This window comes from Novosphingobium sp. MD-1 (assembly GCF_001014975.1).
Classification (GTDB): domain Bacteria; phylum Pseudomonadota; class Alphaproteobacteria; order Sphingomonadales; family Sphingomonadaceae; genus Novosphingobium.
On record NZ_BBXA01000028.1, the window covers coordinates 1 to 55,779 of the forward strand.

Annotated in this window: 54 protein-coding genes; 28 read left to right on the plus strand and 26 right to left on the minus strand. The window is 66.0% G+C overall.

The genetic code is table 11. The annotated features are described in order from the left end of the window. Positions 1-54 precede the first annotated feature (54 nt). From NMD1_RS10940 to NMD1_RS10955, 4 genes are read left to right on the plus strand one after another with little or no spacing between them, the layout of a single operon-like run. Positions 55-1,185, plus strand: coding sequence for an ABC transporter permease (locus tag NMD1_RS10940; RefSeq protein WP_124807827.1), 1,131 nt, complete (start codon positions 55-57; stop codon positions 1,183-1,185). Continuing rightward, complete coding sequence (locus NMD1_RS10945; RefSeq protein ID WP_125954786.1) at positions 1,182-2,015, plus strand: ABC transporter ATP-binding protein; 834 nt, start codon at positions 1,182-1,184, stop codon at positions 2,013-2,015. Before NMD1_RS10940 ends, NMD1_RS10945 begins: the two co-directional genes overlap by 4 nt. Before the next feature lie 18 nt (positions 2,016-2,033). Further along, positions 2,034-2,972 (plus strand): MlaD family protein, encoded by a 939-nt coding sequence (locus NMD1_RS10950; RefSeq protein ID WP_125954787.1) that lies wholly within the window; start codon positions 2,034-2,036, stop codon positions 2,970-2,972. Further along, positions 2,969-3,577 carry an ABC-type transport auxiliary lipoprotein family protein gene (locus NMD1_RS10955; protein WP_233497543.1) on the plus strand — a complete coding sequence of 203 codons (609 nt, stop codon included), beginning with the start codon at positions 2,969-2,971 and terminating at the stop codon, positions 3,575-3,577. The genes NMD1_RS10950 and NMD1_RS10955 overlap by 4 nt, the downstream gene beginning before the upstream one ends. A 22-nt stretch (positions 3,578-3,599) precedes the next feature. Here NMD1_RS10955 and NMD1_RS10960 read toward each other — a convergent pair whose 3' ends face one another. From NMD1_RS10960 to crcB, 6 genes are read right to left on the minus strand one after another with little or no spacing between them, the layout of a single operon-like run. Further along, complete coding sequence (locus tag NMD1_RS10960) at positions 3,600-4,295, minus strand: ATP12 family chaperone protein (RefSeq protein WP_125954788.1); 696 nt, start codon at positions 4,293-4,295, stop codon at positions 3,600-3,602. Further along, a complete protein-coding gene (locus NMD1_RS10965; RefSeq protein WP_125954789.1) occupies positions 4,292-4,516 on the minus strand; it encodes a hypothetical protein in 225 nt (74 codons plus the stop codon). The genes NMD1_RS10960 and NMD1_RS10965 overlap by 4 nt, the downstream gene beginning before the upstream one ends. Continuing rightward, complete coding sequence (locus tag NMD1_RS10970; protein WP_125954790.1) at positions 4,513-5,187, minus strand: HAD-IA family hydrolase; 675 nt, start codon at positions 5,185-5,187, stop codon at positions 4,513-4,515. Before NMD1_RS10970 ends, NMD1_RS10965 begins: the two co-directional genes overlap by 4 nt. After that, positions 5,184-5,786 (minus strand): FMN-binding negative transcriptional regulator, encoded by a 603-nt coding sequence (locus NMD1_RS10975; RefSeq protein WP_125954791.1) that lies wholly within the window; start codon positions 5,784-5,786, stop codon positions 5,184-5,186. The genes NMD1_RS10970 and NMD1_RS10975 overlap by 4 nt, the downstream gene beginning before the upstream one ends. After that, on the minus strand, positions 5,786-6,976 hold the full coding sequence (locus NMD1_RS10980) for an RluA family pseudouridine synthase (RefSeq protein ID WP_125954792.1): 1,191 nt from the start codon (positions 6,974-6,976) through the stop codon (positions 5,786-5,788). The genes NMD1_RS10975 and NMD1_RS10980 overlap by 1 nt, the downstream gene beginning before the upstream one ends. After that, on the minus strand, positions 6,973-7,374 hold the full coding sequence (gene crcB / locus NMD1_RS10985; protein ID WP_124807819.1) for a fluoride efflux transporter CrcB: 402 nt from the start codon (positions 7,372-7,374) through the stop codon (positions 6,973-6,975). The genes NMD1_RS10980 and crcB overlap by 4 nt, the downstream gene beginning before the upstream one ends. A gap of 212 nt (positions 7,375-7,586) precedes the next feature. Here crcB and rpsU point away from each other — a divergent pair, with 212 nt between their 5' ends. The 5 genes from rpsU (at position 7,587) to gatB (ending at position 12,040) form a co-directional block, all read left to right on the plus strand. Beyond that, positions 7,587-7,793, plus strand: a complete 207-nt coding sequence (rpsU, locus tag NMD1_RS10990) for a 30S ribosomal protein S21 (protein ID WP_091145878.1) — start codon at positions 7,587-7,589, stop codon at positions 7,791-7,793. A 185-nt stretch (positions 7,794-7,978) separates the two neighbouring features. Further along, on the plus strand, positions 7,979-8,557 hold the full coding sequence (locus NMD1_RS10995) for an FKBP-type peptidyl-prolyl cis-trans isomerase (protein WP_124807818.1): 579 nt from the start codon (positions 7,979-7,981) through the stop codon (positions 8,555-8,557). 95 nt (positions 8,558-8,652) lie between these two features. Next, positions 8,653-8,955: an Asp-tRNA(Asn)/Glu-tRNA(Gln) amidotransferase subunit GatC gene (gatC, locus tag NMD1_RS11000; RefSeq protein ID WP_124807817.1), complete on the plus strand. Its 303-nt coding sequence runs from the start codon at positions 8,653-8,655 to the stop codon at positions 8,953-8,955. Beyond that, positions 8,955-10,451, plus strand: coding sequence for an Asp-tRNA(Asn)/Glu-tRNA(Gln) amidotransferase subunit GatA (gene gatA, locus NMD1_RS11005; RefSeq protein WP_125954793.1), 1,497 nt, complete (start codon positions 8,955-8,957; stop codon positions 10,449-10,451). Before gatC ends, gatA begins: the two co-directional genes overlap by 1 nt. Before the next feature lie 95 nt (positions 10,452-10,546). Then, entirely contained in the window at positions 10,547-12,040 is a 1,494-nt protein-coding gene (gene gatB, locus NMD1_RS11010) for an Asp-tRNA(Asn)/Glu-tRNA(Gln) amidotransferase subunit GatB (protein WP_124807815.1), read from the plus strand. Between the two features lie 37 nt (positions 12,041-12,077). Here gatB and NMD1_RS11015 read toward each other — a convergent pair whose 3' ends face one another. From NMD1_RS11015 to NMD1_RS11035, 5 genes are all read right to left on the minus strand, one after another. Beyond that, positions 12,078-12,830, minus strand: coding sequence for a hypothetical protein (locus NMD1_RS11015; protein ID WP_125954794.1), 753 nt, complete (start codon positions 12,828-12,830; stop codon positions 12,078-12,080). A gap of 27 nt (positions 12,831-12,857) precedes the next feature. Beyond that, positions 12,858-13,502 carry a hypothetical protein gene (locus tag NMD1_RS11020; protein ID WP_125954795.1) on the minus strand — a complete coding sequence of 215 codons (645 nt, stop codon included), beginning with the start codon at positions 13,500-13,502 and terminating at the stop codon, positions 12,858-12,860. 163 nt (positions 13,503-13,665) lie between these two features. Next, the gene (locus NMD1_RS11025; protein ID WP_124807812.1) at positions 13,666-13,962 is read right to left on the minus strand and encodes a hypothetical protein; all 297 of its coding nucleotides are present in this window, start codon (positions 13,960-13,962) and stop codon (positions 13,666-13,668) included. 47 nt (positions 13,963-14,009) lie between these two features. Continuing rightward, entirely contained in the window at positions 14,010-16,925 is a 2,916-nt protein-coding gene (locus tag NMD1_RS11030; protein WP_125954796.1) for a pitrilysin family protein, read from the minus strand. 194 nt (positions 16,926-17,119) lie between these two features. Next, a complete protein-coding gene (locus tag NMD1_RS11035) occupies positions 17,120-19,594 on the minus strand; it encodes a TonB-dependent receptor (protein ID WP_125954797.1) in 2,475 nt (824 codons plus the stop codon). 496 nt (positions 19,595-20,090) lie between these two features. Here NMD1_RS11035 and NMD1_RS11040 point away from each other — a divergent pair, with 496 nt between their 5' ends. The 3 genes from NMD1_RS11040 (at position 20,091) to NMD1_RS11050 (ending at position 25,564) form a co-directional block, all read left to right on the plus strand. After that, complete coding sequence (locus tag NMD1_RS11040) at positions 20,091-20,684, plus strand: hypothetical protein (protein WP_125954798.1); 594 nt, start codon at positions 20,091-20,093, stop codon at positions 20,682-20,684. 162 nt (positions 20,685-20,846) lie between these two features. Next, on the plus strand, positions 20,847-23,426 hold the full coding sequence (gene clpB, locus NMD1_RS11045; RefSeq protein ID WP_125954799.1) for an ATP-dependent chaperone ClpB: 2,580 nt from the start codon (positions 20,847-20,849) through the stop codon (positions 23,424-23,426). A 182-nt stretch (positions 23,427-23,608) separates the two neighbouring features. Then, complete coding sequence (locus NMD1_RS11050) at positions 23,609-25,564, plus strand: S9 family peptidase (protein ID WP_125954800.1); 1,956 nt, start codon at positions 23,609-23,611, stop codon at positions 25,562-25,564. 20 nt (positions 25,565-25,584) lie between these two features. Here NMD1_RS11050 and NMD1_RS11055 read toward each other — a convergent pair whose 3' ends face one another. Beyond that, complete coding sequence (locus NMD1_RS11055; RefSeq protein ID WP_125954801.1) at positions 25,585-26,349, minus strand: DUF2059 domain-containing protein; 765 nt, start codon at positions 26,347-26,349, stop codon at positions 25,585-25,587. A 90-nt stretch (positions 26,350-26,439) separates the two neighbouring features. Further along, positions 26,440-26,856 carry a secondary thiamine-phosphate synthase enzyme YjbQ gene (locus NMD1_RS11060; RefSeq protein WP_125954802.1) on the minus strand — a complete coding sequence of 139 codons (417 nt, stop codon included), beginning with the start codon at positions 26,854-26,856 and terminating at the stop codon, positions 26,440-26,442. A 74-nt stretch (positions 26,857-26,930) separates the two neighbouring features. Here NMD1_RS11060 and fumC point away from each other — a divergent pair, with 74 nt between their 5' ends. Together fumC and NMD1_RS11070 are read left to right on the plus strand one after the other, a co-directional pair. After that, positions 26,931-28,313, plus strand: coding sequence for a class II fumarate hydratase (fumC, locus tag NMD1_RS11065; RefSeq protein WP_125954803.1), 1,383 nt, complete (start codon positions 26,931-26,933; stop codon positions 28,311-28,313). A 112-nt stretch (positions 28,314-28,425) separates the two neighbouring features. Continuing rightward, positions 28,426-29,454, plus strand: coding sequence for a polysaccharide deacetylase family protein (locus NMD1_RS11070; RefSeq protein ID WP_124807803.1), 1,029 nt, complete (start codon positions 28,426-28,428; stop codon positions 29,452-29,454). A gap of 6 nt (positions 29,455-29,460) precedes the next feature. Here NMD1_RS11070 and NMD1_RS11075 read toward each other — a convergent pair whose 3' ends face one another. The 5 genes from NMD1_RS11075 to ligK all read right to left on the minus strand — a co-directional run bounded on the left by NMD1_RS11075 (position 29,461) and on the right by ligK (position 34,453). Continuing rightward, positions 29,461-30,294: a proline dehydrogenase gene (locus tag NMD1_RS11075; RefSeq protein WP_124807802.1), complete on the minus strand. Its 834-nt coding sequence runs from the start codon at positions 30,292-30,294 to the stop codon at positions 29,461-29,463. Next, a complete protein-coding gene (locus tag NMD1_RS11080) occupies positions 30,294-31,460 on the minus strand; it encodes a GNAT family N-acetyltransferase (RefSeq protein ID WP_124807801.1) in 1,167 nt (388 codons plus the stop codon). Before NMD1_RS11080 ends, NMD1_RS11075 begins: the two co-directional genes overlap by 1 nt. 124 nt (positions 31,461-31,584) lie before the next feature. Beyond that, entirely contained in the window at positions 31,585-32,469 is an 885-nt protein-coding gene (locus NMD1_RS11085) for an amidohydrolase family protein (protein ID WP_124807800.1), read from the minus strand. 124 nt (positions 32,470-32,593) lie between these two features. After that, complete coding sequence (locus NMD1_RS11090) at positions 32,594-33,655, minus strand: 4-oxalomesaconate tautomerase (protein WP_125954804.1); 1,062 nt, start codon at positions 33,653-33,655, stop codon at positions 32,594-32,596. A gap of 123 nt (positions 33,656-33,778) precedes the next feature. After that, complete coding sequence (ligK, locus tag NMD1_RS11095; RefSeq protein WP_125954805.1) at positions 33,779-34,453, minus strand: 4-carboxy-4-hydroxy-2-oxoadipate aldolase/oxaloacetate decarboxylase; 675 nt, start codon at positions 34,451-34,453, stop codon at positions 33,779-33,781. Between the two features lie 112 nt (positions 34,454-34,565). Between ligK and NMD1_RS11100 the strand changes: the two genes are divergently transcribed. The 9 genes from NMD1_RS11100 (at position 34,566) to NMD1_RS11140 (ending at position 43,771) form a co-directional block, all read left to right on the plus strand. Then, on the plus strand, positions 34,566-35,720 hold the full coding sequence (locus NMD1_RS11100; RefSeq protein WP_125954806.1) for a LysR family transcriptional regulator: 1,155 nt from the start codon (positions 34,566-34,568) through the stop codon (positions 35,718-35,720). A 63-nt stretch (positions 35,721-35,783) separates the two neighbouring features. Further along, positions 35,784-36,671, plus strand: coding sequence for an NAD(P)-dependent oxidoreductase (locus tag NMD1_RS11105; RefSeq protein ID WP_125954807.1), 888 nt, complete (start codon positions 35,784-35,786; stop codon positions 36,669-36,671). Beyond that, the gene (locus NMD1_RS11110) at positions 36,668-37,693 is read left to right on the plus strand and encodes an amidohydrolase family protein (RefSeq protein ID WP_125954808.1); all 1,026 of its coding nucleotides are present in this window, start codon (positions 36,668-36,670) and stop codon (positions 37,691-37,693) included. The genes NMD1_RS11105 and NMD1_RS11110 overlap by 4 nt, the downstream gene beginning before the upstream one ends. Continuing rightward, entirely contained in the window at positions 37,690-38,124 is a 435-nt protein-coding gene (gene ligA / locus NMD1_RS11115; protein WP_124807794.1) for a protocatechuate 4,5-dioxygenase subunit alpha, read from the plus strand. Before NMD1_RS11110 ends, ligA begins: the two co-directional genes overlap by 4 nt. 1 nt (position 38,125) lies before the next feature. Next, entirely contained in the window at positions 38,126-38,968 is an 843-nt protein-coding gene (locus tag NMD1_RS11120; RefSeq protein WP_124807793.1) for a class III extradiol dioxygenase subunit beta, read from the plus strand. Between the two features lie 64 nt (positions 38,969-39,032). Continuing rightward, entirely contained in the window at positions 39,033-39,977 is a 945-nt protein-coding gene (locus tag NMD1_RS11125; protein WP_124807792.1) for a Gfo/Idh/MocA family oxidoreductase, read from the plus strand. 133 nt (positions 39,978-40,110) lie between these two features. After that, entirely contained in the window at positions 40,111-40,899 is a 789-nt protein-coding gene (locus NMD1_RS11130) for a CmcJ/NvfI family oxidoreductase (protein WP_125954859.1), read from the plus strand. Positions 40,900-41,354: 455 nt separating this feature from the next. Then, positions 41,355-42,839: a carotenoid oxygenase family protein gene (locus tag NMD1_RS11135; RefSeq protein WP_125954809.1), complete on the plus strand. Its 1,485-nt coding sequence runs from the start codon at positions 41,355-41,357 to the stop codon at positions 42,837-42,839. After that, positions 42,836-43,771, plus strand: coding sequence for an NAD(P)H-binding protein (locus NMD1_RS11140; protein WP_125954810.1), 936 nt, complete (start codon positions 42,836-42,838; stop codon positions 43,769-43,771). Before NMD1_RS11135 ends, NMD1_RS11140 begins: the two co-directional genes overlap by 4 nt. Before the next feature lie 9 nt (positions 43,772-43,780). Here the strand turns inward: NMD1_RS11140 and NMD1_RS11145 are convergent, their stop codons facing one another. Both NMD1_RS11145 and NMD1_RS11150 read right to left on the minus strand, forming a co-directional pair. Continuing rightward, positions 43,781-44,662, minus strand: a complete 882-nt coding sequence (locus NMD1_RS11145; RefSeq protein ID WP_125954811.1) for a dienelactone hydrolase family protein — start codon at positions 44,660-44,662, stop codon at positions 43,781-43,783. A gap of 71 nt (positions 44,663-44,733) precedes the next feature. Then, positions 44,734-45,672, minus strand: a complete 939-nt coding sequence (locus tag NMD1_RS11150) for an SDR family oxidoreductase (protein ID WP_125954812.1) — start codon at positions 45,670-45,672, stop codon at positions 44,734-44,736. A 75-nt stretch (positions 45,673-45,747) separates the two neighbouring features. On the opposite strand from NMD1_RS11150, the gene NMD1_RS11155 reads away from it, so the two are divergent. Beyond that, positions 45,748-46,443 (plus strand): nuclear transport factor 2 family protein, encoded by a 696-nt coding sequence (locus NMD1_RS11155; RefSeq protein WP_125954813.1) that lies wholly within the window; start codon positions 45,748-45,750, stop codon positions 46,441-46,443. A 19-nt stretch (positions 46,444-46,462) separates the two neighbouring features. Here the strand turns inward: NMD1_RS11155 and NMD1_RS11160 are convergent, their stop codons facing one another. After that, a complete protein-coding gene (locus NMD1_RS11160; RefSeq protein WP_125954814.1) occupies positions 46,463-46,954 on the minus strand; it encodes a MarR family winged helix-turn-helix transcriptional regulator in 492 nt (163 codons plus the stop codon). A 194-nt stretch (positions 46,955-47,148) separates the two neighbouring features. On the opposite strand from NMD1_RS11160, the gene NMD1_RS11165 reads away from it, so the two are divergent. Beyond that, positions 47,149-49,545, plus strand: coding sequence for a TonB-dependent receptor (locus tag NMD1_RS11165; protein WP_124807784.1), 2,397 nt, complete (start codon positions 47,149-47,151; stop codon positions 49,543-49,545). Between the two features lie 303 nt (positions 49,546-49,848). Here NMD1_RS11165 and trxC read toward each other — a convergent pair whose 3' ends face one another. Beyond that, positions 49,849-50,286 carry a thioredoxin TrxC gene (trxC, locus tag NMD1_RS11170; RefSeq protein WP_124807783.1) on the minus strand — a complete coding sequence of 146 codons (438 nt, stop codon included), beginning with the start codon at positions 50,284-50,286 and terminating at the stop codon, positions 49,849-49,851. 21 nt (positions 50,287-50,307) lie between these two features. Then, positions 50,308-50,655 (minus strand): carboxymuconolactone decarboxylase family protein, encoded by a 348-nt coding sequence (locus NMD1_RS11175; protein ID WP_124807782.1) that lies wholly within the window; start codon positions 50,653-50,655, stop codon positions 50,308-50,310. A gap of 125 nt (positions 50,656-50,780) precedes the next feature. Here NMD1_RS11175 and NMD1_RS11180 point away from each other — a divergent pair, with 125 nt between their 5' ends. Then, on the plus strand, positions 50,781-51,116 hold the full coding sequence (locus NMD1_RS11180) for a rhodanese-like domain-containing protein (RefSeq protein ID WP_124807781.1): 336 nt from the start codon (positions 50,781-50,783) through the stop codon (positions 51,114-51,116). Between the two features lie 57 nt (positions 51,117-51,173). Here the strand turns inward: NMD1_RS11180 and NMD1_RS11185 are convergent, their stop codons facing one another. Together NMD1_RS11185 and NMD1_RS11190 are read right to left on the minus strand one after the other, a co-directional pair. Further along, a complete protein-coding gene (locus NMD1_RS11185; protein WP_125954815.1) occupies positions 51,174-51,602 on the minus strand; it encodes an EF-hand domain-containing protein in 429 nt (142 codons plus the stop codon). Positions 51,603-51,680: 78 nt separating this feature from the next. Then, positions 51,681-52,196 (minus strand): hypothetical protein, encoded by a 516-nt coding sequence (locus NMD1_RS11190; RefSeq protein WP_125954816.1) that lies wholly within the window; start codon positions 52,194-52,196, stop codon positions 51,681-51,683. A 190-nt stretch (positions 52,197-52,386) separates the two neighbouring features. On the opposite strand from NMD1_RS11190, the gene NMD1_RS11195 reads away from it, so the two are divergent. Both NMD1_RS11195 and NMD1_RS11200 read left to right on the plus strand, forming a co-directional pair. Further along, positions 52,387-53,112: a response regulator gene (locus NMD1_RS11195; RefSeq protein WP_125954817.1), complete on the plus strand. Its 726-nt coding sequence runs from the start codon at positions 52,387-52,389 to the stop codon at positions 53,110-53,112. 5 nt (positions 53,113-53,117) lie between these two features. Then, the gene (locus tag NMD1_RS11200; RefSeq protein ID WP_233497547.1) at positions 53,118-54,398 is read left to right on the plus strand and encodes an ATP-binding protein; all 1,281 of its coding nucleotides are present in this window, start codon (positions 53,118-53,120) and stop codon (positions 54,396-54,398) included. Positions 54,399-54,852: 454 nt separating this feature from the next. Here the strand turns inward: NMD1_RS11200 and NMD1_RS11205 are convergent, their stop codons facing one another. Next, the gene (locus NMD1_RS11205; protein WP_125954860.1) at positions 54,853-55,683 is read right to left on the minus strand and encodes an alpha/beta fold hydrolase; all 831 of its coding nucleotides are present in this window, start codon (positions 55,681-55,683) and stop codon (positions 54,853-54,855) included. Between the last annotated feature and the right edge of the window lie 96 nt (positions 55,684-55,779).

Here is a 55,779-nt window from a genome sequence, read left to right on the forward strand (position 1 = left end):
GTCGCACGTCATGCACTTGTCGCCCCTGCCATTTTCCCGCATGAAGCGCATCCTATGCGGGCGTTAGCCGACTTCACGATCCAGCCCGGCGATGCCGGAACCGAAGAAGCCGGGGGCGCCACGCTGGCGTTCAGCGGCGAGATGCTGGTGTCCTCGGTCGGCGCGATCGATGCCCGGCTGCGCGCGCTGGACGAACCGATCGCCCGCATCGACCTTTCCGACGTGGAACGCATGGACACCGTGGGCGCGTGGACGGTGTGGCGGCTGGCGCAGGAACAGGGCGCGGAGATCGTCGGCGCCCGCAGCGAAGCCGAACGCCTGATCGCCGCGGTGGGCCAGGCGGGCGAGAACGATTCGGGCGTCAGCGCCCCGCGCCTTCCGCTGTTCGAGCGCGTGCCGGGCAAGGTGGGCGATGCGGTGGTCGGGCTGGCCTGGGGCTCGCTGCAGGTGCTGGGCTTCCTGGGGCAGGTGGTGCAGGTCACCGGCACGCTGCTGCGGCATCCCGGACGTTTCCGCGGCAAGGCGATGATCCACCAGATGGAGCTGGTGGGCGTGAACGCGCTGGCGATCGTGGGGCTGATGAGCTTCCTGGTCGGCATCGTCATCGCGCAGCAGGGCGCGGTCCAGCTCCGCCAGTTCGGCGCGGAGATCTACACGGTCAACCTGGTGGGCCGTCTGACGCTGCGCGAACTCGGCATTCTGATGACGGCGATCATGGTCGCGGGCCGGTCCGGCTCCGCCTTCGCCGCGCAGCTCGGCACGATGAAGCTGACCGAGGAGGTCGACGCCATGCGCACGATCGGCGTTTCGCCGATGGAAGCGCTGGTGCTGCCCCGCATTCTGGCGACGATGCTGATGCTGCCCTTGCTGGGCACTTATTCGGCCGTCGTCGGCATCATCGGCGGCGCGTTTCTTTCGGCGACGACGCTGGGCATTCCCTTCCTGACCTTCCTGGCGCGCATTCAGGAAGTGGTGCCGCTGCACGACGTGTGGGTCGGGCTGGTCAAGGCGCCGGTGTTCGGCCTGATCGTGGCCGTGGCCGGCTGCTATCAGGGGATGCAGGTCAAGGCCAATGCAGAGGAAGTGGGCACGCGCACCACGGCGGCGGTGGTCATGGCGATCTTCATGGTGATCGTGCTCGATGCCTTCTTTGCGGTGTTCTTCACCAAGGTCGGCTGGGGATGAGCGATCCCGATATCCTCATCCGCGTGCGCGGACTCAAGAACGTGTTCGGTCCGCATGTGGTCCACGAAGACCTCGATCTCGATGTCCGGCGGGGCGAGATCATTGGCGTGGTGGGCGGTTCGGGCACGGGCAAATCGGTGCTGATGCGCGCTATCATCGGCCTCCAGATCCCCGAAGCGGGCGAGATCGAGGTGCTCGGCAGCTCGATCACCGACGCGCGCGACGATGACGATATCGACATCCGCTGCCAGTGGGGCGTGCTGTTCCAGGGCGGCGCGCTGTTCTCCACGCTGACCGTGGCCGAAAACGTCGAAGTGCCGTTGCGCGAATTCTATCCCGAGCTCAGCGACGAACTGCGGCACGAGATCGCGCGCTACAAGGTGATCCTTTCCGGCCTGCCGGCGGAAGCGACCGCCAAGTATCCGGCCGAACTTTCCGGCGGCATGAAGAAGCGCGCTGGCCTTGCGCGCGCCCTGGCGCTCGATCCCGAACTGCTGTTTCTGGACGAACCGACGGCGGGGCTGGACCCGATCGGCGCGGCGGCGTTCGATCAATTGATCGCCAGCCTGCAGCAGACGCTGGGGCTGACCGTGTTCCTGATCACGCACGATCTCGATACCCTTTACGAAATCTGCGATCGTGTGGCCGTGCTGGCCGATAGGAAGGTGATCGCTGTGGGAACGATCCCGGAACTGCTGGCGCTCGATCATCCGTGGATTCAGGAATACTTCAATGGCCCGCGCGGCCGGGCCGCCAAGGCCGCGCAGGATCGAATTGCACCGCCGGGGATTGCCGCTCCGGTGGACGATACGGCGCTGGACGAGGCATAGGATACGGGAACACAGCCGATGGAAACGCGCGCAAACCATATCTGGGTCGGGGCCGTTACCCTCCTGCTGCTGGCCGGCATCGCCGCGCTGACGGTGTGGATCGCGCGCCTGAACCAGGGCGAACAGGATCACTACGACATCTTCTTCAAGCAGTCGGTGGATGGTCTGGCCAAGGGATCGGAAGTCTCGTTCTCGGGCGTGCCCTCGGGTCAGGTGGAAGACATCGATCTGTGGGAGAAGGACCCAGAATTCGTCCGGGTGCGGATCAAGATCAACAGGAAGGTGCCGATCCTGCAGGGCACGACCGCCAGCCTGCAGGGCAGCTTCACCGGCGTAACCACCATCCAGTTGCAGGGCGCGGTCAAGGGCGCGCCACCGATCGAGGAGAAGGGGCCGGAAGGCGTGCCCGTGATCCCGACCAAGCGCGGCGGTCTTGGCGAGATTCTGGCCAACACGCCGCTGTTGCTGGAACGGCTGGCGACGCTGACCGAACGGCTGACGATGGTGCTGTCCGACCAGAACCTGAAGTCGTTCGAAAACATCATGCGCAACACGGACAAGATGACCGGCAACCTTGCCGCTGCCTCGCCCGATGTGAAGCGGGTGCTGTCCGAATTGCAGGCGACCTTGCGGCAGGCGAACTACACGCTTTCCAGCTTCGAGAAGCTGGCCGGATCGACCGACGCGATGATCAACGACGAAGGTAGCGGCCTGGCCAAGCAGTTGCGCCAGACGCTGAAATCGGCTCAGTCCGCGGCGGACGCGCTCCAGGCCACGCTGGATGATACGCGCCCGGCCGCGCGCCAGCTGAACGAACGCACGCTGCCTGCCGCCGAAGCCGCGATCCGCGATCTGCAGGCGACGACGCGGTCGCTGCGCGAAGTGACCGACAAGATCAACGACCGTGGCGTAAGCGCCATCGTCGGCAGCCCGAAGCTGCCGGACTACAAGCCATGAAAGGGACCATCGCGATGATCCGCAAACCGATCCTTGCCGCGCCGCTGCTCGCGTCTGCCCTCGCTCTGGCTCTTTCCGCCTGCGTCAACATCGGCACCAAGGTGCCGGGCACGCTGATGAGCCTGACGCCCGAAAGCGCGCCGGCGGCTGGCGCCGGCGTGTCGGGCAGCCTCTCCGGCGCGACCGCCGTGCTGGAGCCGGCGGCGGAGGCGCGGCTGGCGGTGCTGCGCATTCCGGTGCAGATCGACGATTCCAACGTCGCCTATCTCAAGGGCACGCAATGGGTCGAACGGCCGACGCGGCTGTTCCAGCGCCTGCTGGCCGAAACGCTGCGCGCCAAGGGCGGCAGGCTGGTGGTGGAGAACGATCTGGGCGTCAGCGGGCCGCGCCTTTCGGGCCGCATTCTCGACCTGGGCTATGACGCGCGCAGCCGGCGCGTCATCGTCCGTTTCGATGCGGTGAAGGAACTGCCCGGCGGCAAGATCGAGACGAAGCGTTTCGAACAGGACGTGCCGGGCGTCGCGCCGGAAGCGAGCGAGGTGGGGCCGGCGCTGAACAAGGCGGCCAACGCCGTGGCGAAGGACGTGGTCGACTGGTTCGGCTGATCCTGATTGGCAGGAAGGCGGTTTAAGCCCGCGCAAGTTCCGCGAAGCGGGTTGCCGCGCGGAACGCCGCGAAGCGCTTGTTGCGCCGGTCCTGCGCCTCGGCATCCTTGCCCCAGAGTTCGGCCTGCCAGTCTTCCTCGAGATTGGCGGCGTTCCACAGCGCTTCCACGTCCGCGCCCGGCGCGATCGCGGCAAGGCCCAGCGTAAGCGACGCGGCCAGGCTGGCGGTGTTGCGCAGCGCCGCCAGCGCGAAGGCGTCCAGCCCCTCCAGTTCGCCGGCGATGCGCTCGATCGCCTCGGGCGGCTGCGGCCGGTGCATCACGCCCGAAACGCGGTGGAAGCTCACGCCGATGCGCGTTTCCATGGCGGAGAGCAGCGGTTCCCACACCGCGCGCTGGCGCGCCGCCAAGGGCTCGTCCGGCTCGGCGCGATAGCACAGCGTATCGGTTTCAGCATAAGGCAGCAGTTCGCCGATGGTGCGGGCGCGTTCGGGAGCGACCACATCCAGCGCGAAATCGGCCATGTCGCGCAGGTGGAAGCGGGTGCTGTCGATCTCGTCGCCCTGATCGGCCCACTCCGCCGCCATGGCCTCGGCCAGCGCGCGGGCGGGGACGATCTGGGGACGTCCGCCGACGGTGCGGATGCCGCGCCCGTCCAGCACCACGCGAAAGCCGCCATCTTCGGCGACAACGGTCACGTCCTTGTAGAAACGCTTCATTCGGGGCTCCGCCAGCGCTTTGCCAGCAGGGGTGGCAGCGCGAAGAAATCGGCAAGACCGGCGGCCATCAGGACATAGCCCGCCGCTTCGGGCAGGCCCGCCAGCCAGCCAACCTTGCGCGAAGCGACAAGCGCGCCGGCCAGCACCAGCAGCGTGCCGGAAAGACGGACCAGTTGCAGGATGGCGAAACGGGCGATGGCCGGGTCGCGCTCGGCGCTCATTCCATGCCTTTCAGCAGGGCGCGCAGTTCGATCATGGTGGTGGCCACCGCTTCGGCACCCGCGTCGAACAGCTCCGCCGGATCGTGATAGCCCCAGTCCACCCCGAATGCCCGGATGCCCGCATTGCGCGCCATTTCCATGTCATAGGCGGTATCGCCGATCATGGCGGTGTGCGCGGCGCTGGCGCCGGTGGCTTCGAGGCAGGCTTCCACCATCGAAGGATGGGGCTTCGAGGGATGCCGGTCGGCCGTCTGCAGCGTAACGAAGTGCCCGGCAAGGCCATGGGTGGTCAGGCAATGGGCAAGGCCCCGGTCGCTCTTGCCGGTGGCGACGCCCAGCAGCCAGCCAGCGTCCGCCAGTTCCTCCACCAGCGCGGCGATGCCCTCGTAGAGCGGCTCGGCCACGGCGCCGGCCTCGCGCCGGGCGCGGAAGGCGTCCTTGTAGTATCCGGCCAGCGCGGCATGGTCGCGGTCCCCGCCTTCAGGGTGCAGGCGGCGCATCGCCTCGTGCAGCGAAAGGCCGACGATCCTGCGGGTTGCCGCGCGATCGGGTGGAGTCAGGCCGGCGGTGGCAAAGGCCGCGTCCATGGCCGCGCAGATATCGGCCTGGCTGTCGACCAGCGTGCCGTCGCAATCGAAGATGGCAAGGCGCAAAGGCGCGTCGGACGTCATGGCACCAGCCTCCTCATCAGTTCGGCGATGGCGGGCGATCCTTCCGCCTCAAGCCCCGCCGCCACGCGGGTGCGTTCGTCGGCCGGCTTGTTCTGCGAAAGCTTGAACGTGGGCCGCCAGGCCAGCACTTCCATCTCGAAGCCCACGATCGCGCCCATCATCTGCCGCAGTTGCGGTTCGGGTATCTTGTCCATCGTCCAAGGCGTGGCATCGGCGATGCGCGCCTCATGCCGCGCGGAAAGCCCTTCCAGCAGCGCGCGCAGGCCATCCTGATCCATGCGCCGCACGCGCCCTTCCAGTTCCAGCGCCACGTAGTTCCACGTCGGCACCTGCGCGGCATCGGCATACCAGCGCGGGCTGACATAGCCGTCCGGCCCGTTGACCACCGCCAGCGCCATGGCGCCGTCCAGGTGGCGGGTCAGCGCGTTGCCGCGCGCGAGATGGAACTGCACCGCGCCGTCGCCGGTCGAAAGCAGCGGCGTATGCGCCACGCGCGGCCCGTCCGGCGTGGTCAGGAACACCATGCCGAATCCGATTTCCGCGATCAGCGCTTCGTGCAGATCGCGATCGTCGCTGCGGAAGGCGGGGTTCGGGTGCATCAGCGCTTGGGCGTGCGGGGCGATGGCGTCTTGCGTGCCGCCGGCTTCTTTGCGGCGGGCTTCGCGGCGGCGCGCTTGCCCGTCGGCTTGCGGCCGGTGGGCCCATCGGCCCGCTTGCGCCGTTCGCCGCGCCGCTCCTTGCGGTACTGCTTGGCATGAGCCTTGGCCGCGCGCTTCTGTTCGTCCTTCTCGTCGACCAGCTTGACCGGTTCGAGCGGGAGATCGCCGTCCGCCTCGTCGAAGCCCAGCTGCGCCATGCTGGCCGCGAAATGCTCGGGCAGCGGGGCCGTTACATCGATCAGGTCGCCTTCGGGATGCTCGATGCGCAGGCGGCGGGCGTGGAGGTGCATCTTGCGGCTGATGCTGCCGGTCAGGAACGCCGCCTGTCCGCCATATTTGCCGTCGCCCACGATCGGATGACCGATCGCCGCCATGTGGACGCGAAGCTGGTGGGTGCGGCCGGTCAGCGGCTGGAGTTCCACCCAGGCCGCCCGGTTGCCGGCGCGATCGACCACGCGGTAGCGGGTGCGCGCCGTCTGACCCTGGCCGCTTTCATCGACCATCATCTTCTCGCCACCGGTGCCCGGCTGCTTGGCCAGCGGCAGTTCGATCAGTCCGTCCGATATATCGGGAATGCCCGTCACGAGCGCCCAGTAGATCTTCCTGGCCGACCGGCCGGAGAAGCGCTTGGAGAAGAATGCCGCGCTGCCGGGCGTGCGAGCGATCAGCAGGACGCCCGACGTGTCCTTGTCGAGCCGGTGGACCAGGCGCGGGCGTGGTCCCTTGTCCTCTGCGTAGGCGTCGAGCAGGCCGTCGACATGCTCGTGCGTGCCGCTGCCGCCCTGCGTGGCGAGGCCGGGCGGCTTGTTGAGCACGATCGCCGCGCGGTCCTTTTCCAGCACCATGGATTCGGCCAGCGCGATTTGCTCCTCGGTCAGCGGCTTGCGCGGCCGGGCGCCCTTGCTGCCCGCCAGAGGGGTGGTCCCGCCTGGCGGCACGCGCAGCACCTGGCCCTTCGCCAGGCGGGTATCGACATCGGCGCGCTTGCCGTCGACGCGGATCTGGCCGGTGCGCGCCCAGCGCGAAACCGTGGCGAAGCCCACTTGCGGCAAATGGCGCTTGAACCAGCGGTCGAGCCGGATGTCGTCATCGTCGTGCGCGATGGTGAACTGGCGGACTTCCTCGCTCATGCCGCTGCCCGCATCACGAAAAGGCCCAGGAACAGCCCGGCGATGCCCGTCGCCAGCGAACCCGCCGCATAAACCGCGGCCGTGCCCATCAGCCCGCGTTCGAGCAGCAGCGCGGTTTCGAGGCTGAACGAGGAGAACGTGGTGAAGCCGCCCAGCACGCCCACCGCCAGCAGCAGCCGCCAGGCTTCGCCGGCCGCGCCATTCCGGGCAAGCCAGCCCGCCAGCAGTCCCATCAGCAGGCTGCCCGCGACGTTGATCGAAAAGGTGGGCCAGGGAAAGGCCGCGTTGGGGCCGACGATGCCCATCACGAGCCGTCCGGCATGATAGCGCAGCACCGATCCACCGGCGCCGCCAGCGGCGACCAGCAGCGTGGCCTGCAAGGTTGAGGGAGGATTCATGGTTGCGGCCTTAGACGTTCAGCGGCTCCGGGGGAAGGGCGGGGGAACGATCAGGGCGCGAGTTTGCTTGCCTTTCGTTTGGCGCACTGCTAACGGGCCGCCGGTTGGAGCCGGTCCAGCATGGATTCGGCCCCGTTCGTGTTTCCCGAATCACGGTGACCCCCGCATGATTGGCGGGCTCTCGCCTGAAGCTGTTTGAGGTGTGTCGGTTTATGCAGATTCTCGTTCGCGACAACAATGTCGACCAGGCTCTTCGCGCGCTCAAGAAGAAGCTGCAGCGTGAGGGCGTGTATCGCGAAATGAAGCTGCGCCGCCACTACGAAAAGCCCTCCGAAAAGCGCGCCCGCGAAAAGGCGGCCGCTGTTCGCCGCGCCCGCAAGCTGGAGCGCAAGCGGCTGGAGCGCGACGGCGCCAAGTAAGGTTCGGGCGGCGGAAGAGACGTTGGTCTCATCCGCCATCTAGCCTCTTGCCGCGACGGCCCGGCTGGGCCAAGAGGGGCGCCGTCATCGCGGCGCCCTTTCGCACATCTGGCCCTTGCGGCCGATGGCGATTCGCGCCTTACCGCAGGGAGAGCCTCAGACCGGGGCGCTCAAAAGGGGAAGCAATGTCAGAAATCACGCGCGTTCCGCTGCAGCCTGTTGCGCAGGGATCGGTCACCAAGATCTGGCTTGGCGTTGCCGTGGCCGCTTTGATCGGGATCGGCGGGGCCTATGCCGCGCGGCCGCAGCACTTTGCGGCGGTCTATGTCGAGGCGGTCAAGCAGGGTGAAGGCGAATCGCCGAAGACGGGCGATGTCGCGCTGGTGAACTATGTCGGGCGGCTCGCGTCCACCGGCAAGGAATTCGATCGCGGCGAACGTGTCGCCATGCCGGTCGATGGGGTGATCCCCGGCTTCTCCAAGGGGCTTCAGATGATGAAGCGCGGCGGCAAGTACCGGCTCGAGATTCCGGCCGCCGATGCCTATGGCGATCGCCCGCAGACCAACCAGGGCACTGGCGAAGTGGTGATCCCGGCCAACAGCGATCTGGTGTTCGAAGTCGAACTGATCGATTTCAAGAGCGCCGCCGAGCTGGAGCAGCAACGCCGCGTCCTGCAGCAGATGCAAGGGATGCAGGGCATGCCCGGCGGACCGCACGGTGGCCCGCATGGCGCGCCGCCCGCCGGGGAAGCCCCGCAGCGCTGATCGCGCGTTTCCGTCCGTTCGCTTGAAGGACGCCGCGCGCGATGCTAGCGCGCGGCGTCCTTTGTTTTTCCGTTTGTCCAAGGCAGGGAAATCCCATGTCCGTAGATACCGCCACGGTGGCGAAGATCGCCTCGCTGGCCCGCCTCAAGGTTACCGAACCGGAGCTTGAGGCGATGGTCCCCGAACTCAACGGCATTCTCGCCTGGGTCGAGCAACTGGGGGAAGTGGACGTCGCCGGCATCGAGCCGATGACCGCCGTGATCCCCAATACCCTGCGCCTGCGCGATGACGTGGTGAATGCCGATCCGCTGACCGGCGGCGGCATTCGCGATGCCGTGCTGGCCAATGCGCCGGCGGCCGAACACGGCTTCTTTGGCGTGCCCAAGGTGATCGAATAATGCCCAATAACGCAAACGAACTGACCGAACTTGGCATCGCCGCGATCCGCGAAGGCGTGGCGAAGGGCGAATTCACCGCCACCGAAGTCGCCGCCGCGTTCAACGCGGCGGTCGCGGCGGCGCAGCCCGCGCTCAACGCCTTCATCGTCACCACCCCGGAGAAGGCGCTGGACGCCGCCGCGAAGGTCGATGCCGATCGCGCTGCGGGCAAGGCGCTGGGCAAGATGGCGGGCGTGCCGATCGGCATGAAGGACCTGTTCGCCACCAAGGGCGTGCAGACCACGGCCGCCAGTCGCATCCTCGAAGGCTTCACGCCCGAGTATGAAAGCACGGTCAGCAGCAAGCTGTGGGATGCGGGCGCGGGGATGCTGGGCAAGCTGAACCTTGACCAGTTCGCGATGGGTTCGTCGAACGAGACCAGCGCCTTCGGCAACGTGATCTCGCCCTGGCGCCGCCCCGGCGATACCGCGCCGCTGGCGCCGGGCGGTTCGTCGGGCGGTTCCTCGGCCGCCGTCGCCGCGCGCCTGGCACCGGCCGCGACCGGCACGGACACCGGTGGATCGATCCGCCAGCCGGCGGCCTTCACCGGCATTTCGGGCATCAAGCCGACGTATGGCCGCTGCTCGCGCTGGGGCATCGTGGCCTTCGCCAGCTCGCTCGACCAGGCCGGGCCGATGGCGCGCGACGTGCGCGATTGCGCGATCATGCTGGAAGCGATGGCAGGGTTCGATCCCAAGGATGCGACCAGCCTCGATCTGCCGGTGCCCGCGTGGGAAGCGGGGCTCTCGGGCGACCTGCGGGGCAAGAAGGTCGGCATCCCGCGCGAATACCGCATGGACGGCATGGACCCGGACGTCGCGAAATCGTGGGACGACGGTATCGCCTGGCTGAAGGACGCGGGCGCGGAGATCGTGGACATCTCGCTGCCGCACACCAAGTACGCGCTGCCGACCTACTACATTATCGCGCCGGCCGAAGCCTCATCCAACCTCGCGCGCTATGATGGCGTGCGCTATGGCCTGCGCGAACTGCCCGACGGCGCGAACCTGCAGGACATGTACGCCGCGACGCGCGCGGCGGGCTTCGGCGCGGAGGTCAAGCGCCGCATCCTGATCGGCACTTATGTGCTCTCGGCCGGGTTCTATGATGCCTATTACACGCAGGCGCAGAAGGTCCGCACGCTGATCAGCCACGACTTCAAGAACGCCTTCACCGAAGTCGACGTGATCCTGGCGCCGACCGCGCCGACCGCCGCGTTCGCGCTGGGTGAAAAGAGCGACGATCCACTGGCGATGTACCTGAACGACGTGTTCTCGGTGCCCGCCAGCCTTGCGGGGCTGCCGGCGATGTCGGTGCCCGCCGGGGTGGACCGCAATGGGCTGCCGCTGGGCCTGCAGGTCATCGGCAAGGCCTTCGACGAACAGGGCGTACTGAACGCCGGGCTGGCGATCGAGCAACGCGCGGGGTTCTCGGCCAAGCCGGCGAAGTGGTGGTAATGGACGTCACCCCGGCGCAAGCCGGGGTCTCGGGCCTGAAGGTCCGACCCAGATCAACGAGATCCCCGCGTCCGCGGGGATGACGGAAGAACGAGATGAACAGCTATCGCATTCAGGGCGCAACAGGGGATTGGGAGGTCGTGATCGGCCTTGAAGTCCATGCGCAGGTCACGTCCAACGCCAAGCTGTTCTCGGGATCGGCCACGGCTTTCGGCGCCGAGCCGAACAGCCAGGTCAGCCTTGTCGACGCCGCGATGCCGGGGATGCTGCCGGTGCCCAACCGCGAATGCATCCGCCAGGCGGTGCGCACGGGCATGGCGATCAACGCGCAGATCAACAAGTGGTCGCGCTTCGACCGCAAGAACTACTTCTACGCCGATCTGCCGCAGGGCTACCAGATCAGCCAGCTCTACCACCCGCTGGTGGGTGAGGGCACGATCGAGATCCAGCTCGACGACAAGGACCCCGAAAGCACCAAGACCATCGGCATCGAACGCATCCACGTGGAGCAGGATGCGGGCAAGCTGATGCACGATCAGCACCCGACGATGTCCTACGTGGACCTGAACCGCTCGGGCGTGGCGCTGATGGAAATCGTCAGCCGGCCCGACATGCGCTCGCCGGCCGAGGCGGGGGCCTATCTCACCAAGCTGCGCACGATCCTGCGCTATGTCGGCTCGTGCGACGGCAACATGGACCAGGGCTCGATGCGCGCCGACGTGAACGTCTCGGTCCGCCGGCCGGGCGAGCCGTTCGGCACGCGCACCGAGACCAAGAACGTCAATTCGGTGCGCTTCGTCATGCAGGCGATCGAGCACGAGGCGAACCGCCAGGTCGACGTGCTGGAGAGCGGTGGCAAGATCGTGCAGGAAACCCGCCTGTTCGATCCGGACAGCGGCTCCACCCGCTCGATGCGGTCGAAGGAAGACGCGCACGATTACCGCTACTTCCCCGATCCGGACCTGCTGCCGCTGGAACTGGACGATGCGTTCCTGGAGGAATGCCGCGCCAGCCTGCCCGAACTGCCGGACGCCAAGCGCCACCGCTACGAAACCGTGCTGGGTCTCTCGCCCTACAACGCCGGCGTGTTGACCGCCGACGTTGAAACCGCGCGCTGGTTCGAGAAGCTGCTGGCCGAAAGCGCGGGCAAGCAGGGCAAGGGCGAAGCCGACGTGGCGAAGCAGGCGGCCAACTGGCTGACCTCCGAACTGTTCGGCGCGCTCAACAAGCTGGGCCGCGGCCTTGAGGATTCGCCGGTCAGCCCCGAAGGCGCGGCCGAACTGCTGGCGCTGGTGGGCGATGGCACGATTTCCGGCTCGATCGCCAAGCAGGTGCTCGAAAAGATGCTGGAAACGGGCGACGGCGCCGCCGCCATCGTCGAGCGCGAAGGTCTGAAGCAGACCAGCGACACCGGCGCGATCGAAGCGGTGGTGGACAAGGTGCTGGCTGACAATGCCGACAAGGTCGAACAGTACCGGGGCGGCAAGGAAGCGCTGTTCGGCTTCTTCGTGGGCCAGACGATGAAGGCCATGCAGGGCAAGGCCAACCCGCAGCTGGTCAACGAACTGCTGAAGAAGAAGCTGGGGTAACGTTCCGGCCCGCGCTGTGCGGGCCGGAACCCGCCAATCAGGATTTGGCCGGCGTGCGTGGCGCCTTGCGTTCGTTGTTGGCGTATTCCTGGAAGTTCTTCTTGAACACGGCGACCAGCTCGTCGAGCGCGGCCACGGCGTCTTCGCCTTCCTTGGGCGGAAACAGTTTCAGGCCGTTGCCGCCCCAGGCCTTGTATTCGAAGGCGATCTTCTCGCCGGCCCCGAAATCGCGCACCATGAACAGGGTTCGCAGCGAGCGACCGTAAATGGCGGCTTTCTGGTAGAAGACGTCAGCCACGATCAACTCGGAATAGCACTTGCTCGGGGATTCCCCGCGGCGTGTCTTGACCGAGTTCATGGTGTGGCGGTCGACTGGTTGCGAATGCGTGATGATCGTGGTGCCGGGCGTCAGCTTCAGTTCCGTCCGCAGATCCAGCGCCTGCAGCGCATCCAGCTGGCTCGGACTGTCGAGGGCGCTGGCCAGCAGCGTGCGGTTGGTGGCATCCCGGTTGCCGTGGATCGCGGCATCCAGCAAGCCTCCGCCCAGCAGGCCGGTCGTCATTGAGGTCATTCGTTGCGCGGGCCAGATATGCAGTTCGCACCCATCCGCCGCGACATCGGCAGGAGGATGCGCAATGACCTCGACCGGAGCCGGAGCGGGTTGAGCCGTGGCGGTCTGGTCAGGCACGGCGGCCGCCGGGGCAGCCGCCGCCCCCTGTTCCTGTGCGCAGGCGTGCTGCACGCTGCCGGCAAGCAGCATCGTTCCGAGCACAAGGCCTGGATATTTCATTCGTACCCCCCTCTTATCCTGGTTCGGTCAATGTTTGCGCTTCGGCGGGGCGGCCAGCATCCTGCCGAAATCGGTCAGGCTTTTGCCAAAGGCCGCAGACAGTTCGGCGACAGCATCCGCAGGGTCCGCATCGCTTTTTGCCGGCGGGAACTGGGTGAGTTTCTCGGTCGCAATCGTGCCGAACGTGCGGGTCGGCGTATCGCCGGCGTCAAATCTGCGGAAGCGCACGAGCGTCTTGAGATAGGCACCGCTGAAGACATCTGCCTGAAAGAAGACGTCATCGATGGCGAGTTCCGCGTAGCAGGGCGGACTGTTCGCGAGAATGCGGCCAACGGTGCCACGCAACACGCGGCTTTCCTGCGGCTGATCGTGCAGAACCGTCCGGAAGCCGGGCAGGCCGAGGATGGCTGGCAGATCCTGGCTGTTCAGGATTTCCACCTGTCGCGCGGTAGTCAAAGGCTGATCGGGCAGTTTCGGATAGCCAGGGCGGCCCTGGACGGAGCCGTCGACGATGCCGCCATGCACCCAGCCGTAGTAGGTAGAGCGCAACGGGCCGGATGGCCATACATGCAATTCGCAAAGGGCGGCGGCGGTGCCGGCGGTGCTTTCCGCCGCGTACGCCGCATGCAGCGGCGCCAAAACGGCCGCCAAGGCCCATAAAATCGTCCGCATCGTCGCCCCCCCTGCAACGCCCAGTATACCTGTGGCGGAAAGCCAACAATGCCGATTTTACCTATCGCGTTTGCCGCGCAGTACGCTGATTGGCGCCATCTTCACGACGACGCGGATGGACACAAGTTGCGCCCATCCGCGTAAGGAATCGTGGAGACTTCGTTCAGGCGCGCGTCCCGTTCATCGGGAAGGTGCCGAACATGCCGGCGGTGACCGAACCAGTCAGCGCGTCGCCATCGACGGTGGCCTTGCAGTCCAGCGTCATCGGCATCGGTACGGTCATCTTCATCTGCCAGGTCAGCGTGTTGCCATCGACCTTGCCGTTTTCCACCGCCATCGTGCCGGTGGGGCCGGCGTTGCTGCCGGTGAAGGTATCGCCGCTGACTTCGACGGTGAACTTGCTCGACTGATCGCCCATCGGCGTCTTCGTCACGCAATCATAGGTACCGGCAACAGACATGGTTCTCTCCCGTTAACGGCTCGCCGGCAAGCGCCGACGACGCCCTCTCATTTGCTACCTACATTGCTGTCAATAGCAAGCGATTCGACTGGCAGGCCCAGCGCTTCCAGTTGCGGCCGCACCTTGGCGGCATCGCCCACCACCACATAGACCAGCTTGTCGGCCGAGATTGCGGCGCGGGCGGCGGCGTCCGCCTGCTGCGCGGTCATGCTGCCATAGCGGCCGGCGAGCGTTTCGTAGTAGTTGTCGGGCCGCTTGTTTTCGATGATCGAACTCACGCCATCGAGCACCGAGCGCGAGGTTTCGAACATGCCGGGCAGTTCACGCGCGCTGCCGCTGGTAGACCACTTGATTTCGTCGGCGGTCACGCCCTTCGCGCCGAGGAAGCCGGTGAGTTCCTTGCGCAGTTCGGCAATGGCGGGGCCGGTCTGGTCGGTCTGTACCGGCGCGATGATGCGGAAGGGGACGCGGTCCTCCCGTTCGACCACGCCGCTCGACACGCCATAGGACCAGCCCTTGGTTTCGCGCAGGTTGGTGTTGATGCGTGAGAGGAAGTTGCCGCCGAAGATGTCGTTGGCGGTGCGCAGCGCCAGCAGGTCGTCGGTGCCCTTCGCGTCCAGCACTTCGCCCGTCATGATGACGGATTGAGGGGAGGCGGGCCGGTCTATCAGGATGATGCGCGGCTTCTGGACGGGAACCGGCACCGCGAAGTTCTTGACCGGGGCGGGTTCGGCCGGCGCTTTCCAGGCGCCGAAGCTCTTTTCCAGCAGTTTGGTGACTTCGGCCAGCGTGGTAGCGCCGACCACGAAGACGCTGGCGGTATCCGGGCGGAACCACCGCTTGTGGAACGTGGCCAGATCATCGCGCGAGAGGCGCGCGACGACGGCCGGATCGCCGGTTCCGGTGGCGGGAATGCCATAGGGGTGCTGCGGCCCGTAGAGCGTCGGGTAAAGCACCCGGAACGCTAGCGAGGTGGGGTCCTTCATCTCGCCGCTGATCGCCGTGAGTTGCTGGGCACGCACGCGCTCGAGTTCGCGGGCATCCAGCGCCGGATGCTGGATATAGTCCGCCAGCAACCCCAGCGAGGCAGCGAGATTGGGCGTAACCGCATCGAGCTGGAACGACGTGGTATCGGGGTTCGCGCTTCCCGAGATGCTGGCGCCCAGCCGTTCGCGTGCCCGCGCGAACGCCGAGGAATCGAGCGTGGTCGTGCCTTCGTTCATCAGTTTGAGCAGCAGCGCTTCGGTGCCGAGCGCGTTCTTGGGATCGGCGGCATAGCCGGCGTCGAAGCTCACGCGCACCGATACCGCCGGCACGTCGGCGCGACGGGCGAAATAGACCTTCATCCCGTTGGGCAGGGTGGCGCGTTCGATCTTCGGGAACACCAGCGGGCTGAGCTGCCCCACGGGCGGAAGCTCCGACCGGTCGGGCGCGCTGGCCCCCGCGCCTGATGCCGAACCATCCGCAAAGCGCGGATCGCGCCAGAAGGCGGGGCGGGCGGACGGGCTCTTGGGATCGGTCAGGAAACCGCCACGGTGTTCGCCGCCTTCGGTGCGCGTGCCCGGTTCCACCGTCAGCGCGAACGTGGGACGCGAAAGCCATTTCCGGGTCACGTCGCGAACCTGCGCGGGCGTCAGCGCGGCCGCGGCGTCCAGTTCCTTGCGATAGGCGCCAGCATCGTGCTGGTAGAGCAGGCCTTCGGCGAGCGTGGGCGCCTTGCCGCTGCCGCCGCCCACCGATTCCAGCGCGCGGATCTGCCCGGCGGCAAACGTCGTCGCGGCGCGTTCCAGTTCGTCCTGCGTCGGCCCTTGGGCAAGGAACCGCGCCACTTCGGCATCGAGAGCGGCGCTGACCTTCGCCGGATCGGTACCGGGCTTCACGTCGGCAAAGACCTCGAACTGCCCGCCCTGCGCGAAAATCGAGGTACTCGCCGATACCGAGACGGCAAGCTGCTGCTGCCGGACGAGCGCGTCATCGAGCCGCGAGCTGGCAAGCCCGCCAAGAACCGCGCCCGCCATCTGCAGCGGCAGGTATTCCGGGTTGTCGAGGCCGGGGATCGTCCAGACGCGGTAGATGCGGGTGGTGGCGATCTGATCCTTGATCGTCTTGCTGACCGGCGCGGGCAACGTGGGCACCGGCACGGATACCGGCTGCACCGCCGGGCCGGCGGGAATGGCGCCGAACCATTTGGCGACCTTGGCCTTGGCCGTGGCGAGATCGATGTCGCCCGCCAGCACGAGGATGGCGTTGTTCGGCCCGTAGTGGTCGCGGAACCAGCCTTTGACGTCTTCGAGCGAGGCCGAGTTCAGGTCGTCCATCGAGCCGATGGTGGAATGGTGATAGGGATGGCCCGAGGGATAGAGCGTCTCCAGCTCCTCGTACTCGACCATGCCGAACGGCTGGTTGTCGCCCTGCCGCTTCTCGTTCTGAACGACGCTGCGCTGGTTATCGAGCTTTTCCTGGGTGACCGCACCCAGCAGGTAGCCCATGCGGTCGCTTTCCAGCATCAGCGTGCGGTCGAGCGCGGCCGTCGGCACGGTCTCGAAATAGTTGGTGCGGTCGAACCACGTCGTGCCGTTCATGTCGGTCGCGCCGACCTGCTGCAGCGGTTCGAAGAAATCGCCGGGCGCATGTTCGGACCCGTTGAACATCAGGTGTTCGAACAGATGCGCGAAGCCGGTCTTGCCCTTCGGTTCGTTCTTGGAGCCGACCGCGTACCACACCGAAACCGCGACCACCGGCGCCTTGCGGTCGGTATTGACCAGCACCCGCAGGCCGTTCGGCAGGGTGAAGCTTTCGTAGGGGATGGTCACCCGGTTGACGAGATCGGCGACGGGGGCGGGCTTGATGGCCTCTGCCGGCGCCGGCTGCGCGGCGGCCGCGGGCTGCGTTCCGGTGAAAGCGAGAGCGGCGGCGATGGCGATGGCGGAGACGAACTGCGAAGCGGAATGCATGCGGGCCATGGGTTATCCTGTGGGAGACTCTGTATCCTTTGTAACCGTTTCAGAAACCGATGCCATACCGAAGCTGAACGGCGTTCGACGAACGACGTGTCCGTTCGTCGAACGCCGCTTGCAAACTTGCATACGCGAAAGGCCGGCCCGCGCGGGATGCGCGCGGACCGGCCTTCGGGATGCCTTGCGCGGTGGCGCGGGGATCAGAACTTCACGTTGATTTCAGCGCCCCAGGTGCGCGGATCGTTGAAGAAGCCGCTGATGCCGGCGGCGGCGCTGCCGGTCTTGTAGAACAGGTGCTGTTCGTTGAAGAGATTGCGCGCCCACACCGCCACCGTCACCTTCGCGCCGTTCGCTTCCATGGGGATGTCGGCCAGCGCGATGCGCCCGTTGAACACCAGCCCGGATTCCCCCTTCACCTGCGGGTAGCGCACCGCGCGCGTGTTGTTGTCGTAGTTCGCGTCGGTGTAGTTGACGTAGAAGCCGGAGTCGTAGTTGCCGTCGAGGTGCAACTTCAGCATCGCGCCACCGGCCGTCACTTCGTGTTCGTAGTCGATCGATCCGCTGGCCGAATGCTTCGGCGTGTAAACCTGGTAGATCGGCACCGGCGTGGTGATCGGCACGCCGCCGGTCTGCGGGAACGGATTGACCGTCGGCGGGATGTGCACGCTGTTGTAGGCATAGCTGGCCGACAGCGTCAGGCCATCCATCGGCATCAGCAGCAGTTCGGCTTCCACACCCTTCAGGCGGCCCGTGCCGGGCGCGTTGACCACGTCGGTCGTGGTGCGGGTCGTAATCTGCGGCACGCCGTTGACGGTATCGACATAGAGGCCGCTGAAGTCGAGCTGGATGCTCTTGTAGGTGCCCGTGTAGGCGGCGATATTGAACCGGGCATGGCGGTCGAAGAATTCGGTCTTGGCGCCGATTTCGAACATCGACACCTTTTCCGGATCGAACGCGCGGTACGTCAGCGAGCGCGAGCTGGCGCCGCCGGAGCGGTAGCCCGTGCTCCACTTGCCGTAGAAGTGCAGGTCACGCGATGCATCGAACGCCAGGTTCACCAGCGGATCGACGCGCGACCAGCTGCGATCGAGCGCGATCGGACCGACCACGTTGACGCCGTTGACCGGGATCGAGGGGGCCGCGCCGTTGATGGTGAACAGCGATCCTTCCTTCTTGTCGCGCGTCCAGCGGGCGCCGACCGTCAGGTGGACCATGTCTTCCAGCACGGGCGGGGTGTACGTCGCCTGGCCATAGACGCCGATGCTGGTGGTTTTGACGTGGCTGGCGCGCTGCGTCACATAGCGGCAGCTTGAAACCAGTGCCTGATCGCAGATGGTATAGGCGGTGCCGGCCGCGTTGGTGAACATCAGCGTGTTGGGCGCCTGCGCGCTGTCTTCCACGCGTTCCTGGTAATAGAGGCCGCCGGCCTGGTACTTCAGCCGTGGCACTTCGCCGATCACCTGCAATTCCTGGCTGAACTGGTTCTGCCGGAACGGCGCCAGGCTGTAGCGGCCGAAGGCGAAGTTCTGGAAGCTGGTGACCGAGGTCGGGCGCTGCATGCTGGTGGCGACAGACCCGTTGTCGAACTGGCTTTGCGTCATTTCGCGATAGCTGGTGATCGACCGGAAGGTCAGGTTCGGCGTGGCGATGTATTCCAGGCCAAGCCGCCCGCCTTCGGCCTTGCCCACGCTCGCCTGCTGCGGCGCGCCGACCACGGCGGTGGACGCGCGGTCGGGCTGCAGGGTCAGCAGCGGGGACAGGACGTTGGCCGGCACCGCGGCCGATCCCGACGCGGACACGGGCAGGCCGAGCGGCGCCGAAATCTGCTGCATGTACAGCGTGCTGGTCGCGTCGTAGCTGTTGTCGTACGACAGGTCGGCGCTGAAATTGCTGACCGGCTTCCACAGTGCTTCCACGTGCACGCCGTGCTTGTCATAGGAATTGAAGCCCAGCTGACCCGGCATCGGGTTCTTCACGAAGGGGTTGCGGCGGGCAATCACGCCATCGACCTTCAGGCTGATGTTCGCGAATTCCGGCAGATCGACATGGACTTCGCCCTTGTACGATCCATAGTTGCCGGCCCCGGCCGTGGCGTTCAGCTTGAACTGGCCGCTGGGCTTCTTGGTCACTATGTTGACCGCGCCGCCCATGGTGTTGCGGCCGAACAGCGTGCCCTGCGGACCTTTCAGCACTTCGATGTTCTCCACATCGAACAGCGCGGTGCCAAGGCCCTGCGCGCGGCCCATGTACACGCCATCGACATAGACGCCCACGCCCTGATCGCGCGCGGGCTGGTTCGAATCGGACAGCACGCCCACGCCGCGGATATTGACGATCAGCGCACCGGGGCGCGAGAAGAACGGGGCGACCTTCAGCGAGGGAATGGCGCCGTCACCCAGATCGAGCAGCGAGGTGACGTGGCGGTCGGCCAGGCCCTGGCTGGTCAGGACCGAGATCGCGATCGGCGTTTCCTGCAGGTTTTCCCGGCGCTTCTGCGCGGTCACCACGATTTCGGAAAGCTGCCCGCCGCCACCGGGCGCTTCGGCGTCCGGGCTTTGCGTATCGGCCGCCGGTGCGGCCTGGTCGTCGGACGCGGCCAGCGCCGGCGTGGCCAGCAGGGTTGCCAGCACAAGGCAAGAGGCGCCCAGCGCCAGGCGCGGTTGGAATGCGATCATGATTGTCCCCCTGGGATTTGAACCGCCCGACCCGATCGGGCTCCCGGGCGGCACCTAGGGGGCGCAGGTTGCAGTTCGGCGCTGCTCCGGTGACGGTGATCTGACCGACTTGTTGCGATGCAGCATTTTGAGGCGCGTTAGGATGGGCTAACGCGTTGGCCGGGTGGGGTATTTCCGGCGAGAGTGTGAAGGCGACTTTCCGGCGGACGCCTGCGCGTCGATTGGCGGCGCAAAAAGGGTGACAAGAACGGTGTATGGAGAGATCCAAATGCCAATTAGGGCAACGCCGCCTCGCGATCGAATCAACCGAGTTAAATTCGGTTGCCTAATCGTGGTCCGACTGGTGACGCGCCTCGGAAGTAGAGGTAGGAAATGCTGCTGTCGTAAGTTTTTGGACTGGACTCTTTCGTGGGCTTATGTGGCTTACGAGGGTGTTTCGCGTCAGGCGTAAAGCGTCGCTTTTTCAATTTGATCGGTGTTATTGATGACTGTCCCGGTGCTGACCCCCGTCGAGGAACACATCGCCTTCCATATGGCCATAGGACAGGCGATTACGCAGTGGGCGCATGTTGAGAACGGCCTATTCAACATCTGCACTGTCGCTTTTTCCGGCGTGCCGACAAAGGTCGTCGGTGCGTCCTTCTACGCAATCGATAACTTCAGAACGAAGCTGGCATTTACGGACAATGCAATTGCGCAATCAAATACGTTCAAAGAGCTGATCGAGGACTGGGCAAGATTGCGTGAACAGGTTCGTGCTTTGTCCTCAACGCGTAACAAGATCGCGCATTGCCGAACTATCGGATTCTATGGAGCAAGTGCGGGGCGACGATACGCGATCGTGCCAATCTCATATAAGGAACCGAAGATCAAATCTAAGAGGCCATTGCCGCCAAGTGGATCACTCTGTGTCAGAGATATTGATCTAGTTTCAAGGCAATTTTCTAGAGCTTCCAATCTTTTATTGGATTTGATGGCGAAAGCCCAAGGGGGCCAATGGCTGCCAGCAGAACACGCTCCACCAGAACCGCAACTCCGCTCTCTGAAGGACATTAGAAGCCTGATAGACGCAGCGCGTTCCCAACGGTGAGAGGCATCGTCTTAGTAATTTCAATTCTCGAACTGCCACGCAGTTACGGGGCGTATCGACAGCTAGCTTTGTCATGAATGTCATCACCCAAAATTTGACCCATGTCCTTGTGTTGCCCAAACGCAACACTATCTCTGGCGCAACAGGAGGACATTAGACCCCATGAACCTCGAGAAATTCACCGATCGTGCCAAGGGCTTCCTGCAGGCGGCCCAGACCGTTGCCATCCGCATGAACCATCAGCGGATCACGCCGGACCATATCCTGAAAGCCCTGCTGGAAGACGGCGAGGGCATGGCCTCCGGGCTGATCCAGCGCGCCGGCGGCAATGCCGCGCTGGCGCAGGCCGAAGTCGACAAGGCGCTGGCGAAGATCGCCGCCGTGTCCGGCTCCGGCGCGCAGCAGACGCCGGGCCTCGACAACGATGCCGTGCGCGTGCTCGACCAGGCCGAGCAGATCGCCGCCAAGTCGGGCGACAGCTTCGTCACCGTCGAACGGATGCTGGTGGCGCTGACGCTGGCGACCACCACGGCGGCGGGGCAGGCGCTCAAGGCCGCGGGCGTCACCGCGCCGGCGCTGGAAGCGGCGATCACCCAGTTGCGCGGCGGCCGCACGGCCGACAGCGCCGGGGCGGAAAACGCCTATGAGGCGATGAAGAAGTACGCCCGCGATCTCACGGAGGCAGCGCGCGAGGGCAAGCTCGATCCGGTGATCGGCCGCGACGAGGAAATCCGCCGCACCGTGCAGATTCTCGCCCGGCGCACCAAGAACAACCCGGCGCTGATCGGCGAACCCGGCGTGGGCAAGACCGCGATCGCGGAAGGCCTGGCGCTGCGCATCGCCAACGGCGACGTGCCGGAATCGCTGCGCGACCGGCGGCTGATGGCGCTGGACATGGGCGCGCTGATCGCCGGTGCGAAGTATCGCGGCGAGTTCGAGGAACGGCTCAAGGCGGTGCTGGACGAGGTGAAGGGCGCCGAGGGCGAGATCATCCTGTTCATCGACGAGATGCACACGCTGATCGGCGCGGGCAAGACCGATGGCGCGATGGACGCTTCCAACCTGCTCAAGCCGGCGCTGGCGCGGGGTGAACTGCACTGCATCGGCGCGACCACGCTCGACGAGTACCAGAAGTACATCGAGAAGGACCCCGCGCTGCAGCGGCGGTTCCAGCCGGTGTTCGTGGGCGAGCCGACCGTGGAGGACACGATCAGCATCCTGCGCGGCATCAAGGACAAGTACGAGCTGCACCACGGCGTGCGCATCGCCGACAACGCGATCGTCGCCGCGGCCACGCTGTCCAACCGCTACATCTCCGACCGCTTCCTGCCGGACAAGGCCATCGACCTGATGGACGAGGCCGCCAGCCGCATCCGCATGGAAGTGGAATCGAAGCCCGAGGAGATCGAGAAGCTCGACCGCCGCATCATCCAGCTCAAGATCGAGGAAATGGCGCTCGCCAAGGAAAGCGACACGGCCTCGAAGGACCGGCTGGAGAACCTGCGCGAGGAGCTGGCCAACCTGGAGCAGCAGTCGTCCGAACTGACGACGCGCTGGCAGAACGAGCGCGACAAGATCGCCGCCGAGGGCAAGATCAAGGAGGCGCTGGACGCCGCGCGGATGGAACTGGAGCAGGCGCAGCGCCAGGGCGATCTCGCCAAGGCGGGCGAGCTGGCCTACGGCCGCATTCCCGAGCTGGAGAAGCAGCTGGCTGACGCGCATACCCAGTCCGAGAACGCGCTGCTGCGCGAGGAAGTGACGGCCGAGGACATCGCCGCCGTGGTCAGCAAGTGGACCGGCGTGCCGGTCGACAAGATGATGGAAGGCGAACGCGAGAAGCTGCTCCACATGGAGGAGGAGCTGGGCCGCCGCGTGATCGGGCAGAAGGACGCGGTCGTGGCCGTGTCCAAGGCGGTGCGCCGCGCCCGCGCGGGGCTGCAGGACCCGAACCGGCCGCTGGGCTCGTTCCTGTTCCTTGGCCCCACCGGCGTCGGCAAGACCGAGCTGACCAAGGCGCTCGCCGGCTTCCTCTTCGACGACGACAGCGCGATGGTGCGCATCGACATGAGCGAGTTCATGGAGAAGCACTCCGTCAGCCGCCTGATCGGCGCGCCTCCGGGCTATGTTGGTTATGATGAAGGCGGTGTTCTTACCGAAGCGGTTCGCAGGCGGCCTTACCAGGTCGTGCTGTTCGACGAGGTCGAGAAAGCGCACAACGACGTGTTCAACGTGCTGCTGCAGGTGCTGGACGATGGCCGGCTGACCGACGGGCAGGGGCGCGTGGTGGATTTCACCAACACGCTGATCATCCTGACCTCGAACCTGGGCAGCCAGTACCTCGCCAACCTTGAGGAAGGGCAGGACGTCACCTCGGTCGAACCGCAGGTGATGGAAGTGGTGCGCGGGCACTTCCGGCCGGAATTCCTGAACCGGCTGGACGAAATCATCCTGTTCCACCGCCTGGGCCAGGAACACATGGCGCCGATCGTCGACATCCAGGTGGCGCGCGTCGCCGGGCTGCTCAAGGACCGCAAGATCGCGATCGACCTGACCGACGCCGCCAAGCGCTGGCTGGGCCGCGTGGGCTATGATCCGGTCTATGGCGCAAGGCCGCTCAAGCGCGCGGTGCAGCGTTATCTGCAGGACCCGCTGGCCGAGAAGCTGCTGGGCGGCGAGATTCCGGACGGCAGCACCGTGCGGATCGACGAAGGCGATGGCGCGCTGAACTTCAGCGTGTCCTGACCCGCGGCCGGTCGCGGCGCGAACACAGCCGCCCTCTCCCGTTTGCCGGGAGGGGGCGGTTTCGCATTGGAACGTCCATTCTTGCGCTATTTCATGGAGATGTAACGCGGAAAGAGAATTGACGGCGGCGTCTTCCATCGCCTCATTCGGCACAGGGCGGTGTTTTAAGACCGGGGGATTCGATGTTCTACAAGCGCTGGCTTGCCGGGGCGGCAACCACGATCATGCTTGCGGCCGGGGCGCCGCTCCTCGCACAAACGGATGCCGCGCCGGCCGCGCAGTCCCGCCCCCCGCGCATCGAAACCAGCGTGCTGGCCAACCAGCCGTTCATGCGCAATCCCAAGCTCTCGCCCGATGGTACGCGCATTGTCGCCCGGCTGAATGTCGCCGGCAAGGATTGCATCGGGGTCATCAAGATCGGCGAGAACAATCCCCGGGTCATGGCCCTTGGGAACGATTACGATCTCAACTGGTATCGCTGGGCCGGAAACGGCACGATCCTGATAAGCATGGGCAAATCGGTGCCCTGGGACGGCGACGATGCCTGGCAGACGCGGCTGGTGGCGTTCGACATCACCACCGGCAAGACCCGCTTCATCGGCGGCCGGGAGGAAGGGCTGGTCGGCGATGACGTGCTCTGGATCGATCCCGAAGGGCAGTCGATCCTGCTGGCCTATCAGAGCACGATCTATGACTACCCCTCCGTGTTCAGCATCGAGCTTGCGACCAACAAACAGAAGCAGGTCGTTCCCTCCCGCACTGACATCTGGGACTGGTATGCCGATGACAAGGGCGTGGTGCGGGCCGGCTTCGGCTGGTCGGGAGAGCGCTGGACGATGATCTACCGCCCGAACGCCACGGAATCGTTCCATACGGTAGTGAAGGCCAAACAGGGGGATGAGGACGCCGGTTTCGACGCGTTCCGCATCTATCAGGGCAGCGATCTCGGCTACCGGATCATGAACAACGAGGCGACCGGGCGCTACGCGCTCTACCGCTTCAACTTCGCCACGCGCGAACGGGGCGAACTGATCCTCGACAACGTGTCGAACGACATCGACGATTTCGATACCACGCCCGATGGCGCGAACCTGCTGGCCGCATGGTACACCGACGACAAGCCCCGGGTGCACTGGTTCGACAAGGGGATGCACGATGTGCAGGACGCGATCGACAAGGCGGTCGGCGATATGCAGGCGTCGATCGTTTCGCGCAGCCGCGACGATTCCGTGCTGATGGTCCACCTCGGGTCGTCCAGTAACGCAGGGCAATACTATTTGTACGGGCAGGACGCCGGCAAGATGATGCTTCTGGCACGCGTGAACGAAAAGCTGCGTTCCGCCGACCTCGTGCCGACCCGCTATGTGCATTACAAGGCGCGTGACGGTCTTGATGTGCCCGCCTATCTCACCCTGCCGGCCGGGCGGGACCCGAAGAACCTGCCGCTGGTGATCCTGCCGCACGGCGGGCCGTATGACGTTCGTGACGATGGCACGTTCGATCCCGAGGTGCAGTTCCTGGCCAATCGCGGCTATGCGGTGCTCCAGCCGGAATTCCGCGGCTCGGGCGGTTATGGCAAAGCGTTCTACGAGAAGGGCGAGGGCCAGTGGGGCCGGGCCATGCAGGACGATCTCGATGACGGGATGGACTGGCTGGCCAGGGACGGCACGATCGATCCAAAGCGGGTGTGCCTGGTCGGTTCTTCCTATGGCGGCTATGCCGCGCTGTGGGGCGCCGCGCGCAATCCCGAACGGTATCGTTGCGCAGCCAGTTTCGCCGGCATCTCGGACCTGCCGCGCCAGCTCAAGTTCCAGATCGCGTTCAAGGTCAGCAAGCGGTATCGCAAGGACTGGCGGCGGACCGTGCAGGGTGAGGAAACGTTCGACCTCAAGACCGTATCGCCGCTGTTCACGCTGGATCGCCTGCGGGTGCCGGTGCTGATGATGCACGGAACCGAGGACCAGCGCGTGCCCTTCAAGCAGTCGAAACTGTTTGCCGACGCGCTCAAGCTCTCCGGCAAACCCTATGAGTTCTATACGCTGGAAGGTGAAGGCCACGGCTTTTCGACCAGCGCCAACATGCAGCAATGGCTGGACCGGCTCGACGTGTTCCTGGCGAAGTACAACCCCGCGGACTGAACGCGCGACGGTGCTTTGCTCTACTGGCCCTTGCGCGGCTGGCGCCCTGCCAGATCGGCTTCGCTGAGGCCGAGCAGCCGGGCAAGCTGCGCGCGTTCCGCCGCCGTCAGATCGGCATAGCGGCGCGGCTTGGGCAGGTTGGCGGTGGCGGCGGTCATCTTCTGGATCATCGCCGGCATCTGGCGCATGATCTGCGGCAGCAGCGCCTGCATCCGGCCTATGACGGCCGGGTCCATGAACAGTGTCATCGAATTGCTGGCATATTCGCTGCCCGTGGGCGTGGCGAAGAAGTGGTTCAACTCGTCGAGCTGGGCGGCGGAGAAACGGCGGGCATAGGCTTCGGCCAGCCCTGCGCGCATGTCCGGCTCGAACTGGGTCATCATCGCGGTCATCTCGTCGCGCATCACCGTCATGGAAAGATCGGTGCGCTGGCGGAAGGCGGGATCAAGAATGGCCATGACTTCGGCCATGGTGCCCTTGCCGACTTTGGCCGCTTCCTCGGGCTTCAGGCCCGCCAGGCCAACGAGATCGCGCATCGGCAGCGCGGTCATGCTGTCGACCGATTGCCGGACGATGGTGTCCATCGTGCCGTTCATGATCTTGGCATAGGTGCCGGCCGGGAAGATGTGGTCGACCGTGGCGGTGGCGGCCTGTAGCCGCGCGGGATCGACGGGCGGCAGGGCGGGACTGGCGCTGGTGGCCGGCGCGGGGCTTTCCTGCGCGATGGCGGTGGCGGGGGAAAGCAGAAGCGCTGCGGCAACGGTAGCGCGAAGAAGGGCGGACATCGGGGCCTCCGGATCAGGTCGGCCCCGCGTTAGCGCATCCGTGCGACACCATGAAGCGCGGATAACTCCGATGTGCCCAGGGTCAGGACCCTAAGCTCCGATCAGGTGGAGCACCACCTTGCGGCGGTGCGGTGCCCGGCGGTGCTCGACCAGATAGACGCCCTGCCATGTGCCGAGCGCTGGGCGTCCGCCGGCGATCGGGATCGACAGCGAAACGCCGGTCAGGATTGCCTTGAGGTGCGCCGGCATGTCGTCCGGCCCTTCGTCGTCATGGGCATAGCCCGCATTCTCCGGGGCCAGCCGGTCGAGCCAGCGCACCACGTCGCCCCGTACTTCGGGCGCGGCATTTTCCTGGATGCACAGCGAGGCCGAGGTATGCCGGCAGAACGCGGTGAGGAGCCCCGTCTCGATCCCTTGCGCGGCGACCCAGCCCGCGACTTGGGGCGTGATTTCGTGAAGGCCGCGGCCCGGCGTGGGAACGGCAAGTTCGGTCAGGGATTGGCGCATCGCGGTTTTCATCGCACTGGCTGGCCTTGCTGTCGAGCCGGTGTAGGATAAGGCCGCCCTTCCGGAGTGATCCCATGACCGCCACGCGCCTTGAATCCGACAGTATTGGCGAAATCGCCGTCCCCGCATCCGCTTACTGGGGCGCGCAGACCCAGCGCAGCGTCGAGAATTTCCCTTTCGGTATGCAGGAAAGGATGCCGCTGGGCATCGTGCGCGCGCTGGCGCTGGTCAAGCAGGCGGCGGCGCGGGTGAACCGGCGGCACGGGCTGGATGCCGGACTGGCCGACGCGATCGGCACGGCGGCGGGCGAAGTGATCGCGGGCCGGCACGACGATCAGTTCCCGCTGGTCATCTGGCAGACCGGCAGCGGCACGCAATCGAACATGAACGTCAACGAAGTGATCGCCGGGCGCGCCAACGAGATCCTGACGGGAACGCGCGGCGGCAAGAACCCGGTCCATCCCAACGATCACGTCAATCGCGGGCAGTCGTCCAACGATAGCTTTCCGACCGCGCTGCATATCGCGGCGGTGCAGGCCCTGAACGATGATCTGATTCCCGCGCTCGACCGGCTGTGCGGCGCGCTGACGGTCAAGGCGGAGGCATGGCAGGGTATCGTCAAGATCGGCCGAACCCATCTGCAGGATGCCACGCCGCTGACGCTGGGCCAGGAATTCTCGGGCTATGTCCAGCAGTTGCGCGATGCCTATCGCCGCTTGCGCGATACGGAGGCCTTTCTGCTCCGTCTGGCGCAGGGCGGCACGGCCGTGGGCACAGGGTTGAACGCGCCCGAAGGGTTCAGCGAGGACTTCGCCGCCGAAGTCGCGGCGCTGACCGGCCGCCCCTATGTGACCGCGCCCAACAAGTTCGAGGCGCTGGCATCGAACGATGCGCTGGTGCACTTCTCGGCCACGCTGGCCACGCTGGCGGTGGCGCTGACCAAGATCGCCAACGATATTCGCCTGCTCGGGTCCGGTCCGCGTTCGGGGCTGGGGGAACTGGACCTGCCGGCCAACGAACCGGGCAGCTCGATCATGCCGGGCAAGGTCAACCCCACGCAGTGCGAGATGCTGACGATGGTGTCCGCGCAAGTGATCGGCAACCACCAGGCGGTGACGGTCGGCGGCTTGCAGGGCCATCTGGAACTCAATGTGTTCAAGCCGCTGATTGGCGCGGCCGTGCTGCGGTCCGTCCACCTGCTTGCCGTCGGCATGGACAGCTTCGCGGAACGCTGCGTGGAAGGCATCGAGCCGAACACCGGGCGCATTGCCGAACTGGTCGACCGGTCGCTGATGCTGGTGACGGCGCTGGCGCCCGCGATCGGCTACGACAACGCCGCCAAGATTGCCAAGCACGCGCACGCGCAAGGGTTGACCCTGCGCGAGGCGGGGCTGGCGCTGGGGCTGGTGGACGAAGCCACGTTCGACCGGCTGGTGCGCCCGGCCGACATGGTGTGATCGATCCTATTTGGATCGGACCGCCGGGCATACGAAAACCGGCGCGAGTGGCGCATCCCCGATTGTCGCGCTAGAGCGCTACCGGGGGACCGCCCGCCGACAGAGGAAGCCAATGCGCAAGTTCCTGTTGTTCCTGCCATCGCTGGCGCTGCTGGTGCTGGCGGCGCCGGTCGTTCGTGCCGCGCCCAATGCCCATGCTCTGCCGAACGTCTTGCCGAATGCCGCCGCCAAGCCCGCGCCGCAAGCGCCCGCGCGGCCGCCGCGTGGCACGATCGCGCTGACGTTCGATGATCTGCCCGGCCTGACCCAGCTCAACAGCCAGCCTTATGTCGATTACATCAACGTGATGATCCTGCGCGGCCTGCGACACTATCATTTCCCGGCGACGGGCTTCGTCAACGAAGGCAAGCTGGCGCTCGACCGACCGCGCCAGATCGCCAACCTGCGGCGCTGGCTTGATGCCGGGATGGACCTGGGCAACCACACCTTCTCGCACAATTCGCCGAACCAGATCGGGGGGCGGGCCTATATCGCGGACATCGCGCGCGGCGAGCCGGTCATTCGCGAACTGCTCGCCGAACGCCACCGCCGGCCGCGCTGGTTCCGCTATCCCTATCTGGAGACCGGATCGCCCGAAGCGGTCAAGCGCGAGATCGAGCAGTGGCTGACCGAGCATGGCTACCGCAACGCTCCGGTCACCATCGACGCGGACGACTGGGAGTTCGCCGAGCCTTACGACGACGCCATCGCGCGGCATGACGAACCCCGCCGGCAGCGCATCCGTGCCACCTACCTCGCCTATACCGAACGGACGATCGGCTGGTATCGTTCGGCATCGCGCGCGTTGTTCGGCCGCGATATACCCTACGTCATGCTGCTGCACGCCACGCGGCTCAATGCCGACAGCATGGACGAACTGGCCGCGATCCTGAAGCGCCAGCGGCTGCGTCCGGTCTCGCTGGACCAGGCGATGCGTGATCCGGCGTACCGCACGCCCGATCCTTATAGCGGCAAGGACGGGATCGAGTGGCTCGAGCGCTGGTCGATGGAACTGCACAAGCCGCTGCCGTGGGACAGCTTCGAGGATGTGCCCAAGGCCATCCAGGAGGACTACAAGCGCGTGGATGCGGATCAAAAGTAGGGCGTTTCAGCCGATCAGGTCGCGCAGCATCCACAGCGGCAGGTACGGGCGGGCGAGCGCCTTGTCGAGCGCATAGGGCCACCACCCTTCGCCGAACGGGATATAGACGCGGACCGACACGCCCTGCGCGCGCGCGATGGCCATGGTGCGCCGCATCGGCAGCCCCCGCAACTGTTCGAGTTCGCACGGCGTGCCGGCGGCGCGCAAGGTGCGCAGCGCATGGTCCGCCAGCTCCGGCTTGTGCGTGGCCACGGATACCGGGGCGGTTCGACCGGCCAGCGTTTCCACCAGCGCGCGATAGGCGTGGTCCATGTCGCAATCCGGCCAATCGGGATCGGCCCATTCGCCCTTGACGAGGCGCAAGCGGGCGGTGGTGTCGCGCAGGCGCGCCGCATCGTCCAGGCTGCGCCGCCAGCGCGCGGGAAGGACGCAGCCGGTGCCGGGCTGTTCCGGGAGCAGGGCCGCCAGATATCCGTGGATCGGTTCCGCGTCCTTCAGCGCATGCGCGTCGAACAGCAAAGGCATGGCGGCGGTGCTCGCGGCCTGCGCGATGGCGGCGAAGGCGGGCTCGTCGAACGCCAGTGTGGGCAGCTTGGCCGAGAGATAGGGCGCGCCGCCCTGGCTCGCGAGCAGCGCGATGGCGGCGATGTTCTTGGCCGCCACTGCAGCGGGTTCCGCGTCCGGCCCCGGGATGTAACCCGTTGTTACCCCGATCCCGCGCCGTTCGAGCCGCCGCGCCAGCCGCGCGACGGATCGCGCATCCGGCGCGGGCAGCAGGCGCCCCAGACGGCCGGGAAGGGCATAGCGCGCGTCACGCAGGGCGGCTTTCACGCCGCGCATCAGGCACCGGTTTCGGGAAACAGGCGCTGGCGCAGCCAATCGCTGCCGTCCACGGCCAGCGCCGTCAGCCCGGCGATGGAGAACGGATAGGTGCGCAGCCGCACGCACTCGTGGTGATCGCGCGTCCACAGTTCGGAGATCCACGGCTCGATATTGCCGAGCAGCTCGTAGGCGATAAGCCCGCGCGAAGCCGCATATCGCAGCGTGTGCAGCATCAGCAGCGTTCCCGGTGAACATTTGCCGAAGCGTTCGTCGTAGCCGATCTTGAACAGCCAGAAGCGCGCGGCGTGCTCGATCGCAAGCTGCATGGCGGCCGGCTGTCCATCGATGCGCACGAAGGCGACGCGGAACGTGCCGGCGGCACTGGCGGCGCGGAAGAAGGCTCGGAAGAAATCGGCCTTGGCCCGATCACTGGCCATGGCCGTCCCTGCCTCCTTCTTCCAGCTATGCAGTTCGACATCGAGCGCCTCGTCGAACCAGCGGTCGAAGGTGTCTGGATCGGGCGCGTGGACCTCGTAAGTCACGGCGCCCATGGCCGCGGCCTTGCGCGTGGCGCGGCGGAAGTCGGAACGGCGGCCGGCGTTGAACTGGTCTTCAGGGTGTTCCCACGCCGGTCCAAGCGTGATCGTGGGACAGGGCAGGGCGGACCGGACCGACACCAGTCCGCGCCCTTTCATCGCCGCGCGCAGCGTGGGGACGAGCAGCGACTGCGCCGGTATCCGGTCCAGCGAGACGGGCTGCGATTGCCCGGCGATGGCCTGGGCGAGCCGGTGCGCGGCTTCGGGGCTATCATAGAGCGCATCGCAAGGTTCATAGACCTCGCGCGCGCCGGGCATCCGCCAGCGGTGTGGTCGGCTGGAAGCATCGCGATACAAGGGCAGCAGCGCCGCCAGTCCCTCCCATCCTCGCGCGGCCAGTTCCTGCCCGCCGATCTCGTGGGCGACGGCGAAAACGTTGATGTCGGCGCCGGCCAGCATCGAACAGGCCAGCGCGGTGACGAAGGCCAATCCCTGCGTTGGCAAGGCGGCGGACGCTTCGAGCCGGGTCCATGCCGCGCAAAAGGCCGGATCGGCGAGGGCCGGGGCAAACGCCACCGTCTTGTACACGCGCGCGGAAGCCGACCGCGGCGCGGCCTCGCCATCGATATGCGGTTGCGTGCGGATCACTTGCCGTCCCTTCCGTCAGAGTGGCCTCTAACCGAAGGGGCTTAATTTTTCGCTGCGCGCCGGGTGGTGCAGCGGCCTGACAAAGGGGTGATCGGGCAGGCGCGGGGCCTGCCCGTGCGGGCTGTCAGTCGGCCCAGTAAAGCGCGGTGGGGTTGTCGATCAGCAGCTTGCGCTGGAGTTCCTCGGTCGGGGCGATCCGCGGGATCATGTCGACCAGATGGCCGTCGTCGGGGATCTCAGTGTCCATGTTGGGGTGCGGCCAGTCGGTGCCCCACAACACGCGGTCCTGATAATCGGCCACCAGCGGCGCCACGGCGTCGGCAAAGGCGTTCCACGGATCGCCCGCGCCGCCTTCCTTGATCGCGTCGAGCCGGTCGGGGCAGGTGGCCTTGAACCAGATGTCCTCACGGCTGTCCAGAAAGGCGCGGAAGGCCTTCATGTCCGCGCCGTCCGGACCCTGCCGCACATCGGGGCGGCCCATGTGGTCGATCACCAGCGGCACGGGGATGGCGTCCATGAACGGGCGCAGTTCGTCGAGAATATCGGCCTCGAAATAGATCACCACGTGCCAGCCCTTGGGCAGCCGGTTGGCGACTTCGAGGAACTTGTCCTTCGGCGCGTCATCGACCAGCCGCTTGAGGAAATTGAAGCGGATGCCACGAATGCCGCCTTCGTGCAGGGCATGAAGATCGGCTTCCGAAATCGCGGGATCGACCACGGCGACGCCGCGCGCCTTGCCATCGGACTTGGCGATGGCATCCAGCGTGGCGGCGTTGTCCGTGCCATGGCAGCTTGCCTGCACGATCACGTTTTTGGTGAAGCCCAGGTGATCGCGCAGCGCGAACAGCATGTCCGGCCCGGCATCCCGCGGCAGGTACTTGGCCTTGGCGCTGAACGGGAACTGCGCCATCGGGCCGAACACGTGGCAATGCGCGTCGATCGCGCCGGCGGGCGGGGTGTAGCGCGGCTTGGACGGGTTTGTGTGCCAGCTCAGGATGCGGTCGGTCATTCGTACTTCTCCGGTTTTCGTCATTGCGAGGAGCCGGAGGCGACGCGGCAATCCAGGGCGGTTCTGCGTGGACCTCTGGATTGCTTCGCTTTGCTCGCAATGACGAAGCAGTGTGGGTGATAGCCTATCCGAACACCACGCCGTCCATCAGCTTGCGCGCGGTGCGCAGCAGCGCGGCGGTGTGCACCGCGCCGGTTTCATCGGTTTCGAGCACGCAGCTCATCTCGCCGGTGGGGTGTTCCACCGACAGCGTCTTGCGCATGCCGTCGGGGATCACGGCCACCTCGGCCGCCGGCGAACCAGGGATGAGGCAGGCAGTAGCGACGCTCACCGCCCCCAGCACGCCGATGGTGGCATGGGCGCGGTGGGGAATGAAGCTGCGCACGGTAACGGCGCCGCCGTTTTTCGGCGGCGCGACGAGCATCATCTTGGGGACGGACTTTTCCTTCACGTCGCCCAGGTTCATGCGTTCGCCCACGGCCAGCCGGATCGCTTCGATCCTGGCCTTCAGCTCGGTGGCGTTGTCAAGCCAGTCCCGGTCCTCGTAGCCGGTGATACCCACGTCCTGCGCTTTCATCACCACGCAGGGCATGCCGTTGTCGATCAGCGTCACCGGCACGCCGTTGACTACATCGACCGCGTTGCCCGTGGGCAGCAGCGCCCCGCACGAAGATCCGGCGGTATCGCGGAATTCCAGCGGCACCGGCGCATGGGTGCCCGGCACGCCATCGATGGCGGCGTCGCCCGCGTACGTCACCTTGCCGCCCGGCGTCCGCACCGTGGCCACGGCTACCTGGCCGGTGTTTTCCATGAAAATGGCGACACGGGTTTCATCGCCGGTGGCGGCGACAAGGCCGCGCTCGATCGCGAAGGGGCCGATCCCGGCCAGGATGTTGCCGCAGTTCTGCGCGTCGGTAACGATCGCCTGATCGACGAACACCTGCAGGAACAGGTAATCGACGTCGATCCCCTCGCGCGTGGACTTCGCTACCACGGCCACCTTGCTGGTCAGCGGGTCCGCGCCGCCCATGCCGTCGATCTGGCGCGGATCGGGGCTGCCCATCACGCCGAGCAGGAACGCGTCGCGCGCGGCGGTATCGACGGGAAGGTCTTCCTTGAGGAAGTATCCGCCCTTGGACGTGCCGCCGCGCATCCACATGCAGGGGGCAGAGAAGCCGGAGATCATCGGCCCCCCTCCCGCTTGCGGGAGGGGCTGGGGGTGGGCAGGCGGCGGGCACGGCGCTGGGACGGCCCACCCCCGACCCCTCCCGCAAGCGGGAGGGGAGTGACAGGCGCCATGTTCGCCCCCTCACACATACTTCAGCCCTTCCTTCTCGAGCCGTTCGCGCATCTTGTACATGTCCAGCCCCAGAACCCCGGCAGCCAGCTTGGCGCGTTTTTCGCCTTCGTTGGCTTCGCGCGCCTGCGCGGCTTTCAGCACGGCTTCGGCGTTGGCGCGGGGGACCACGCAGACGCCGTCGTCGTCGGCCACGATCACGTCGCCCGGATTGACCAGCGCGTTGGCGCAGACGACCGGCACGTTGACGCTGCCCAGCGTGTTCTTGACCGTGCCCTGCGCATAGATCGCCTTGGACCAGACGGGGAATTCCATCTCGGTAAGATCACGCACGTCGCGCACGCCGGCGTCGATCACCAGGCCGCGGCAGCCGCGCGCCTGCGCGCTGGTGGCGAGAAGATCGCCGAAGTAGCCGTCCTCGCACGGAGAGGTCGGCGCGAGCAGGAGGATGTCCCCGGCCTGGAGCTGTTCGATGGCGACATGGACCATCCAGTTGTCGCCGGGCGCGGCGCTGATCGTCAGCGCGCTGCCCGCGACGCGCGCGCCGCGATAGATCGGGCGCATGTAGCTGGCGAGCAGGCCGGTCCGGCCCTGCGCCTCGTGCACGGTGGCCACGCCGCAGGCGGCAAGGCCGTCGATCACGGCCGGATCGGCCCGCTCGATATTCTGGACGACGATACCCGACATATCCCGTGCTCCCAATTGCATGGCGTAATCTCGCCGTGTCCATGGGCCGCACGCGCCATGCCAGCCAATGCAATGTTTGGCGCAGGGCATAAGGAAATGCTAAGCGAGCGGAATGAGCGAGCGGCCTCTCAATATCCGCCACTTCGCCGCGCTGGCGGCCACGGTGCACCATGGCAGCGTGACGCGCGCCGCCCGCGCCATCAACCTGACGCAGCCGGCGTTGACGCAGGCGATCGCCCGGCTGGAGGCGGACCTCGGCTGCGCGCTGTTCGAGCGCGGCGCGGCCGGCATGACGCCGACGGAACCCGCGCTGCTGCTGGCGCCACGCGCCGACGCGGCCCTGGCGCATATCGGTTCCCCGCGCGTGACCGGCACGCAGATGCGCGCGTTCCTGGCACTGGCGCGGGCGGGTAGCTATGCCGTCGCGGCCGAGGAGACCGGGCTTTCCACCGCCTCGCTGCACCGCGCCGTGGCCGATCTGGCGGTGGCGCTGGGCCAGCGGCTGGTCGACCGGCGCGGCCGTTCGGTGATGCTGACGCCGGCCGGGGAGCGGCGCGCGCGAGGGTTCGGCCTTGCCATGGCGGAACTGCGCGCGGGCCTTGCCGAAGTGGCGGCCTGGCAGGGCAAGGCTGCCGGGCGCATCGTGGTGGGGGCAATGCCGCTGTCGCGCGCGCGCTGGCTGCCGGAAACGGTGCTGCGCTTCGTGCGCGACTGGCCGGGCGTGGATGTCGCGGTGATGGAAGGCAGCCATGCCGAGCTGGCCGGGCCGCTGCGCGATGGCGAGATCGACCTGATGCTGGGCGCCCTGCGCGAGGCGGCCCTGCTCGACGATCTGGAACAGCTCGCCGTGTTCGAGGATCGCCCCGCGCTGGTGATGCGCGCGGGCCATCCGCTGCTGGCGCTGCCCGCTGTCGATGGCGCGGCGATGACCGCCTATCCCTGGATATTGTCGGGGCGGGACACGCCGTTGCGGCACTATTGGGAAGCGATGATGCGCGCGGTGGGGGCGGAGCCGCCGCACGTGGGCATCGAATGCGGATCGGTGCTGACGGTGCGCCAGTTGCTGCGGGGAAGCGATGCCCTGACGCTGCTGTCGCCCGCGCAACTGGCGGTGGAACTGGATGCCGGCGTGCTGGCGATGCGGCCGCCGCCGGTTCCGGTCACGCGCACGATCGGGATCACCACGCGGCAGGGCTGGCGGCCCACCGCGCCGCAGGCCGCGTTCGTCACGCTGCTGCATGAGGTGGCGCAAGCGGGTTTCGCATAAATTTATGCCCGCGCCCATCTTTGCATTTCCCGGCGCGGGCCTCTCCGCGCAGGAGGGCGATCGATGGATGCCACACTTGCCCTGATCGGGTTCGGCGAAGCCGGGTCCACATTCGCCAAGGCCGCCGGCTGGGAAGCGGGCGCGCTGGCCTATGACATCAATCCCGCGCGGCGCGCGGTGATGGAGGAGGCTGGCGTCGTCGCCTGCGCCACCGCCGAATGTGCGCTGACCAGCGCGGACTTCGCGCTTTCGCTGGTGACGGCGGATTCCGCCCTGCCGGCGGCGCGCGACTATGCCGGGTTGCTGAAGGCGGGGGCGATCTGGTGCGACATGAATTCGGTGGCGCCCGACACCAAGCGCGCCGCTGCGAAGGCGATCGAGGCGGCGGGCGGGCGCTATGTCGACGTGGCGGTGCTGGCGCCGGTCCATCCCGCGCGCATGAACGTGCCGCTGCTGCTGGCGGGCGACGCCGCGGCCGACGCGGAAGCGTTGCTGCGTGAAGCCGGGTTCGCCAACGTGCGCATCGTGGGGGCCGAGATCGGCCGGGCGAGCGCGATCAAGATGATCCGGTCGATCATGGTCAAGGGCATCGAGGCACTGACGGCCGAGATGATGCTGGCGGCGAGCGCCGCCGGCGTGGTCGACGAGGTGCTGGCCTCGCTCGACGCCAGCGAGAAGCGGGAAAGCTGGACGGTCCGCGCCGCCTACAACGTCGAGCGCATGACCACGCACGGCATTCGCCGCGCCGCCGAGATGGAGGAAAGCTGCAAGGCGCTGGAATCGCTGGGTATCGAACCGGTGATGACCAGCGGCACCGTGCGCCGCCAGCGCGAGCAGGCCGGAAAAGCAATTCCGTTCGCATCGAGCGAGGTCGAGATGCCCAGCGCGGGTGTCTCGACTTCGCTCGACACGAACGGAGGTAGGGTTGGGATTGGAGTGACGAGCGAATGACCATGATCATCGACTGCCACGGCCACTACACCGTGCTGCCCAAGGCGCACGACGAATGGCGCGAGAAGCAGAAGGCCGCGTTCAAGGCCGGGACCGAGTGCCCGCCCTATCCCGAAATCTCGGACGACGAGATCCGCGAGACGATCGAGGGCAACCAGCTGCGCCTGCTCAAGGAACGCGGCGCGGACATGACGATCTTCAGCCCCCGCGCTTCGGCGATGGCGCCGCATGTGGGCGACCAGTCGGTTGCGGTGAAGTGGGCGCAGGTCTGCAACGATCTGATCGCGCGCGTGGTGCGCCTCTATCCCGAAACCTTCGCGGGCGTGTGCATGCTGCCGCAGTCGCCCGAAGCGGACATGACCAGCTCGATTGCGGAGCTGGAGCGCTGCGTCAACGAGCTGGGCTTCATCGGCTGCAACCTCAATCCCGATCCGGGCGGCGGGCACTTCAAGCATCCGCCGCTGACGGACGAATACTGGTTCCCGTTCTACGAGAAGATGGTGGAACTGGACGTGCCGGCGATGATCCACGTTTCGGGTTCGTGCAACCCGGCGATGCACGCCACCGGCGGCTATTACATCGCGGCCGACACGATCGCCTTCATGCAGTTGCTGGAAGGTGACCTGTTTGGCCGGTTCCCGACCCTGCGCTTCATCATCCCGCACGGCGGCGGCGCGGTGCCCTATCACTGGGGCCGGTATCGCGGGCTGGCGGACATGCTGAAGAAGCCCGGCCTCGACACGCACCTGATGAACAACGTGTTCTTCGATACCTGCGTCTATCACCAGCCGGGCATCGATCTGCTGGCCGACGTGATCGAGAACAAGAACATCCTGTTCGGATCGGAAATGGTCGGCGCGGTGCGCGGGATCGATCCGACCACCGGTTTCTATTTCGACGACACCAAGCGCTATGTCGATGCGCTCGCTATCTCGGACGCGGAACGCCACGCGATCTTCGAAGGCAACGCCCGCCGCGTGTTCCCGCGTCTCGACGCCAAACTGAAGGAGAGGGGCCTGTGAGCAACCAGAAAGACGCTGGCGAAAAGGCTCGGCAGAATATCCACGAATACCTGGCCGAGTTCGACGATATCCCCGGCACGCGGGTCTACACGGCCAAGCGCGCCCGGCGGGGATACTGGATCAACCAGTTCGCGATGAGCCTGATGAAGGCCGACAATCGCGAACGCTTCAAGGCCGATGAAAAGGCCTACCTCGACGAATGGAACATTTCCGACGAGGCCAAGGAAGCGCTGCTGGCGCGGGATTACAACCGGCTGCTCGATCTGGGCGGAAACGTCTATTTCCTGTCCAAGCTGTTTTCGACCGACGGGTTCAGCTTCGCCCAGGCCGTGTCGACGATGACCGACATGACGTTCCCCGAATACCAGCAGATGATGCTCAACGGCGGCCGCTCGCCGGAAGGCAACCGTTCGATCAAGGGAGGCTACTGAGATGGCCCGTATTACCGCTGGCGTTGGCTCCAGCCACGTGCCGCTGCTGGGTGTCGCTGTCGACCAGGGCAAGTGGCAGGACGATTACTTCGGCCCGATCTTCAAGGGGTACGAATGGACCCGCGAATGGGAAAAGGAAACGAAGCCCGACGTGGTGATCCTGGTCTATAACGACCATGCTTCCGCCTTTGACGCGAACATCATCCCGACGTTCGCGATCGGTTGCGGTGAGCACTACAAGTCGGCCGACGAAGGCTGGGGGCCGCGGCCGGTGCCCGACGTGGAAGGCCACGCCGATCTTGCCTGGCACATCGCGCAGAGCCTGATCCTCGACGATTTCGACATGACCATCATCAACGAGATGGACGTGGATCACGGGCTGACCGTGCCGCTGTCGATGATGTTCGGCCAGCCGGAAAAGTGGCCGGTTAAGGTGGTGCCGCTGGCGGTGAACGTCGTCACTTATCCGGTGCCTTCGGGCAACCGCTGCTGGGCGCTGGGCGAGGCGATTGCCCGCGCGGTGGAAAGCTTCCCCGAAGACCTGAACGTGCAGATCTGGGGCACCGGCGGCATGAGCCACCAGCTTCAGGGGCCGCGCGCCGGCCTGCTGAACCGCGAATGGGACAACAAGTTCCTTGATCTGCTGGAAGCGGACAACGACGATGTGCGCCATATCCCGCACATCGAATACCTGCGCGAAACCGGCAGCGAAGGCATCGAAATGGTGATGTGGCTGATCATGCGCGGCGCGCTGGGCAAGAAGGTCAAGCGGCTGAACCGCCACTACCACATTCCCTGTTCGAACACCGCCATCGGGCACATCGTGCTCGAACCGGCGGACTGACACTCCGATCCACCCTGCCGGGCGGCTTGCGGGCCGCCCGGTCTTTTTTGAAGGAACTGACCCCATGCGTATCGCCCTCGCAGGCGCCGGCGCGTTCGGCGAAAAGCACCTCGATGGCCTGAAGAACATCGATGGCGTCGAAATCGTCTCGATCATCAGCCGCACCGGCGAACAGGCCGCCGCCGTTGCCGCCAAGTATGGCGCGAAGCATTCGTCCACCGAACTGGAAGACGCCTTGGCGCGCGACGACGTGGACGCCGTGATCCTGTGCACGCCCACCCAGATGCACGCATCGCAGGCCATCGCCTGCATGAAGGCGGGCAAGCACGTGCAGGTGGAAATTCCGCTGGCCGATAGCTGGGCGGATTCGCAGGACGTGCTGCGCGTGCAGGAGGAAACCGGCAAGGTCTGCATGGTCGGCCACACCCGCCGCTTCAATCCCAGCCACCAGTTCGTGCACAACCGGATCAAGGCGGGCGAGTTCAACGTCCAGCAGATGGACGTGCAGACCTATTTCTTCCGCCGCAAGAACATCAACGCCAAGGGTGAACCGCGTTCGTGGACCGACCACCTGCTGTGGCACCACGCCGCGCACACGGTGGACCTGTTCGCCTATCAGGCGGGCAAGATCGTCAAGGCCAACGCGGTGGAAGGCCCGATCCATCCGGAGCTGGGCATCGCCATGGACATGTCGATCCAGCTCAAGAGCGAAAGCGGTGCGATCTGCACGCTGTCGCTATCGTTCAACAACGACGGGCCGCTGGGCACCTTCTTCCGTTACATCGGCGATACCGCGACCTATATCGCGCGTTACGACGATCTGGTGAATGGCAAGGAAGAGCCGATCGACGTATCGAAGGTTGCGGTCAGCATGAACGGCATCGAACTGCAGGACCGCGAATTCGTCAGCGCGATCCGCGAAGGCCGCGATCCCAACAGCTCGGTGGCCAAGGTGTTCGATTGCTACCGCGTGCTGGGCGAACTGGAACAGCAGCTCGCGCAGGGCTGATTCTCCTACCGTTTCCTGGAAGGCCCGCTTCGCCGGTTGGTGAAGCGGGCCTTTCTGTTTGCAATGCTAACAATTGTGGTCTTTTCTCCAGTTGGCCCGCGGGCAACGGCGGGCGCAGGAGAAGGATGCCGTGATGGAAGCGCTCATCGCCTATTCGGGCCGCCGCTTCGCCCGACCGCGCTACTATGCCAACGCGCATGAGCGGGATGAGGTGGATATCGCCCCGATGCCCATGCCGATGCATGATGCGCGCGCTGGGGGAACCGCGATCGACCGTGAGGGTTTCCAGCTCGTCGCCCATCGCAGCGCCGTTTCCGATTTCGCGGACCGCGAACAGGTCGTTTCACTGCATATGCACGAGATCGCGGAGCTAGTTCGCGGGGTGACCGGGGCGGATCATGTCCACGTCGGCAGCCCCGGCCTGCTGCGCTTCAGCGAACGGTCGGGTCGGGCGGGCAGCCTCAACAATTCCATGCCGGCGCGCTTCGCGCATATCGACATTTCGGACGGGACCGCCGCGCTGTTCGGCGAACGCGGTGCGGCGGGCAGGCCGTTCGTGCGCTGCGCGCACTACAACGTATGGCGCGCGATCTCGCCCCCGCCGCAGGACGTGCCGCTGGCCCTGTGCGATGCCCGCACGCTGGTGCGGGATGACCTGATCGAAGCCGATGCCGTGTTCGATGAGGAGGGCAAGCCGGAGTGGTCGTTCGAAGGGCTGGTCGTCGCGCACAATGCCGCGCATCGCTGGAACTATTTCCCCGCGCTGACGCGCGATGAGGCGATCCTGTTCAAGACCAACGATACCGACGAGGCCAGGGCGCATCACGTTCCCCACGTGGCGTTCGACCTGCCCGATTGCCCGCCCGACGCGCCGCCCCGCGTCAGCATCGAAATGCGCGCGACGGCCTGGTGGTGGGCGTGATCCCGTCCGCCGGTGGTGTAATTGCGGCGCCCCGTGGCGCCCCCTTTGCAACAATGATTGCACCGCGCCGCTTAGAAGGCTATTTTCCCGGAAACGCTCGCTTGCCGACAAGCGCCAAAGCAAGGAGTCGCAGCCCGTTTCGTTTGAAGTCCGGACCCTGTTGATCACGCCCCACTTCACATCGCTGTACGAGCCGTTCGCCAGCGCCGGGTGTTTCAGGAAGGACTTCTGACCGGTTGGAGAGGAGGCCGATTTACCCGCTCAGCGGGAAGGCAGCTTCCAGGACCGTCGTCGCTTTCGCGGCGGCGGTCCTTTCCGTTTTTGGCGCGGACGAAAAGCGCGAATGCTGCAGTTCCGCCCATTGCCAATCGTGGCGAGCGCCGTTGCGGAATCGGTTGGCATCGCCCGTTTCACCCTGTAAGGAGAAATAATAACAATTGTTAGGATGAGGATCGATGGGCGCTTTCCCGCAGACTCCGTATTTCACCGGCCTGAACGAGCCGGTTGGCCAGGAGGTCGAATTGAAGGGGCTGACGGTGGAGGGTGCGCTGCCGGCCGAAGTGCGCGGCAGCTTCTTCCGCGCGGTTCCCGACCCGGCCTATCCGCCCAAGTTCGCCAGCGATCACACGCTGTCGGGCGATGGCATGGTCAGCCGCCTGTCGTTCAACGCGGACGGCACGGCGGACTTCGCCATCCGCTTCGTGGAAACGGCGCGGCACAAGGCGGAAAAGGAATTGGGCCGGGCGCGCTTCGGCAAATACCGCAATCCCTTTACCGATGACGAGGACGTGCGCGGGATCGACCGCACGGTCGCCAACACCACGCCGGTCTGGCACGCCGGCCGTCTGCTGATGGCGAAGGAGGATGGGCGCCCCTATCGCGTCGATCCCGCTACGCTCGAAACCATCGGTTCGCATGACTTCGATGGCGCGCTGAAGTCCGAGACGATGACCGCGCATGTGCGGATCGACGCGAGTACCGGCGAGCTGTTCTTCTATGGCTACGAGGCGGATGGCCTCGCCTCGAAGAAAGTCGCCTACTGCATCGTCGGCCCTGATGGCACGCTGAAGTCGGAACAGTGGTTCGATGCGCCGTACTGCGCGATGATGCACGATTTCACGATCAGCGAGAACTATGCGCTGTTCCCGATCTATCCGACGACCGCCGATCTGGAGCGCATCAAGGCCGGGGACGAACACTGGCACCACGAACCGGAACTCGCTTCCTGGCTGGGCGTGATGCCGCGCTATGGCAACGTATCGGAAATCCGGTGGTTCAAGGGGCCGAAGGGGTGCCACTCCTACCACATGATGAACGCGTGGGAGGATGAGCGCGGGCTGCTGCACTTCGATGCGTGCCTCAACAACACCAACGCCTTTGCCTTCATCCGCGAACCATCGGGCATCTTCATGGCGCCGCAGGAGGTCCAGGGCGCGTTGACTCGCTGGACCGTCGATCCCACGGCAGAGGGTGGCGACGTGACCGAAACGATCATCGGCCCTCCCGGCGATTTCCCGGTGATCCCCGCCGCGAAGCAGGGGCGCCGCTATGGCCATGGCTGGATGCTGTCGATGAATCCGGACCTGCAGGGACCGCCGCTTTTCGCCGGGCCGGTAGGCGTCAGCTTCAACCTGCTGGTCCGGCTGGACGGGATGGACACGGGCGCGCCGCACGTCTCGCAGGCGCTGCCCCTGCCGCCGCAGGCCGGCTATAACGAGCCGGTACACGTGCCGGCGAAGGACCCGGCGCATGACGGCTGGCTGGTCATGATCGTGGATCGGCAGGTCGGCGACAACAGCTTCGTGCACGAGGCCTGGGTGGTCGATGCCGGCAACCTCGCGGCGGGGGCGGGGGGGAAAGTGGCGATCCCCGCGCGGCTGCGCCCGCAGGTGCATGGCTGGTGGGTGCCGCAGGCGCAACTGGACGCGGCGGCGGCGTGACGCGGATCGTCATCACCGGCGCTTCCGGCAACTATGGGCAAGGGGTGACGGACCGGCTTATCGCGCAAGGGCGCGGGGCCGATCTGATCCTGATCACGCGCAAGCCGGAAAAGCTGGCGCACCGCGCGGCGCAAGGCTGCACGGTGCGTTATGGCGATTTCGACCTGCCGGAGACGCTGGCCGAAGCAGTGGTCGGGGCGGACCGGATGCTGCTGATCAGCGGGACGCGGGTGGGCGCGCGCGTGGAGCAGCACCGGGCGGCGATTGCGGCGGCGGCATCGGCCGGGGTGTGGCAGATCGTCTACACCAGCTTCGTCGGCATCGACGATCCGGCCAACCCGGCCGAAGTGCGGCACGATCATATCGAGACCGAACGGCTCATCCGCGCCTCGGGCTGCGGCTGGACCATGCTGCGCGATGCGCACTATGCCGATGCGATGGTGCTGATGGCGGGGCCGGGCGTGCTGCAGGCGGGCAAGTGGACCAGCAATGCCGGCGACGGGCGTGAGGCGATGGTCTGGCGGGACGATTGCATCGATTGCGCCGTAGCGGTGCTGGTTGGCGAGGGGCACCTAGGACGCACTTACGACATTACCGGACCGGAATTGCAGAGCTTTCGCGACGTGGCGGCTCTGATGGCGGAGGCTACCGGGCAGCCGTTGACTTATGAGCCGGTGGATGACGCGACCCAGTACGCGATCTTCGACGCCATGGGCATTCCGCGCCGGCCCGTCGATGACCAGTCCGTCAACGGCATTCCGTGGAACAGCGATGACATGGTCTCGTTCGGCCGGGCGATCCGCGAAGGGTTCCTGGAAATCCGCTCCGACCACGTCGAGCGGCTGACGGGGCGCAAACCCTGCTCGACGGGCCGGATGATCGTGGAAAATGCGGAAATGCTGCGCCAGGCGGCGCGCAGCATTTCCGCCTGACAGACCCTCTCAGAGATACTGCTTGTACAGCGCGAGCATGCGACCCCATGCCTTTTCGGCCTGCGCCTTGTCGTAGATCGGCGCGTCGATCGTGCACCAGCCGTGCTGGGCGGGATAGACTTCGATCTCGGCGGGCCGCTTCGCCGCGTCGGCCGCTTCGCGCAACCGCACCTTGTCGTCGGGCGCGCGGGCGTCATCGTTCTGCGCGATCGCGAAGAGGTAGGCCGCCTGCGTCTGCGCAAGCAGCTTGTGCGGGCTGTCGGGCGTATCGTTGACCAGGCTGGCGCCATGGAACGAAGCTGCCGCGCCGACACGCGCGGGATTGGCCAGCGCGGTGCGGACGGTGAACGGTCCGCCCATGCAATAGCCGCAGGTGCCGATCTTCCGGCTGGTATCCACTTCCGCCTGCCCATCCAGCCAGGCGACGAAGGCAGCCGCATCGCGCACGGTACCCGCCGGAGTGATCGCCGCGATCATCGGCGCCAGCTTCTGCTGCCCTTCGGGCGATCGCCATTCCGACAGGCTGTTGAGAATGGGCGCCGGGCTGGAGCGATAGTAGTGGTTGACCACGAGCACGGCGTAGCCCGCTTCCGCCAGCCGCGTGCCCATGGTTTTGTAGGCATCGCGCAGGCCGGCGATATCGGGCCACAGGATCACGGCGGGATGCTTGCCGCCTTCGGGGTGGACGAAGAAGGCGTCGGCCTTGCCGTCGGGCGTGGTGATTGTCACCGCGCGGCTGGCCGTCCTGATGCCGCCCGCGCCGTCATGCGTCTGGGCCATGCAGCCGGGAACGATCGCCATCGCCGCCGCGCCCGCGCCCAGGGCGGTGAATTGCCGGCGGTTCAGCGCCAGCCAGCTTTCGTTATCGGCTTCCGTATCCTGATCGCACATCGTCTTCTCTCCGCGAAATCCCCGCCGATCGGAAGGATAGCGGCGAAGCCGCGCGGCGCAACCGATGGCCTTCAGGTGAGATCGGAAAGACCGATGATCCGGCCGGCCTTTGCCGTCTTGTTTGCCGCGCGGCGCAGGCGTTCGATTTCGAGCCGGGCGGGCGGCGCTTCCTCGTTGGGCAGGGCGTTCACGCTGTCCCGGAATATTTCCTCGAAATCCTCGCTGAATTCCGGATGCGTGAGGATCAGCGCCCTGTCTTCGACCACGCCCGCGAACACCTTGCGGCCGACTTCGTAAGGGTCCATGCCAGCCTCGAAAGCCGTTCCGAACTGCTCCAGCTCGGCCCGGGCGACGGGGGCAAAGCCGCTCTCGGCGAAGCTATCCGGGCGCTTGAGCGCCGAATCCCATGCGTTGGTCCGGGTCAGCGCGGGGCAGCACAGCGAACAGCCGATGCCGTGGGGCGCTAGGTTGTAGCGCAGCGATTCGGTCAGGCCGCGCACGGCGAACTTGCTGGCGGTGTAGATGCCGGCTTGCGGCCCCGGCAGGAAGGCCGCCATCGAGGCGATGTTGACGACGTGACGCGCTCCCCCGGCCGCCTTGAGCTTGGGCAGGAAGCTAACCAGTCCGTTGACCACGCCGCCGAAATTGACGCCCATGATCCAGTCGTAGTCGGCATAGCTCGCCTCGTCGGTGGGGCCGAACACGCTGACACCGGCGTTGTTCACCAGCACGTGCACCGCGCCGAAATGCCTTTCCACGGCCTCGGCCGCTTCGGCGAAGCCGGCGCGGTCGGTTACATCCAGCGGCACGAACAGCGGCTGTTCCCGCCCTTTATCGGCAAACCAGCGCGCGGTCAGTTCGCGGTGGGCCTCGTTGCGATAGCTGAGCGCCAGCCGCAAGCCGGCATCGCTGAGCGCCTGCGCCACGCCAAGGCCGATCCCTGTGACACCACCCGTTACGAACGCGACCTGGCCGGACCATTCCGAACCGTCTTTTTGGGCAAGCGCCATGTTTTCCTCTCGCAATGGTTCCATCGATTGTTATTGTTAGTGTTACATACAAAGATCGAAATTGGGAGAGTTGAAATGACGGATGTTGCTGCCCGCCTGGAGGCGCTGGAAAGCCGTGTGGGCTTGCTGGAGGACGCCAACGCCATCCGCCGCCTGCACTGGGCCTATGGCTATTACATCGACTTCAACCGCGCCGACGACGTGGCAGAGCTTTTTGCCGAGGACGGCGAGGTGATCTTCCTTTCGGGCATCTACCGCGGGCGGGAAGGCGCGCGTCGGCTCTATGGCACGTGGTTCCGCAGCCTGTTCCTTGCGCCGGGCGAGGAAGCGCCGGCCTATGGTTTCCTGCTCGATCATTTCCAGATGCAGGACATCATTACCGTTGCGCCGGACCGGCAGACCGCGAAGGGCCGGTTCCGTGCCGTGCTGTTTGGCGGCAGCCATGAATCGCGCGCCTTCAAGCCGCAGGGTTTGCCGCTCCAGTTCATGGAAGCGGGGATCTACGAGAACGATTACGTGCGCGAAGATGGTGTTTGGAAGATCAAGCGGCTGGACTACATGATGCAGTGGCAGGGCGAGTACGAAGCCGGCTGGTCGAAGACCACCGCGCATCTCCAGCCCTTGACCGAATGCTATCCCGAAAATCCGTTTGGCCCCGATGAAATCCGCAGCGCGGAAATCCGCCAGACATGGCCGCACCGCCATGATGTGCCGATGCACTTTGCGCATCCCCGGTTCGGTGCGGTGCTGGCCAGCAAGGCGACATCATGACCGACCTTGGGTGCGATCGTCAGGCGGGACTGTGACGGTCCATCCAGCCCGGAATACGCGCCAGCACGGCCTGCATTGCCTGGCCGAAAGCCATGCGCTCCGCCTTGTCGAGATCGACGAACAGGGCGCCGCCGACTTTCTCCATGGCGGGCAGGGTGCTGGCGAAAGTCGCCCGTCCTTGCGCGCTCAGCCGGAAAGGCTTTCGGCGGCGGTTCGCCGGATCGCTGCCGAGTTCGACAAGGCCGCGTTCCAGCAGGCTGGCCAGCGCGCGGCTGACATTCATGGGGGGCACTCCCATGATTTCGGACAGGTCGTGCCCCGCCAGTTCGCCTTCGCCGCCCAGCGCGAGAATCACGCGCAGATCGTTGGAACTGAGCGCGAGCGGCTCCGCTACGCCATCGCGCATCGGGCCGGCGATGAAGGTGGCCAGCTTCAGCAGGTCGATCAGCAGGGCCACGTTGTCGGTGCCGCCGGTCTGCGGATCGGGCGTGGCGGAAGCCTTGGAAGTCATGGCGTTGCCTATCGCCGCACCGGGCGCGAACGGCAAGAGGCGGCAGCCAGGCGGGTGGTGGTTTTGTGACTTTTGTGCATCAGCGCCGTTTTTGCGGCGACATGGTGCAGGAAGCGCTTGCCACGGGTAAGTTTGTATGCCTAACTAACAATTAGCAAGGCTGTCCCGTAGAGGATACTAACAGGAGAGGGGATATGGCAATCGCCAACCGTACTGCAGGAATCGTGCGTCTTTTTTCCGCGGGAAGTGCCGCGGCGCTGGCGTTTGGTCTCGCCATGCCAGCCTTCGCGCAGGAAGCGGCGCAGGCGCAATCAACATCCGATGAAGCCGCCGCGTCGCGTGAAATCGTGGTGACGGCGCAGTTCCGTTCGCAACGCCTGCAAGACACGCCGTTGTCGATCACGGCGGTTGATTCCAAGCTGCTGGAAGCTCGCAACCAAACCGATATTTCGCAGATCGCGGCCCAGGCGCCCAACGTACAGCTCACGCAGATGGGCGGGGCCTTCGGATCGTCGATGGCAGCCTACATTCGCGGCATCGGCCAGTATGACTTCAACCCCGCCTACGAACCGGGCGTCGGCATCTACGTCGATGACGTCTATTTCGCGACCCTGACCGGCAGCGTCATGGACTTGCTGGACCTGGATCGCGTGGAAGTGCTGCGTGGTCCGCAGGGAACGCTGACGGGCCGGAACTCCATCGGTGGCGCGATCAAGTTGTTCTCGGCCAAGCCCGCCGCGGAAAACAGCGGATCGGTCGAGGCGGCCTATGGTTCCCGCAACCGCATCGATTTGCGCGGAAGTGCCAATTTCAAGCTTGCCGAGGGGCTCTATGCCCGCGTTTCCGGGGTGTTCAAGCGCCAGGACGGCTATGTCAGTCAGATTGACTATGGCTGCGCGAAGCCGGGCAATGCCCTCGGTATCGCCGGCAATGCCTCCACGCCGTCGAACTGCGTTGTCGCCAAGCTTGGCGAGAAGAACTATTCGGGTCTGCGCGGGTCACTGCGTTACAATCCCAACGACACGATCGACTGGACGGTGACCGGGGATTACACCTACGAAAACCGCACCAATGCGGCGGGTGTGCTGTCCTATTCCAACCCGGCGAAATCGGACGGGATCGATTTCACCTGCGGCCGCTATTGCACCTATGCCAGTTTCTACCTTCCGGCTGGCGGGCAGGCCGCGCAAGCCTATACCATGCCCAACACCACGAAGTTCACGGGCTGGGGCGTTTCCAGCAATCTGAACATTTCGCTGAACGATTCGCTGAAGATCCAGTCGATCACGGCCTATCGTAAATATCGCGAACAGTTTGGCACCGATGACGATTACACGCCCGATCCGCTCATTGGCGGCGCCGGCTTCAACGATCTGCGCTTCCGCTTCTTCAGCCAGGAGCTGCGCCTTAACGGCAAGATCGGCGATATGGTCGACTGGACCCTGGGTGGCTATTACAACGACCAGCAGTCGATCTACTTCACCCGGCAGGACATTCGCTATATCGGCCACGGCGCGCCGCCGCTGTTCCTGCAGTTCCTGGGCAACGATCCGGTCAACGCCAACAGCAAGGCGGCGTTCGGTACGGTCATCGTCCGGCCCGTCGAAGGGCTGACGATCACCGGTGGTCTGCGCTACACCAAGGAGCACAAGGACTACACCTTCGTTCGCAAGAACTGGAGCGGCGGTCCGCTGGTCGATATCTTCGGTGTCGGCGCGCTGGATGGTTCGGTTGCCAAGTACGATGGCCACAAGGTCGACTGGCGTATTTCGGTCGACTATCGCTTCAGCCCGCAAGTGCTGGCCTATGCGACCGTCAGCACCGGTTTCAAGGGCGGCGGTGTGACCGCGCGTCCGTTCACCAAGGCGCAGGCGAAGAACGGCACCTTCACGCCGGAAACGCTGACCGCTTACGAAGGCGGCCTGAAGACCGATCTGTTCGACCGCAAGCTGCGCCTGAACCTTTCCGGCTTCTACAACGACTACAAGAATATCCAGCTGCCGATCGGCGACTGTTCGCTGCTTGACGGCTTTGCCGTGGGGACCGATCCGTTCCCCTGCGCGGCGATCCAGAACGCGGGTGACGGGCATATGGCGGGCGCCGAGGCCGAACTGAGCGCAAGCCCGATCCCCGGTCTCGATATCGATGGTTCGCTCAGCTACATCGACGGCTCGTGGTCGCGCATCGGGCCGACGGTGGGCGGATCGATCCGTCTGGCCGATCCGATCACCACGCCGAAGTGGCGGTGGAGCCTTGGCGTGCAGTACCGCGCCGATCTCGGTTCTTCCGGTTCGATCACGCCGCGCATCGACCTGTCGCATGTGGGCAAGCAGACGATCGGGCGCCTCGCGCTGGGCGGCGGCAACTTCGGTCCGCTGGATTACAACCCGTCCTACACGTTGGCCAACGCCCGCATTACCTGGCGGAACGCAAACGAGGATCTGTCGATCTCGGTGGAAGCGCAGAACCTGTTCGACAAGTATTACTACCTGCCGTTGCGGTTCCAGGCGCTCGCGTCGTCCGCCGGCACGGCCTATTCGAACGTCGGCCGGCCACGCGAATTCGCGGTGACGGTGAACAAGAAGTTCTGATCTTCCCCGGCGCACGAACGCCAGCGAAGGGGCGGCCGGTAACGGTCGCCCCTTTTGCGTGGGTTGGGGGCTTGCTCGTGATGCGTTGGGGTGAAGCGTTGGGGACAGGACCCAATACTGGCGCGGTCGAGGCGTCCAAATGGCGAAGATACCGGGCCGAAAGCCGCGCCGCTAAGGCTGGACGCCCTTGCAGGATTTGGCCAGAATGGCCGACTGCGGTGTCGAGAACCTCCAGGATGCCGGCGCTCTGCGCTAGCCGGTCTGGCTGGCCGGCCCCGAACGGCTGGGGCAGGGCGGCAACGATCAGGGGCGTTGCGCCCAGGCGGCGATGCGGCGTGCGTCCATCGCGCCGGAGATGCGGTCCACCTCGCGCCCGCCGGAAAACAGGATCATCGTCGGGATCGAACGGATGCCATAGCGCGCGGCCAGCGCCTGTTCGCGTTCGGTATCGACCTTCAGCAACCGTACCGAGGGTTCGAGTGCCTGCGCGGCCGAGGCGAACGCAGGCGCCATCATCTTGCACGGACCGCACCATTCGGCCCAGAAATCGACCAACACCGGCAACGTGCCTTTGCCCACGTGCCGGTCGAACGCGGCCAGCGTGGCGTTCACCGGCTGGCCGGTGAACAGCGGCGCCTTGCATTTGCCGCAGGTGGGATGCTGCGTCAGCCGCCCCTGCGGCACGCGGTTGGCCGCCGCACACCGGGGGCAGATGACGATTGCGGCATCGGTCGGGGACATACGGTTCGTCCGTTCTGGCAATCAGCCCTTTGCCGCGAACTGGTCATAGGCCTCGACCGCCTGCGCGGCATACATCAGGCTGGGGCCTGCCCCCATGTAGAGCGCCATGCCCATGGTTTCCATGACCTCTTCGCGCGTCGCGCCGTGCTTCACCGCCGCCTGGGCGTGAAAGGCGACGCAGCCGTCGCAGCGGATCGCCACGGCGATGGCCAGCGCGATCAGCTCCTTGGTCCTGCTATCCAGCGCGCCGGCGTCGGTAGCGGCCTTGGCCATCGCCGAAAATGCCTTCATCACCTCCGGCGTGCCAAGCCGCACTTCCTTGATCGCACCGGAGAGTTCGGTTGCCATCGCTGGCCAATCCTTGTGCATTGTCGCGCTCCTTCACCGATAGCTCTCTGTAAATTACAATTGACTTATATAACGTAATTACAATATTAGCAACAGCAATTGTGAGGGCGCCGCAAATCGCCCTTCGGACTCGGAAAGGACGACGAATGGTCTTTGGTTTCGGAAAGCCCCGGCATGCGGAAATCGGCGCGACCGAACTCGCGGCGCTGCTGGACGATGGCAAGGCGATGGTGGTGGATGTGCGCGAGGCGGACGAGTTCGCTGCCGGTCATATTCCCGGCGCGGTCAACATGCCGCTGTCGACGTTTCAGGCTTCGCGTCTGCCCGATGCGGGTGGAAAGAAGCTGGTGCTGAATTGCCTTGGGGGCAAGCGTTCGGCGATGGCGCTCGACAAATGCGCGGTGGCGCAGGCCGCCGTCGATACGCATCTTGCCGGCGGTTTCAACGCGTGGGCTTCGGCCGGATTGCCGATCAAGCGCTGATCGATCCGGCCGAACGTCCGGCTGCAAGGGGCGCGTTTCGGGAATGCAGGCGGCGGCTCAGCCGGCCTTGCGGGCTTTCAACGCCCGCATCTCCTGCGCGCTGACCACGCCGTCGCGGTTGGTATCTGCCGCCTCGAAGGCAGGGGCGGGGCCGTCGATAAATTCGGTGCGGCTGATCCGTCCATCGCCATTGCGGTCGTAGACCTGGCGCAGCTTGACCAGACGATCGGAGTCCCACCGGCTGCGCATCAGCGCGGGCAGGTCATCGCGCGAGAAAGCGCCGTCGCCGTTGCGATCCATGCGTTGCCACTGGCTGACCCGCCATGCGCCCAGTTCGGCGCGGCTGATCGCACCATCCCCGTTGGCATCGGCTTCGCGCAGGCGATCGGCGGCGCCTTCGGGCAGCGCGGTGGCGCGGGCAGGGGTGGCATGGGCGAGGGTGGGGATCATGGCCAGCGCGGCCAGCGCGATCGAAAGGGCTCTCATACGCTTTTCCTTTTGGCGACGGGAAAGGCGCGGGAAGCCGGAAGCTCCCCGCGCCGGAGGGATACGGAAGCGCCGGGATCAGCGGCAGGGAATCGTGGCGCCAGAGGCATCGGTGCAGGTGCCGGAATGGACGGGTTTGCCCGTGGTGGGATCGATCGTGGTCGAACCCGAATAGGAATTGCCGGTCGTGGCGCTCGTCGCCTGGGTAGAGCGGCTGCCATTCCAGGTGCCGTCGGCGGAGCGGGTGAAGCTGCCCGCGCTGCTGGCGGACCCGCGCGCACCGCTGGCGGCGGCCTGTCCGCTGCGCGTTACGGTGCCGTCGGGCGAAACGGACGTGGACGAACCGCGATAGCCGCGGCTGCCGTTGGCGCCCCGGAACGCGCTGCCGCTGGCGTGCGTCACCGTGCCGTCGGACGACTGATAGGTGCCGTGGGCGCGTCCGGCGATGCCGCGTGGCCCGGCGACGCCGGTGGCCGCGCCGTTGGCGCCGCGAACGCGCACCATACCCTGCCGTGCCTCGGCGGCGGTGGCACCGGCAAGCAGGGTGGTGGCGGCGAGCATGGCGATCATCGTGTTCATGGTCTTGCGCATCATGGTCTGGTTTCCTTTGCGTGAAAATGAACGCCGTTGACTGGCGATGGCGAGGAAATGGCAAGGCGATGTGTCATGGCAATGCCGACGAAGCGCGATGATGCGGCAAGGCGTGACACGCACGACGCGCTGTCACCATTTGTCACAGCTTGCGCGCTGGCGGCGGCCCGGCGGGAATGGCACAAGGCGGGGCATGAGCCACCGTTCGCCCCGCGTGCTTGTTGTCGACGACGATTCTGAACTGCGCGGGCTGTTGCAGCGTTTCCTGTCGGAGCATGGCTATGCCGTGCGCGCGGTGGACGGGGGCAAGGCAATGGACGCGGCGCTGCAACGCGAGCCGGCCGACGTGATCGTGCTCGATCTGATGATGCCGGGCGAGGATGGCCTGGCGGTGGTGCGCCGGCTGCGGGCTGCGGGCGATGCCACGCCGGTGATCATGCTCACCGCGCGCGGCGATCCGATCGACCGCGTGCTGGGGCTGGAGATGGGCGCGGACGATTACCTCGCCAAGCCGTTCCTGCCGCGCGAACTGGTGGCGCGGCTGGCCGCTATTTTGCGCCGGTTGGGGCCGGAGCGGACCATGACGCGTGACGAGGAGCGAGAGATCGGTCCGTTCCGCATCAACTTCTCCGCGATGACGGTCAGCCGCGATGGTGCGGTGCTGCCGTTGTCCTCGCGCGAATACGCGCTGTTCGCAGCACTGGCGCGCAGCGCCGGGCGGCCGCTCAGCCGGGCGCAACTGATCGAACGCGCGCTGGGGCGCGATGCGGAAGTGACCGACCGGGCCATCGACGTGCAGATCGTGCGCCTGCGCCGCGCGATCGGCGACGACGCGGCCGATCCGCGCCATGTGCGAACGATATGGGGTGTCGGCTATGTGTTGACGGACGGGATGGCCGACCGGACGGCGGGGGGCTGAGGCGCGTGTTCCGGCGGCTGTTCCATCGCAACGTGGCGCTGCTGGTGGCGGTGGTGCTGGCGGGGCAACTGCTTGCCGGCTTTCTCGTCATGACGCTGGTGATCCGCCCGCAAGTGATCCGCGTCGCCGCCGTCACCGCTGACATGGTCACCGCGCTGTCGCAGGCGATGCGCGAAATGGACCCGGCTCGCCAGGCGGCGCTGATCGACGGGATCAACCGCGCGGGCAGCATGGCGGTGCGCCCGGCGGCGGACGTACCTTCGGACGGGCCGCGTTTTCCCACGATGGTCGAGCGGCAGTTCACGCTGACGCTCGCCTCGCGCCTGCACATGCAGGACGAACTCGTCTGGCGCACCGATACGGGTGGACGGCTATGGTTCCTGCTGCGCATGGGGCAGCGCGATTACTGGGTCAGCATCACGCCACCGCGCCAGCGTGGGGCGCTGGCCAGCCTGATGCTCGCCTCGTTCGTGGCCTTCGTGATTGCGATCGCCTGCGGACTGGCGTTGCAGCGCCGGATCGACCGGCCGCTGCGACAACTGGCGCAAAGCGTCGATGGCTACCGCGCCGATGGAGCCCAGCCGCCTCTCGACGTCTCCGGTCCGGAGGAAGTGGCCGCCGTGGCCGGGGCGCTCAACCGCATGACCGCGCGGATCGCGGGTCAGGAAGCCGAGCGCGCGCTGATGCTGGCAGGGGTCAGCCATGACTTGCGCACGCCGTTGACGCGGCTGCGCCTCTCGCTGGAAATGCTGCGCGGGCAGGACGAGGAACTGGAGGAAACTGCGCTGCGGCAGGTTGACCGGATCGAGGCGATGCTGACCCAGTTCCTCGATTTCGGCCGGGGTTTCGAGAACGAGGCGCAGGTGCCGACCGACGTGGCCGGGCTGCTGGCGCGCGCGGTGGCGGATGCCGGGCTGGTGGGCACGGTCACGCCCGATGTCGCACCCGGGCTGACCTTCGCGCTGCGGCCGCAGGCGGTGGCGCGGGCCGTGGGCAACCTGCTGTCGAACGCGGCGCGTCACGGCGTGGCGCCGATCATGATGAGCGCTGCGGTGCAAGCGGGTGCGTTGCGGATCACGGTCAGCGATGCCGGCGCGGGCATCGCGCCGACCGCGGGCGAACAGATGCTGCGCCCCTTCGCCCGCGGCGATAGCGCGCGTGGCGGCGAGGGGACCGGGCTGGGCCTTGCCATCGTCAGCCGCGTGGCGGCCGCGCATGACGGCACGGTCACGTTCGGCCGCCGCAACGGCCGCTTCGCGGTAACGCTGCTGCTGCGCGCAACCTGACCGACGACATGATCGCGTTCGCGCAATTATGCGCGCGAGCAGGTTTGTGGTCCTTGCGATGGATGAAGGAGGAACAGCACCTCGGTATGGTTCGGCAAGGCATCGTATATACTTCCGCGTGATAGCCTCCGCGCCGAAACTAACGCACCATCATGGCATCGATCCGGAATCGATGCGGTGCCAACTCTCCCGATCCCGCTATTGGCACTCCCAGGGCCTGATGTGGTCCCAACCTTGTCGGGCGGCCCCGAAGCTCCCCCCCTCCTGGGGGCCGCCCGGCATTTTCCATCTCCGAGATCGCATTTCGAACGGGCCAGTATCGCCACCGAACGGCTGGAGCGCGACTTCGCCGCACGAAGGCATTTTACCTCAGGCCACAGCGCGCCGCGTGCGCGCGAAAAAGCCGCCCTCGTAATGAGAGCGGCCTTTCCGGCGCAGTGTTCCGGTTTCGGGATCAGGCCTTGATAAAGGCCAGCATATCGGGATTGAGCACATCGGCGTGAACCGTCAGCATGCCGTGCGGAAAGCCCGGGTACACCTTTAGCTGGCCCTTGCGCAGCAACTTGATGGCAAGCTGCGCGGAATCCGCGATCGGGACAATCTGATCGTCATCACCGTGCAGCACGAGCGTGGGAACGTCGATTGCCTGCAGGTCCTTGGTAAAATCGGTTTCCGAAAATGCCTCGATGCAATCGTAGTGCGCCTTGGCGCCGCCGATCATGCCTTGCCGCCACCAGTTCTGGATCGTGCCGGGATAAATTTTGGCCCCCGGGCGGTTGAAGCCGTAGAACGGGCCACTCGCCACATCGAGGTAGAACTGCGCGCGGTTGGCTGCAAGCGCGGTGCGAAATCCGTCGAATACCGACATCGGGGTGCCGCCGGGGTTCTTGGCAGACTGCACCATGATCGGCGGGACGGCCCCGACGAGAATGGCCTTGGCAACGCGTCCTGGCTTGGCGCGGGCGACGTAGCGCGCCGCTTCCCCGCCGCCGGTCGAATGACCGATATGCACAGCGTTGCGCAGATCCAGGTGATCAGTCAGCGCGATGACATCGGCCACGTAAGTGTCCATGTCGTTACCCGTATCGGTCTGGGTGGAGCGGCCGTGGCCGCGGCGGTCATGGGCGATCACCCGATAGCCCTGCGCCAGGAAGTAGAGCATCTGGGCGTCCCAGTCGTCCGCACTGAGCGGCCAGCCGTGGTGAAACACAATCGGCTGTGCGCCTTTCGGGCCCCAGTCCTTGAAGAAGATTTCCGTGCCGTCTGCGACCTTGATCGTTCCCATGGTCATGTGTCCTTTTGATGCGGCGTCTTGGAGTACGGCCGCCATTGCGGGATCAGGAAATAGCGCGAGCCCGAGTGAGAGGGCTGCCCCGCCTAC

Bases quoted from the DNA above. Each gene is read 5' to 3' on its own strand.
- NMD1_RS10940 (WP_124807827.1), top strand. From the start codon at position 55: ATGCGGGCGTTAGCCGACTTCACGATCCAGCCCGGCGATGCCGGAACC.
- NMD1_RS10945 (WP_125954786.1), top strand. From the start codon at position 1,182: ATGAGCGATCCCGATATCCTCATCCGCGTGCGCGGACTCAAGAACGTG.
- NMD1_RS10950 (WP_125954787.1), top strand. From the start codon at position 2,034: ATGGAAACGCGCGCAAACCATATCTGGGTCGGGGCCGTTACCCTCCTG.
- NMD1_RS10955 (WP_233497543.1), top strand. From the start codon at position 2,969: ATGAAAGGGACCATCGCGATGATCCGCAAACCGATCCTTGCCGCGCCG.
- NMD1_RS10960 (WP_125954788.1), bottom strand. From the start codon at position 4,295: ATGAAGCGTTTCTACAAGGACGTGACCGTTGTCGCCGAAGATGGCGGC.
- NMD1_RS10965 (WP_125954789.1), bottom strand. From the start codon at position 4,516: ATGAGCGCCGAGCGCGACCCGGCCATCGCCCGTTTCGCCATCCTGCAA.
- NMD1_RS10970 (WP_125954790.1), bottom strand. From the start codon at position 5,187: ATGACGTCCGACGCGCCTTTGCGCCTTGCCATCTTCGATTGCGACGGC.
- NMD1_RS10975 (WP_125954791.1), bottom strand. From the start codon at position 5,786: ATGCACCCGAACCCCGCCTTCCGCAGCGACGATCGCGATCTGCACGAA.
- NMD1_RS10980 (WP_125954792.1), bottom strand. From the start codon at position 6,976: ATGAGCGAGGAAGTCCGCCAGTTCACCATCGCGCACGACGATGACGAC.
- crcB (WP_124807819.1), bottom strand. From the start codon at position 7,374: ATGAATCCTCCCTCAACCTTGCAGGCCACGCTGCTGGTCGCCGCTGGC.
- rpsU (WP_091145878.1), top strand. From the start codon at position 7,587: ATGCAGATTCTCGTTCGCGACAACAATGTCGACCAGGCTCTTCGCGCG.
- NMD1_RS10995 (WP_124807818.1), top strand. From the start codon at position 7,979: ATGTCAGAAATCACGCGCGTTCCGCTGCAGCCTGTTGCGCAGGGATCG.
- gatC (WP_124807817.1), top strand. From the start codon at position 8,653: ATGTCCGTAGATACCGCCACGGTGGCGAAGATCGCCTCGCTGGCCCGC.
- gatA (WP_125954793.1), top strand. From the start codon at position 8,955: ATGCCCAATAACGCAAACGAACTGACCGAACTTGGCATCGCCGCGATC.
- gatB (WP_124807815.1), top strand. From the start codon at position 10,547: ATGAACAGCTATCGCATTCAGGGCGCAACAGGGGATTGGGAGGTCGTG.
- NMD1_RS11015 (WP_125954794.1), bottom strand. From the start codon at position 12,830: ATGAAATATCCAGGCCTTGTGCTCGGAACGATGCTGCTTGCCGGCAGC.
- NMD1_RS11020 (WP_125954795.1), bottom strand. From the start codon at position 13,502: ATGCGGACGATTTTATGGGCCTTGGCGGCCGTTTTGGCGCCGCTGCAT.
- NMD1_RS11025 (WP_124807812.1), bottom strand. From the start codon at position 13,962: ATGTCTGTTGCCGGTACCTATGATTGCGTGACGAAGACGCCGATGGGC.
- NMD1_RS11030 (WP_125954796.1), bottom strand. From the start codon at position 16,925: ATGGCCCGCATGCATTCCGCTTCGCAGTTCGTCTCCGCCATCGCCATC.
- NMD1_RS11035 (WP_125954797.1), bottom strand. From the start codon at position 19,594: ATGATCGCATTCCAACCGCGCCTGGCGCTGGGCGCCTCTTGCCTTGTG.
- clpB (WP_125954799.1), top strand. From the start codon at position 20,847: ATGAACCTCGAGAAATTCACCGATCGTGCCAAGGGCTTCCTGCAGGCG.
- NMD1_RS11050 (WP_125954800.1), top strand. From the start codon at position 23,609: ATGTTCTACAAGCGCTGGCTTGCCGGGGCGGCAACCACGATCATGCTT.
- NMD1_RS11055 (WP_125954801.1), bottom strand. From the start codon at position 26,349: ATGTCCGCCCTTCTTCGCGCTACCGTTGCCGCAGCGCTTCTGCTTTCC.
- NMD1_RS11060 (WP_125954802.1), bottom strand. From the start codon at position 26,856: ATGCGCCAATCCCTGACCGAACTTGCCGTTCCCACGCCGGGCCGCGGC.
- fumC (WP_125954803.1), top strand. From the start codon at position 26,931: ATGACCGCCACGCGCCTTGAATCCGACAGTATTGGCGAAATCGCCGTC.
- NMD1_RS11070 (WP_124807803.1), top strand. From the start codon at position 28,426: ATGCGCAAGTTCCTGTTGTTCCTGCCATCGCTGGCGCTGCTGGTGCTG.
- NMD1_RS11075 (WP_124807802.1), bottom strand. From the start codon at position 30,294: ATGCGCGGCGTGAAAGCCGCCCTGCGTGACGCGCGCTATGCCCTTCCC.
- NMD1_RS11085 (WP_124807800.1), bottom strand. From the start codon at position 32,469: ATGACCGACCGCATCCTGAGCTGGCACACAAACCCGTCCAAGCCGCGC.
- NMD1_RS11090 (WP_125954804.1), bottom strand. From the start codon at position 33,655: ATGATCTCCGGCTTCTCTGCCCCCTGCATGTGGATGCGCGGCGGCACG.
- ligK (WP_125954805.1), bottom strand. From the start codon at position 34,453: ATGTCGGGTATCGTCGTCCAGAATATCGAGCGGGCCGATCCGGCCGTG.
- NMD1_RS11100 (WP_125954806.1), top strand. From the start codon at position 34,566: ATGAGCGAGCGGCCTCTCAATATCCGCCACTTCGCCGCGCTGGCGGCC.
- NMD1_RS11105 (WP_125954807.1), top strand. From the start codon at position 35,784: ATGGATGCCACACTTGCCCTGATCGGGTTCGGCGAAGCCGGGTCCACA.
- NMD1_RS11110 (WP_125954808.1), top strand. From the start codon at position 36,668: ATGACCATGATCATCGACTGCCACGGCCACTACACCGTGCTGCCCAAG.
- NMD1_RS11120 (WP_124807793.1), top strand. From the start codon at position 38,126: ATGGCCCGTATTACCGCTGGCGTTGGCTCCAGCCACGTGCCGCTGCTG.
- NMD1_RS11125 (WP_124807792.1), top strand. From the start codon at position 39,033: ATGCGTATCGCCCTCGCAGGCGCCGGCGCGTTCGGCGAAAAGCACCTC.
- NMD1_RS11130 (WP_125954859.1), top strand. From the start codon at position 40,111: ATGGAAGCGCTCATCGCCTATTCGGGCCGCCGCTTCGCCCGACCGCGC.
- NMD1_RS11135 (WP_125954809.1), top strand. From the start codon at position 41,355: ATGGGCGCTTTCCCGCAGACTCCGTATTTCACCGGCCTGAACGAGCCG.
- NMD1_RS11145 (WP_125954811.1), bottom strand. From the start codon at position 44,662: ATGTGCGATCAGGATACGGAAGCCGATAACGAAAGCTGGCTGGCGCTG.
- NMD1_RS11150 (WP_125954812.1), bottom strand. From the start codon at position 45,672: ATGGCGCTTGCCCAAAAAGACGGTTCGGAATGGTCCGGCCAGGTCGCG.
- NMD1_RS11155 (WP_125954813.1), top strand. From the start codon at position 45,748: ATGACGGATGTTGCTGCCCGCCTGGAGGCGCTGGAAAGCCGTGTGGGC.
- NMD1_RS11160 (WP_125954814.1), bottom strand. From the start codon at position 46,954: ATGACTTCCAAGGCTTCCGCCACGCCCGATCCGCAGACCGGCGGCACC.
- NMD1_RS11165 (WP_124807784.1), top strand. From the start codon at position 47,149: ATGGCAATCGCCAACCGTACTGCAGGAATCGTGCGTCTTTTTTCCGCG.
- trxC (WP_124807783.1), bottom strand. From the start codon at position 50,286: ATGTCCCCGACCGATGCCGCAATCGTCATCTGCCCCCGGTGTGCGGCG.
- NMD1_RS11175 (WP_124807782.1), bottom strand. From the start codon at position 50,655: ATGCACAAGGATTGGCCAGCGATGGCAACCGAACTCTCCGGTGCGATC.
- NMD1_RS11180 (WP_124807781.1), top strand. From the start codon at position 50,781: ATGGTCTTTGGTTTCGGAAAGCCCCGGCATGCGGAAATCGGCGCGACC.
- NMD1_RS11185 (WP_125954815.1), bottom strand. From the start codon at position 51,602: ATGAGAGCCCTTTCGATCGCGCTGGCCGCGCTGGCCATGATCCCCACC.
- NMD1_RS11190 (WP_125954816.1), bottom strand. From the start codon at position 52,196: ATGATGCGCAAGACCATGAACACGATGATCGCCATGCTCGCCGCCACC.
- NMD1_RS11195 (WP_125954817.1), top strand. From the start codon at position 52,387: ATGAGCCACCGTTCGCCCCGCGTGCTTGTTGTCGACGACGATTCTGAA.
- NMD1_RS11205 (WP_125954860.1), bottom strand. From the start codon at position 55,683: ATGGGAACGATCAAGGTCGCAGACGGCACGGAAATCTTCTTCAAGGAC.